The 56,579-nt window shown below is 61.9% G+C and carries 50 protein-coding genes, 2 tRNA genes and 2 pseudogenes (2 of these 54 running past the window's edge); 39 read left to right on the top strand and 15 right to left on the bottom strand.

Annotation, left to right across the window (positions count from 1 at the left end):
- The 3 genes from ATY77_RS22660 to ATY77_RS22650 form a co-directional block, all read right to left on the bottom strand.
- Positions 1-2,966, bottom strand: the 5' portion of a protein-coding gene (locus tag ATY77_RS22660) for a peptidoglycan-binding protein (protein WP_088688920.1). 805 nt of this gene lie to the left of the window's left edge; only the first 2,966 of its 3,771 coding nucleotides appear in the window; it begins with the start codon at positions 2,964-2,966; the stop codon falls past the left edge of the window.
- Positions 2,967-3,296: 330 nt separating this feature from the next.
- Positions 3,297-3,662, bottom strand: coding sequence for a VOC family protein (locus ATY77_RS22655; protein WP_088688919.1), 366 nt, complete (start codon positions 3,660-3,662; stop codon positions 3,297-3,299).
- A gap of 94 nt (positions 3,663-3,756) precedes the next feature.
- On the bottom strand, positions 3,757-4,446 hold the full coding sequence (locus ATY77_RS22650) for a DNA-3-methyladenine glycosylase I (protein WP_088688989.1): 690 nt from the start codon (positions 4,444-4,446) through the stop codon (positions 3,757-3,759).
- A 256-nt stretch (positions 4,447-4,702) separates the two neighbouring features.
- Between ATY77_RS22650 and ATY77_RS22645 the strand changes: the two genes are divergently transcribed.
- From ATY77_RS22645 to ATY77_RS22630, 4 genes are all read left to right on the top strand, one after another.
- Positions 4,703-6,499 carry an acyl-CoA dehydrogenase C-terminal domain-containing protein gene (locus ATY77_RS22645; protein WP_088688918.1) on the top strand — a complete coding sequence of 599 codons (1,797 nt, stop codon included), beginning with the start codon at positions 4,703-4,705 and terminating at the stop codon, positions 6,497-6,499.
- A 210-nt stretch (positions 6,500-6,709) separates the two neighbouring features.
- Complete coding sequence (locus ATY77_RS22640) at positions 6,710-7,918, top strand: acetyl-CoA C-acetyltransferase (protein WP_088688917.1); 1,209 nt, start codon at positions 6,710-6,712, stop codon at positions 7,916-7,918.
- Between the two features lie 69 nt (positions 7,919-7,987).
- A complete protein-coding gene (locus ATY77_RS22635; protein ID WP_088688916.1) occupies positions 7,988-10,204 on the top strand; it encodes a 3-hydroxyacyl-CoA dehydrogenase NAD-binding domain-containing protein in 2,217 nt (738 codons plus the stop codon).
- A gap of 313 nt (positions 10,205-10,517) precedes the next feature.
- Positions 10,518-10,727, top strand: a complete 210-nt coding sequence (locus ATY77_RS22630) for a cold-shock protein (protein WP_003545273.1) — start codon at positions 10,518-10,520, stop codon at positions 10,725-10,727.
- A 240-nt stretch (positions 10,728-10,967) separates the two neighbouring features.
- Here ATY77_RS22630 and ATY77_RS22625 read toward each other — a convergent pair whose 3' ends face one another.
- Positions 10,968-11,411: a MarR family transcriptional regulator gene (locus ATY77_RS22625; RefSeq protein ID WP_088688915.1), complete on the bottom strand. Its 444-nt coding sequence runs from the start codon at positions 11,409-11,411 to the stop codon at positions 10,968-10,970.
- A 115-nt stretch (positions 11,412-11,526) separates the two neighbouring features.
- Between ATY77_RS22625 and ATY77_RS22620 the strand changes: the two genes are divergently transcribed.
- Together ATY77_RS22620 and ATY77_RS22615 are read left to right on the top strand one after the other, a co-directional pair.
- Positions 11,527-11,931, top strand: a complete 405-nt coding sequence (locus ATY77_RS22620; protein ID WP_088688988.1) for a GFA family protein — start codon at positions 11,527-11,529, stop codon at positions 11,929-11,931.
- A gap of 107 nt (positions 11,932-12,038) precedes the next feature.
- Entirely contained in the window at positions 12,039-12,482 is a 444-nt protein-coding gene (locus ATY77_RS22615; RefSeq protein ID WP_088688914.1) for a nuclear transport factor 2 family protein, read from the top strand.
- A 14-nt stretch (positions 12,483-12,496) separates the two neighbouring features.
- Here ATY77_RS22615 and ATY77_RS22610 read toward each other — a convergent pair whose 3' ends face one another.
- Entirely contained in the window at positions 12,497-13,699 is a 1,203-nt protein-coding gene (locus ATY77_RS22610) for an MFS transporter (RefSeq protein ID WP_088688913.1), read from the bottom strand.
- Positions 13,700-13,890: 191 nt separating this feature from the next.
- Between ATY77_RS22610 and ATY77_RS22605 the strand changes: the two genes are divergently transcribed.
- Positions 13,891-14,448, top strand: coding sequence for a TetR/AcrR family transcriptional regulator (locus ATY77_RS22605; protein WP_088676766.1), 558 nt, complete (start codon positions 13,891-13,893; stop codon positions 14,446-14,448).
- A 9-nt stretch (positions 14,449-14,457) separates the two neighbouring features.
- Here the strand turns inward: ATY77_RS22605 and ATY77_RS22600 are convergent, their stop codons facing one another.
- On the bottom strand, positions 14,458-17,961 hold the full coding sequence (locus ATY77_RS22600; RefSeq protein ID WP_088688912.1) for a PAS domain-containing hybrid sensor histidine kinase/response regulator: 3,504 nt from the start codon (positions 17,959-17,961) through the stop codon (positions 14,458-14,460).
- A 221-nt stretch (positions 17,962-18,182) separates the two neighbouring features.
- Here ATY77_RS22600 and mscL point away from each other — a divergent pair, with 221 nt between their 5' ends.
- The 6 genes and pseudogenes from mscL (at position 18,183) to ATY77_RS22570 (ending at position 25,580) form a co-directional block, all read left to right on the top strand.
- Positions 18,183-18,620, top strand: coding sequence for a large conductance mechanosensitive channel protein MscL (gene mscL, locus ATY77_RS22595; protein ID WP_088676768.1), 438 nt, complete (start codon positions 18,183-18,185; stop codon positions 18,618-18,620).
- 122 nt (positions 18,621-18,742) lie between these two features.
- On the top strand, positions 18,743-19,909 hold the full coding sequence (locus ATY77_RS22590) for a pyridoxal phosphate-dependent aminotransferase (RefSeq protein ID WP_088688911.1): 1,167 nt from the start codon (positions 18,743-18,745) through the stop codon (positions 19,907-19,909).
- A 196-nt stretch (positions 19,910-20,105) separates the two neighbouring features.
- The gene (galE, locus tag ATY77_RS22585) at positions 20,106-21,140 is read left to right on the top strand and encodes a UDP-glucose 4-epimerase GalE (protein ID WP_088676980.1); all 1,035 of its coding nucleotides are present in this window, start codon (positions 20,106-20,108) and stop codon (positions 21,138-21,140) included.
- A gap of 123 nt (positions 21,141-21,263) precedes the next feature.
- Positions 21,264-23,223, top strand: a pseudogene (locus ATY77_RS22580) (EAL domain-containing protein).
- Positions 23,224-23,348: 125 nt separating this feature from the next.
- Complete coding sequence (locus ATY77_RS22575; RefSeq protein WP_088688910.1) at positions 23,349-24,401, top strand: enoyl-CoA hydratase/isomerase family protein; 1,053 nt, start codon at positions 23,349-23,351, stop codon at positions 24,399-24,401.
- Positions 24,402-24,641: 240 nt separating this feature from the next.
- Positions 24,642-25,580 carry an MBL fold metallo-hydrolase gene (locus tag ATY77_RS22570; RefSeq protein WP_088688909.1) on the top strand — a complete coding sequence of 313 codons (939 nt, stop codon included), beginning with the start codon at positions 24,642-24,644 and terminating at the stop codon, positions 25,578-25,580.
- A 122-nt stretch (positions 25,581-25,702) separates the two neighbouring features.
- On the opposite strand, the gene ATY77_RS22565 is transcribed toward ATY77_RS22570, so the two are convergent.
- Positions 25,703-27,763 (bottom strand): ATP-dependent helicase, encoded by a 2,061-nt coding sequence (locus tag ATY77_RS22565; protein ID WP_088688908.1) that lies wholly within the window; start codon positions 27,761-27,763, stop codon positions 25,703-25,705.
- 106 nt (positions 27,764-27,869) lie between these two features.
- On the bottom strand, positions 27,870-28,145 hold the full coding sequence (locus ATY77_RS22560) for a hypothetical protein (RefSeq protein WP_088688907.1): 276 nt from the start codon (positions 28,143-28,145) through the stop codon (positions 27,870-27,872).
- A 159-nt stretch (positions 28,146-28,304) separates the two neighbouring features.
- Between ATY77_RS22560 and ATY77_RS22555 the strand changes: the two genes are divergently transcribed.
- Entirely contained in the window at positions 28,305-28,571 is a 267-nt protein-coding gene (locus ATY77_RS22555) for a hypothetical protein (protein ID WP_088688906.1), read from the top strand.
- Positions 28,572-28,791: 220 nt separating this feature from the next.
- Here the strand turns inward: ATY77_RS22555 and ATY77_RS22550 are convergent, their stop codons facing one another.
- Positions 28,792-29,034, bottom strand: coding sequence for a DUF982 domain-containing protein (locus ATY77_RS22550; protein ID WP_088676775.1), 243 nt, complete (start codon positions 29,032-29,034; stop codon positions 28,792-28,794).
- Positions 29,035-29,297: 263 nt separating this feature from the next.
- Between ATY77_RS22550 and ATY77_RS22545 the strand changes: the two genes are divergently transcribed.
- A complete protein-coding gene (locus ATY77_RS22545; RefSeq protein ID WP_190237680.1) occupies positions 29,298-29,714 on the top strand; it encodes a hypothetical protein in 417 nt (138 codons plus the stop codon).
- A gap of 204 nt (positions 29,715-29,918) precedes the next feature.
- Here ATY77_RS22545 and ATY77_RS22540 read toward each other — a convergent pair.
- A tRNA-Thr gene (locus ATY77_RS22540) sits at positions 29,919-29,993 on the bottom strand.
- A gap of 156 nt (positions 29,994-30,149) precedes the next feature.
- On the opposite strand from ATY77_RS22540, the gene ATY77_RS22535 reads away from it, so the two are divergent.
- The 10 genes from ATY77_RS22535 to ATY77_RS22490 all read left to right on the top strand — a co-directional run bounded on the left by ATY77_RS22535 (position 30,150) and on the right by ATY77_RS22490 (position 36,060).
- Positions 30,150-30,344 carry a hypothetical protein gene (locus ATY77_RS22535; protein WP_088676777.1) on the top strand — a complete coding sequence of 65 codons (195 nt, stop codon included), beginning with the start codon at positions 30,150-30,152 and terminating at the stop codon, positions 30,342-30,344.
- Positions 30,345-30,434: 90 nt separating this feature from the next.
- The gene (gene murA, locus ATY77_RS22530) at positions 30,435-31,727 is read left to right on the top strand and encodes a UDP-N-acetylglucosamine 1-carboxyvinyltransferase (protein ID WP_088688905.1); all 1,293 of its coding nucleotides are present in this window, start codon (positions 30,435-30,437) and stop codon (positions 31,725-31,727) included.
- Positions 31,728-31,821: 94 nt separating this feature from the next.
- Positions 31,822-32,253 (top strand): DUF2948 family protein, encoded by a 432-nt coding sequence (locus tag ATY77_RS22525; protein WP_088676779.1) that lies wholly within the window; start codon positions 31,822-31,824, stop codon positions 32,251-32,253.
- Between the two features lie 58 nt (positions 32,254-32,311).
- A complete protein-coding gene (gene hisD, locus ATY77_RS22520) occupies positions 32,312-33,610 on the top strand; it encodes a histidinol dehydrogenase (protein WP_088688904.1) in 1,299 nt (432 codons plus the stop codon).
- Positions 33,611-33,614: 4 nt separating this feature from the next.
- Positions 33,615-34,088 carry a UPF0262 family protein gene (locus tag ATY77_RS22515; protein ID WP_088688903.1) on the top strand — a complete coding sequence of 158 codons (474 nt, stop codon included), beginning with the start codon at positions 33,615-33,617 and terminating at the stop codon, positions 34,086-34,088.
- Positions 34,085-34,570, top strand: coding sequence for a low molecular weight phosphatase family protein (locus ATY77_RS22510; RefSeq protein ID WP_190233707.1), 486 nt, complete (start codon positions 34,085-34,087; stop codon positions 34,568-34,570). The genes ATY77_RS22515 and ATY77_RS22510 overlap by 4 nt, the downstream gene beginning before the upstream one ends.
- 123 nt (positions 34,571-34,693) lie before the next feature.
- A complete protein-coding gene (gene infA / locus ATY77_RS22505) occupies positions 34,694-34,912 on the top strand; it encodes a translation initiation factor IF-1 (protein WP_003545338.1) in 219 nt (72 codons plus the stop codon).
- Positions 34,913-34,949: 37 nt separating this feature from the next.
- Positions 34,950-35,570, top strand: a complete 621-nt coding sequence (locus ATY77_RS22500) for a Maf-like protein (protein WP_010028866.1) — start codon at positions 34,950-34,952, stop codon at positions 35,568-35,570.
- Positions 35,571-35,602: 32 nt separating this feature from the next.
- Positions 35,603-35,815, top strand: coding sequence for a DNA gyrase inhibitor YacG (yacG, locus tag ATY77_RS22495; protein WP_088676783.1), 213 nt, complete (start codon positions 35,603-35,605; stop codon positions 35,813-35,815).
- A 169-nt stretch (positions 35,816-35,984) separates the two neighbouring features.
- A tRNA-Phe gene (locus ATY77_RS22490) sits at positions 35,985-36,060 on the top strand.
- On the opposite strand, the gene ATY77_RS32960 is transcribed toward ATY77_RS22490, so the two are convergent.
- Positions 36,031-36,198, bottom strand: coding sequence for a hypothetical protein (locus ATY77_RS32960; protein WP_190237679.1), 168 nt, complete (start codon positions 36,196-36,198; stop codon positions 36,031-36,033). The two genes, ATY77_RS22490 and ATY77_RS32960, sit on opposite strands and share 30 nt — an antisense overlap.
- A gap of 58 nt (positions 36,199-36,256) precedes the next feature.
- Here ATY77_RS32960 and ATY77_RS22485 point away from each other — a divergent pair, with 58 nt between their 5' ends.
- The 7 genes from ATY77_RS22485 (at position 36,257) to ATY77_RS22455 (ending at position 43,593) form a co-directional block, all read left to right on the top strand.
- On the top strand, positions 36,257-38,347 hold the full coding sequence (locus tag ATY77_RS22485) for a carboxy terminal-processing peptidase (RefSeq protein WP_088688902.1): 2,091 nt from the start codon (positions 36,257-36,259) through the stop codon (positions 38,345-38,347).
- A gap of 231 nt (positions 38,348-38,578) precedes the next feature.
- Positions 38,579-38,968: a cytochrome c family protein gene (locus ATY77_RS22480; RefSeq protein WP_245314386.1), complete on the top strand. Its 390-nt coding sequence runs from the start codon at positions 38,579-38,581 to the stop codon at positions 38,966-38,968.
- 144 nt (positions 38,969-39,112) lie between these two features.
- On the top strand, positions 39,113-39,931 hold the full coding sequence (locus tag ATY77_RS22475) for a cytochrome c oxidase subunit II (protein ID WP_088688900.1): 819 nt from the start codon (positions 39,113-39,115) through the stop codon (positions 39,929-39,931).
- Positions 39,932-40,000: 69 nt separating this feature from the next.
- On the top strand, positions 40,001-41,779 hold the full coding sequence (ctaD, locus tag ATY77_RS22470; protein WP_088688899.1) for a cytochrome c oxidase subunit I: 1,779 nt from the start codon (positions 40,001-40,003) through the stop codon (positions 41,777-41,779).
- The gene (locus ATY77_RS22465) at positions 41,776-42,489 is read left to right on the top strand and encodes a cytochrome c oxidase subunit 3 (protein ID WP_088688898.1); all 714 of its coding nucleotides are present in this window, start codon (positions 41,776-41,778) and stop codon (positions 42,487-42,489) included. Before ctaD ends, ATY77_RS22465 begins: the two co-directional genes overlap by 4 nt.
- An 11-nt stretch (positions 42,490-42,500) precedes the next feature.
- Positions 42,501-43,220 (top strand): heme-copper oxidase subunit III family protein, encoded by a 720-nt coding sequence (locus ATY77_RS22460; protein WP_088688897.1) that lies wholly within the window; start codon positions 42,501-42,503, stop codon positions 43,218-43,220.
- A gap of 7 nt (positions 43,221-43,227) precedes the next feature.
- Positions 43,228-43,593: a cytochrome C oxidase subunit IV family protein gene (locus tag ATY77_RS22455; RefSeq protein WP_088688896.1), complete on the top strand. Its 366-nt coding sequence runs from the start codon at positions 43,228-43,230 to the stop codon at positions 43,591-43,593.
- A gap of 14 nt (positions 43,594-43,607) precedes the next feature.
- Here the strand turns inward: ATY77_RS22455 and ATY77_RS22450 are convergent, their stop codons facing one another.
- The gene (locus ATY77_RS22450) at positions 43,608-44,306 is read right to left on the bottom strand and encodes a GntR family transcriptional regulator (protein ID WP_088688895.1); all 699 of its coding nucleotides are present in this window, start codon (positions 44,304-44,306) and stop codon (positions 43,608-43,610) included.
- Between the two features lie 173 nt (positions 44,307-44,479).
- On the opposite strand from ATY77_RS22450, the gene ATY77_RS22445 reads away from it, so the two are divergent.
- The 6 genes from ATY77_RS22445 (at position 44,480) to ATY77_RS22420 (ending at position 52,708) form a co-directional block, all read left to right on the top strand.
- The gene (locus ATY77_RS22445; RefSeq protein ID WP_088688894.1) at positions 44,480-46,417 is read left to right on the top strand and encodes an ABC transporter substrate-binding protein; all 1,938 of its coding nucleotides are present in this window, start codon (positions 44,480-44,482) and stop codon (positions 46,415-46,417) included.
- 75 nt (positions 46,418-46,492) lie between these two features.
- On the top strand, positions 46,493-47,479 hold the full coding sequence (locus ATY77_RS22440) for an ABC transporter permease (protein WP_088676792.1): 987 nt from the start codon (positions 46,493-46,495) through the stop codon (positions 47,477-47,479).
- A 59-nt stretch (positions 47,480-47,538) separates the two neighbouring features.
- Complete coding sequence (locus tag ATY77_RS22435) at positions 47,539-48,630, top strand: ABC transporter permease (RefSeq protein WP_245314389.1); 1,092 nt, start codon at positions 47,539-47,541, stop codon at positions 48,628-48,630.
- Entirely contained in the window at positions 48,627-50,327 is a 1,701-nt protein-coding gene (locus ATY77_RS22430; protein WP_088688892.1) for an ABC transporter ATP-binding protein, read from the top strand. Before ATY77_RS22435 ends, ATY77_RS22430 begins: the two co-directional genes overlap by 4 nt.
- Positions 50,328-50,330: 3 nt before the next feature.
- Entirely contained in the window at positions 50,331-51,539 is a 1,209-nt protein-coding gene (gene manD, locus ATY77_RS22425) for a D-mannonate dehydratase ManD (protein ID WP_088688891.1), read from the top strand.
- Positions 51,540-51,553: 14 nt separating this feature from the next.
- Positions 51,554-52,708: a mandelate racemase/muconate lactonizing enzyme family protein gene (locus ATY77_RS22420; RefSeq protein WP_088688890.1), complete on the top strand. Its 1,155-nt coding sequence runs from the start codon at positions 51,554-51,556 to the stop codon at positions 52,706-52,708.
- 119 nt (positions 52,709-52,827) lie between these two features.
- On the opposite strand, the pseudogene ATY77_RS22415 reads toward ATY77_RS22420, so the two are convergent.
- Both ATY77_RS22415 and ATY77_RS22410 read right to left on the bottom strand, forming a co-directional pair.
- Positions 52,828-53,055 (bottom strand): annotated as a pseudogene (locus ATY77_RS22415) (nuclear transport factor 2 family protein); the annotation flags it as partial.
- 41 nt (positions 53,056-53,096) lie between these two features.
- Positions 53,097-53,987 carry an AraC family transcriptional regulator gene (locus tag ATY77_RS22410; protein WP_088688889.1) on the bottom strand — a complete coding sequence of 297 codons (891 nt, stop codon included), beginning with the start codon at positions 53,985-53,987 and terminating at the stop codon, positions 53,097-53,099.
- A 300-nt stretch (positions 53,988-54,287) separates the two neighbouring features.
- On the opposite strand from ATY77_RS22410, the gene ATY77_RS22405 reads away from it, so the two are divergent.
- A complete protein-coding gene (locus ATY77_RS22405; protein WP_088688888.1) occupies positions 54,288-55,436 on the top strand; it encodes a right-handed parallel beta-helix repeat-containing protein in 1,149 nt (382 codons plus the stop codon).
- Between the two features lie 46 nt (positions 55,437-55,482).
- Here ATY77_RS22405 and ATY77_RS22400 read toward each other — a convergent pair whose 3' ends face one another.
- Positions 55,483-56,579: the 3' portion of an acyltransferase gene (locus ATY77_RS22400; protein WP_088688887.1), read on the bottom strand. 22 nt of this gene lie beyond the right edge of the window; the window shows 1,097 of its 1,119 coding nt (coding positions 23-1,119); its start codon lies off the right edge, out of view — the gene reads right to left on this strand; the stop codon is at positions 55,483-55,485.

The raw sequence follows: 56,579 nt of genomic DNA, 5'->3' as shown, positions 1-56,579 counted from the left end.
AGGGCAAGCGCATCGCCGCCGCGCGCCGCATCGGCCAGCGACTTCGGCTGTATCGTGTCGGGAACGGTGATCGCTGCCTGCGGTGCAGGTGCCGCCGTAGCGGGCGCGTCCGGAACGAAGCCTGAAGTCTCCTGTGTTGCGCCGGCCGAGCCGGGTGCGGCAAGAGTTGCCGCGCCTTCGCCGTCGAGCGGCGCCGTGTCGGTCAGATGCTCGCCGGCAACCGGCGGGGCTGCCTCCGGTTGCGCCTGTTCGGCGGCAGGAGGCGTTGCCTCGGCTGCCGGAGCGTTGGTGTCGGCAACGCCGGCGTCCGGCTGCGCGGGTGTTGCTTCCGTCAGGGCCGGCGAGGGGTCTTCCGTCGCCCCTGTCAGCACCGAGACTTCCGCCGGCGGCTGCGGTGCGGACTCGCCGGTCGTCAGCGTGCGGGCAAGCGGAAAGGCCATGATGGCAAGCAGCACCGCGCCGACCGCCAGCAGGATCGGCCGCCGGTAGCGCGAAAAAGCGCTGCTCTTGCCGCTTTTGTCAGCCTTGCCTGTTTTGTCGGCGCTCGCGCCCTTCTTGTCGGCCTTGACCGTCGCCGGCTTCGGATTGGCGTCCACCTCCATGGCGGCTGCCTGCGCCGCACGGCGGGCGGCGGCAATGTAATCGGCGCGATCGTTTTCGCCGGCTGGCTTGCCGCGCGCGGCACTCTGGCTGGCGCGCACCCGTTCAAGGATCTTCTTCACGTCGGGCGTGCCGGAACCCGGCTCAAGCAATTCGTTTGCCGCGTCCGTCGGCACCACGTCGGCGGGATCGATCGACGGCGCCGGGTCGATGACCGCGCGGTCGCTCGCCTTGGTCTCGGCCTTCTTGCCGGGGCGCAGCCGCTTGCCGAGGCTGGCGAGCAGGCCGGCCTTTGCAGGCACCGCTGCCGCAGCCTCCGTCGGCCGGGTCGCGGCTTCGATGGCGATCGCGCTCGCGCCGCTCATGACCGCGGCCTGCGTCGGGGCGGCAGGTTCCGCTGCAACTTCGGCCGTGCGGATGACTGGAGAAGCCTTTGCCGTCGGGGCCGCTGCCGCAGCCGCCTCGGCCTCGTCCACCATAAGCGCGTAAGGGTCGACATCGAAATCGACGTCGGCGACCGGCATCTGGGCGATCGGCCGTCCGCGCTCTTCCATGCCGTCGAGCCGGTCGGCGATATGCACCAGCGTCTCGTGCAGCGCCTTGAAGGTCTTGTGGGTGCGCTCCTCGCTGTCGCGGGTGATATCCTCGAGGTGGCGCAGATCCTCGGCGAGTGCGGTCAGCGCCGACATGTCGGCGGCGGGCACGGCGCCCTGGGCGCCGCCATTGCGCGAATAGGCTTCGACGACGGCTTCCGCCGCCTGGCGGGCGGCCTCGATGATATATTCGTCGCTCGTCGCCATATAGTCTTCGATCGCGCCCATGCGCCGGTCGAGGTCGGCGGGGATCGCAGCGCTTTCGCGCGGCTCACTCATCAAGGCCGAAAGATTGGCGATCTGGTCTTCGAGGTTTTTCAGCGCCCGCGGATCTGTCGCCGGTGCCGCCGTGCTCTCCTCCAGCCGGGCGGCAATGTCGCTCAGCCGTCCTTCGATACGGCGGAAGGCGCCATCCTCGATCGCGGCGGCCGGAGCCGGCGGCTGATGCGCCATCTCGTCGATGCGCCGGGCGAGGTAGTCGAGCCGCTGCGCCAGCACGTCGTTGACGGCGCCGTTCTCGAGCGCGTCGATCTTACGGGAAATGTCGGAAAGCGTGCCGGTGAGGTCGGCCTGCGGCGCGGCCTTCTGCGTGCGTTCCAGCAGATAGGAAAGATGTTCCAGCCGCTCGTCGAGCCGCGACGTCGCCTCCGCCTTCGTCAGTTCCTCGACGCGCGATGTCAGCGCCTCCAGCCGCAGCGCCAGCTCGTCGGCGGGCGTTGCGCGGCTGGCCGCGTCATGGCTCATCAGGTCGATCTGGTCGGCCAGCGCCGAGAGCCGGCTTTCCAGCCGCTGCATCAGCGCCGGATCGTTGGCGGCGGCAGCGCGCCCGCTTGCCGCGATCGCCCGGCTGATTTCGTCGAGCCGCATGTCCATGGCGGCGAATTGCTCGGACATAATCCGGTCGTGCGGCTGGATCATGTTACCGAACTGTTCCATCGCCGTGGCGATGGCGATGAGCTTGTCTTCCAGCGCCCGCACCGCCGGGCTTTCGCCCATGCCGCCGATGTGGCGTTTGATGTCGTCGAGCCGGTAGGCGAGCGAGACGAGCTCTTCCTGCAGCCCTTCGGTGTCGAGTGCCGCAAGCCGGCTTTCGAAGCCGTCCCAGCGGTTTTCCATGTGGCGCAGTGAATCCTCGCGCGCCAGCCCGTCCATCAGCGAGCGCAGCTCCTCGAAATCCTCGCGCAGGCCGGCTGCCTCCGGGCCGTTCGAACGGCCCGTCAGCTGGCTGATGCTCTGGGCGAGGCGGCCCATGTCGGCGCGGATGTCGTCGGCGAAACGGCCGTCCCCGGCATTGTCCTTGATCTCGCGCAGCTCGGCGCGCAGCGCATTCATCTCGCGGGTGACGCCTTCGGAAATGTCGCGTTTCAGATCCTGGCGCAGGTTGACGAGCGCCTGGGCGATTTCCGTCATCGTATCATCGCCTGCCCGGAATGCGGGCGCAGGCTGCGGCGCTGCGGCGCGCGGCGCGGGTTCGCGCAGCTGCGTGGCTTGTTCGCGTGCATAGGGCCGTTCGCGGCCGGCTTCGAGCGCGCGCTGGCGCTGGCGGATCTCGGCGAGCGGATCAGGCCGCTGCTCGATCGGCGCTCTTGCAGGGCGAGGCGCATAGGAGTTTGCGTAAGGGTCGCGCTCGGGCGTTGCCGTGCGCGGCCGCTGGTCGCGCCCGCTGCCCATCAGCCCTTCGATCCGCGCCTCCAGCCCTTCGATCGTGCGGTTCAGCGCATCGAGCGAGGTCCTGTCGGACTGCCGGGAAGGATTTGATCGCGATCCGTTCATCTTCTTGCTCGCTTCGACTGCTCGATCTCTCGTCAGAGCTCGATCCGTGGCTTTTCCGTCTTTGGCCAGCGTCTTCACGCGGACCGGAGCGCACCATTCATCAGAAGTTAGTCAATTAGACTTTCCTCAGGCTGAACGATGTAGCGGCATCCTTTAGAAACGCGAGACAGGGAAAAGGAATGCGGATCACTACTGCTCAATCCGCACCTTTCACGAAACGTGGTAAACAACCCGTTAATCTCGATGAGAATTTTTTAACGTTTGCGCTGCAGAAGCCGTTTTTGCCGGCAATTGCCGTTGAATTCGTCAAGTCGGATGGCGGGCCAGCGCTCAGGCCGGCCGCGGATATTGCAGCTCGATCTTCACGCCTTCGGGGCCGTAAACGAAGACCTGGCCAAGATCGGTGTCGGGAATATCGTAATATTCGTAGCGATAGCCGCTTGCCTTGATGCGCTCCAGCGCCGGCCCGAATTCGTAAAGACTGAAGGCGACATGGTTGAAGATGCCGGGCGGAAAATCGGTGTTGCGCGATGTCAGGCTGAGATGGATGACCGGGCATCCGTCGAGATAGAGCCAATGCCCAGGTGAGGCGAAGGGCGGACGATCACCTTCCTTCACGCCGAGCAAGGTTTCCAGGAAGCCGATCATAACAGGCGCATTGCGTGTTTCGATGGTGACGTGATCCAGTCGCGGCATCGGGTTCCTCCTAGCCAGCTCCGACAATATGAAGCTAGCCTTTTCAGGGTCACGGCGAAAGCTGTTTTGTCCGGCCTGCGCTGCCGCCGGAATTTCAGTGCGGCTCGCCCGCATCGATCGAATAGGCGCTGATGCGGGAGAGATGAATGAAGGAAAGCCCGGTTTCCTCGGCCCATTCATTGAAGGCCTGCTGGATCAGCTGCTGGTCCTTCTTCGCCGTGCCGGAGGCCGATAGCGGCACGCCGGCGGATCTCAGGCAGGCGAGGACATCCATCGTGGCGACGAAACTGTCGCGGCCGATGCCGCGCAGGAAATATTGCCCGGTCATGCCGCCGAGCCGGCTGCCGCGTTTGCTCAGCATATCGAGAAGGCCGATCTGGTCTTCACGCGGCCAATCGGCGAAAAAGGCGCCGGCGCTGCCATGTTCCCTCGCCAGCTCCCTGACAAAGGCGGCATTGGCCCGAACCGACATGATCTTGGCGCCGTTGCGGATGATCCGTTCGTCCGAGGTCAGGTCGTGCCAATAATCGTCGGGCGCGATGTTCAGCATTGCCGGATCGAAACCGGAAAAGGCCGCCTCGAAACCAGGCCACTTCGCATCGATCACCTTATGGACGAAGCCGCTATAGAAAACCCGCCGCGTCATGTCCGCAAGGATGCGGTCGTCTGATATGGCGCGCAGCCGGTCGTGATGCGGCTGGTGGTTATCGAGCATTGCCTGCAGCGCGGCTGCCCCGCCTTTTCGTTCCTCCGCACGCTGCCTTATCGCCTCGAAACTGATCATGCCGGCGGTCTCCTGAAGCATTGCAGCCATCGCCTAAATGAAGGACGTCCGTTCTTATACGACGTGCCCCGATGGACAAGGAAGGGGAGATGACGTCTCCTGCGCTCTGCTTTAATGCGCGGATTCAGGCTCTTGAGATTTTTTTCTCAAAAGGCGGCCAAGGTGCAGAATTTGACGTTTACGCAAACGTCAATATTTTGTAAGACAGTGCCCAAGGCCGGCGCGACCCGGTCAGTCGAATGGAGGAATTCGCAACATGCCAGTCTACAAGGCCCCGGTGAACGATACGCTCTTCGTCCTGAACGACGTGCTGGGCCTCGAACGCTACAACAATCTGCCGGGTTTTGCCGATGCGACGCCCGACATGATCGAGGCGATCCTCGGGGAGGCGGCGAAGGTTGCCGAAGAGGTTCTCTTTCCGGTGAACTATTCCGGCGATCAGGAAGGCTGCACGCGCCATGACAATGCCAGCGTCGCGACGCCCAAGGGCTTCAAGGAGGCCTACAAGTCCTATCGCGAAGGCGGTTGGATCGGTCTTGCGGTGCCGGAAGAATTCGGCGGGCAGGGGCTTCCCTACACGCTGCATGCCGCCGTCGGCGAATATACCTCCGCCGCCAATATGTCGCTGATGATGTATCCGGGCCTGACGCAGGGCGCGATCGCCGCGATCCTCGTCCACGGCACGCAGGAGCAGAAGGAGACCTACCTGCCGAAGATGGTGGACGGATCCTGGTCCGGCACCATGAACCTGACCGAGCCGCATTGCGGCACCGATCTCGGCATGCTGCGCACCAAGGCGGTGCCGCAGGCCGACGGCAGCTACAAAATATCGGGCCAGAAGATCTTCATCTCTGCCGGCGAACACGACCTGACCGACAATATCGTCCACCTGGTGCTGGCCCGCATCGAAGGTGCGCCCGAAGGCACCAAGGGCATCTCGCTCTTCATCGTCCCGAAATTTCTGGTCGGCAAGGACGGCGCGCCCGGCGCCCGCAACGCCGTTTCCTGCGGCGCGATCGAGCATAAGATGGGCATCCACGGCAACGCCACCTGCGTCATGAACTACGACGAGGCGACGGGTTTTCTGATCGGCGCCGAAAACCGCGGCCTCAACGCCATGTTCGTGATGATGAACGAGGCCCGCCTGATGGTCGGCCTGCAGGGCATCGCCATTTCCGAGATCGCCTATCAGAATGCCGCGAGCTATGCCCGCGACCGCATCCAGGGCCGCTCGCTCTCCGGCGTCAAGGCGCCGGATAAGAAGGCCGATCCGATCATCGTCCATCCTGATATCCGCCGCACCCTGATGACCATCCGCGCCTTCAACGAGGCCGGCCGCGCCTTCCTGCTCTGGACCGCGCTGAAATCCGATATCGCCCACCGCGCCACCGACGAGAAGGAGCGCCAGACGGCCGACGACATTCTCGGCCTCGTCACCCCGATCCTCAAGGGCGTGATGACCGACAAGGGCTTCGACCATGCCGTCATGGCCCAGCAGGTCTTCGGCGGCCACGGCTATATCGAAGAACACGGCATGAGCCAGTATGTGCGCGATGCCCGCATCGCCATGATCTATGAAGGCGCCAACGGCATTCAGGCGCTCGATCTCGTCGGCCGCAAGCTCGCCCTCAACGGCGGCCGCGCCGCCATGGCCCTCTTCAAGGAGATCGGCGATTTCTGCGAGGAAAACCGCAGCGACGAAAAGCTCTCCTTCTTCACCAAGCATCTGAAGAAGGGCTTGAACGACGTCCAGGGCGCGACCATGTGGTTCATGCAGAACGCCATGGCCAAGCCCGACAATGCCGGCGCCGGCTCGACCGACTACATGCACCTCTTCGGTCTTGTCGTTCTCGGCTATATGTGGGCGAAGATGGCGAAAGCTGCCGAGGACGGCCTTGCATCGGGCGGGGGAGACCGCGAGGATTACCTGAAGAACAAGCTGGTGACCGCCCGCTTCTTCATGGAACGCATCATGCCGGAAACCGCGCTGCGCAAGGCCCGCATCGAAGCCGGCGCCGACGCGATGATGGCGCTGGCCGCCGAAGCGTTTTGATTGTGTCCCCCTTCTCCCCAGCGGGGAGAAGATGTCCGAAGGACAGATGAGGGGGTGAGCGACGAAAGAGCGAACGACCGCGCGCAAGCGAGGTCGAGTTTGCCGCGAGCGCCCCCTCATCCGACCTCTTCGAGGCCACCTTCTCCCCGCTGGGGAGAAGGGAAAACACGAAATTCACCGGCGCCGCCGCGCCGCCAGGGAGACGAGACAATGACCGAGGTTTTCATTTACGATCACGTCCGCACGCCGCGCGGCCGCGGCAAGAAGGACGGCGCGCTCCATGAGGTGCCCTCCGTTCGCCTTGCGGCAAAAACGCTGGAAGCGATCCGCGACCGCAACGGGCTCGACACGCGAACTGTCGACGACATCATCATGGGCTGCGTCGATCCGGTCATGGATGCCGGCGCCGTCATCCCCAAGGCCGCTGCCTTCGAAGCCGGATATTCGACGAAGGCGCCCGGCATGCAGATCTCCCGCTTCTGCGCCTCCGGCCTCGATGCCGTCAATTTCGGCGCCGGCAAGATCGCCCAGGGCGCCGACGACATCGTCATCGCGGGCGGCGTCGAAAGCATGTCGCGCGTCGGCCTCGGCATGTCCGGCGGCGCATGGTTCATGGATCCCTCGGTGAATTTCCCGGCTTTTTTCATGCCGCAGGGCGTCTCGGCCGATCTCATCGCCACCAAATACGGTTTCACCAGGACCGATGTCGACGCCTACGCCGTCGAGAGCCAGAAGCGCGCTGCCCATGCCTGGCAGCAGGGCTGGTTCGACAAGTCGGTCGTGCCGGTCAAGGATCAGAACGGCCTGACGATCCTCGATAAGGACGAGCACATGCGCCCCGGCACCGATATGCAGGCGCTCGCCTCCCTCAACCCTTCCTTCCAGATGCCAGGCGAGATGGGCGGCTTCGAAGCCGTCGGCATCCAGGCCCATCCGGAGATCGAACGTATCAACTATGTCCATCATGCCGGCAATTCCTCCGGCATCGTCGATGGCGCCGCTGCCGTTCTCTTGGGCTCCAAGGCGGGCGGCGAGAGCATGGGGCTGAAGCCCCGCGCCCGCATCAAGGCCTTCGCCAATATCGGATCCGATCCGGCCCTGATGCTGACCGGGCCTGTCGACGTCACCGAAAAGCTGTTGAAGCGGACAGGCATGAGCCTTGCCGATATCGACCTCTTCGAGCTGAATGAGGCCTTCGCCGCCGTGGTGTTGCGCTACATGCAGGCCTTCGACATCGACCACGCCAGGATCAACGTCAATGGCGGCGCCATCGCCATGGGCCACCCGCTCGGCGCCACCGGCGCCATGATCCTCGGCACGGTTCTGGACGAGCTCGAACGCCGCGACTTGAACACCGCGCTGGTGACGCTCTGCATCGGCGCCGGCATGGGCACGGCAACGGTTATCGAACGCGTTTGATCGGATCCGAACCCTCCCCCCAGGGGAGGAGCTTCACCGCAAGAGAATTCAGGGAGAGGAATTCCCAAGATGAGCACCTACACCAATTTCACGCTCGAAACCGACGCCGACGGCATCGCTCTCGTTACCTGGGACATGCCCGGCAAATCGATGAATGTTTTCACCGCCGAGGTGATGGAAGAGCTGAACGCCATCATCGACGCCACCACGGCTGACGCCGGCGTCAAAGGCGTCGTCTTCACCTCGGGCAAATCCTCCTTCTCTGGCGGCGCCGATCTTTCGATGATCAAGTCGATGTTCGGTTCTTACCAAGAGGAGAAGGCCAAGAGCCCGGAAACGGCCGTTCAGACGCTTTTCGGTCTTGTCGGCCGCATGTCCGGCCTGTTCCGCAAGCTCGAAACCTCGGGCAAGCCCTGGGTGTCGGCGATCAACGGCACCTGCATGGGCGGCGCCTTCGAACTGTCGCTCGCCTGCCACGGCCGCGTCGCCTCCAATGCCAAGAGCGTCAAGATCGCGCTGCCCGAGGTCAAGGTCGGCATCTTCCCCGGCGCCGGCGGCACTCAGCGCGTGCCACGGCTTGCTAATGCTCAGGATGCGCTGCAGATGATGACCACAGGCCAGTCGCTCAGCGGCTCCCGCGCCAAGGCGATGAATCTCGTGCATCAGGTGGTCGAGCCGGATCAGCTGATCCCCGCCGCCAAGCAGATGATCAAGGACGGGCTGAAGCCGGTCGCCCCCTGGGACGAAAAGGGTTTCAAGCTGCCGGGCGGTGGCATCTGGACGCCGGCCTCGGCGCAGCTCTGGCCGGCCGCACCGGCGATCCTGCGCCGCGAAACCTCGGGCAATTATCCGGCCGCGTTGGCTATCCTGAAATGTGTCTATGAAGGCCTGCAGCTGCCCTTCGACACCGGCCTCAAAATCGAGCAGCGGTATTTCACCGAAGTGCTGCAGACCCGCGAAGCCTTCTCGATGATCCGTTCGCTGTTCATCTCGATGCAGGAGCTCGGCAAGGGCGCCCGCCGCCCGGCCGGCATCCCCAAGACGGAACTGAAACATGTCGGCGTCGTCGGCGCCGGCTTCATGGGCGCCTCGATCGCCTATGTCACGGCCGCTGCCGGTCTCCCGGTGACGCTGATCGACCGCGACATGGAAGCCGCCGCCAAGGGCAAGGCCGTCTGCGAAGGCCTCGTCAAGGATTCCGTCGGTAAGGGACGCCTTACGCAGGATGACGGGGTTGCGCTGCTCTCCCGCATCACGCCTTCGGCCGACTATGCCGATCTCGCCAATGCCGATCTCGTCATCGAGGCGGTGTTCGAGGATCGCGAGGTGAAGAAAGCGGTCATCGAGGCTGTCGAAGCCGTGCTGCCGGAAGGGGCAATCTTCGCCTCCAATACCTCGACTTTGCCGATCACGGGACTGGCGAAAAACTCGAAGCGCCCGGCCGATTTCATCGGCATCCACTTCTTCTCGCCCGTCGAAAAGATGATGCTGACCGAGGTCATCCTCGGCAAGGAGACCGGCGACAAGGCGCTGGCCGTCGCGCTTGATTACGTCGCCGCGATCAAGAAGACGCCGATCGTCGTCAACGACACCCGCGGCTTCTTCGTCAATCGCTGCGTGCTGCGCTACATGTCGGAAAGCTACGACATGCTGATCGAAGGCGTGCCGCCAGCCATGATCGAGAATGCCGCCAAGATGGCCGGCATGCCGGTCGGCCCGCTGGCGCTGAACGACGAAGTCGCGATCGACCTGTCGCTGAAGATCCTCAAGGCCACCGTCGCCGATCTCGGCGAGAAGGCAATCGACCCCCGGCATATGGAGTTGATCTCCCGTATGGTGGAAAAGGAGGGCCGCTTCGGCCGGAAGAATTCCAAGGGCTTTTACGACTACCCGCCGAAACCGGCCAAGAAGTCCCTCTGGCCCGAGCTTAAGGACTTCTATCCGCAGAAGAAGGCGGACGAGGTCGATGTCGCCGTGCTGAAGCAGCGGTTCCTCGTCACCATAGCGCTCGAAGCCGCCCGAACCGTCGAGGAAGGCATCGTCACCGATCCGCGCGAAGCCGACGTCGGTTCCATCCTCGGCTTCGGCTTCGCGCCCTATACCGGCGGGGCGCTGAGCTATATCGACGGCATGGGTGTGAAGGCTTTCGTCGAGTTGGCTGAGAAGTTAGCATCGGTTTACGGAAGCCACTTCAAGCCGACGCCGCTCCTGAAGGAGATGGCCGCCAAAGGCGAGACGTTTTATGGGCGGTTCGATCCCTATGCGAAGATGGGGGCGGCGGCGTAGGGCTGTTTTAGGGCGGGCTACCTTTTACCGTTGTACGTGGTCGCCCCCTGCCTGCCCGGCAGGGCAGAGGGGAGCGCCGCGGCATGACGGCAAAGATCCTGCCGCCCCAAGAGTACGAATTCCACTTTCCCTTGCGGACGCCTTGTCGCGAACACAATTCCCGATTAAACGTTCTCGCATCGATCTTGCTAGATGAACTTTGAAACGGCGTTCGCGTCGTTCCTGGCGACTTTCCTCCAAAATCGGTTTTCATCGCCGCTTGGGCTTTGCCCGGGCTGCAATCTTCTATGAGCGATTCGAAAAGGATATCGTCATGAGCACAGGTACCGTTAAGTGGTTCAACGCAACCAAGGGCTTCGGCTTCATTCAGCCGGATGACGGCGCTGCCGACGTTTTCGTCCACATCTCGGCCGTTGAGCGCGCCGGCATGCGTGACCTCAAGGACGGCCAGAAGCTGTCCTACGAGCTCGTCCGCGACAACAAGTCCGGCAAGATGTCGGCAGACCGCCTCCAGGCGGCCTGAGCCATTATAGCGCCGCGCGTCTTTTAGACGCGCAAAGGACGCTGTAACACTTTGACTTGCTGCATAATTTTGTCCTTAAATCGATTCCGTTTTAAGGAATTGTGCAGGAAGGCTTTGAATATCATCTCCGGATCGTGACCACGGATGTACTGGCACGGTTCGTCGAGATGGCAGGGAAGGTCGGGCTAGCCCGGCCTTTTTTTGTTTTGGCTTCGGTCGCATCCACTCAAGGCGAATTGTTCAGCCGCCCGACGCCTCATCCGCTTCCAGCAGCCCCATCACCCGCGCCATCACGGCCCGTGCCGCATCGAGCTCAGCCGATGTAAAGGCGGCGCCGAGCCCATCCGCCCATCCGGCCTGCGCCACCTCGATCATCCCCAGCCGCGCTGCCCCTTCCGTCGTCAGCAGCACCAGCTTGGCGCGCTGGTGCTGCGGATTGTCGGTATAGGTAATCAGCCCCTCGTTCTCCAGCACGTCGGCAAGCCGCTGCACACCCTGGCGGGCAAGGCCGAGCGCACGGGCGATCTGCGCCACCGACATGTCGCCGCTTCTCGCAGCCGCCAGCACCTGCCAGCGCGCGCTCGTCTGTCCCGCGGGCTTTGCCAGCCGGTCGCCCGCCGCGGTCAGATGTCCGGCGAGACGAAGGGCCGCGATCGCGAAAGCGGAAAAGGCATCCCCTTCCATCGTTCGCTCCGGTCGATTTTGTTTGACAACATGTTGTCTATTTTGTATCTCATCCATAATGACAACATATTGTCATATCGAAGGCCTTGATGCAATGCCGATAGAGGAGATCACCGTGAAGAAGACCTACAAGGGAAGCTGCCACTGCGGCAAAGTGCACTACGAGGTGGATATCGACCTCGAAGCAGGCACCGGCCGCTGCAATTGTTCGATCTGTGCCAAGCGGCGCTATTGGGGCGCCAACGTCAAGCCGGAGGATTTCCGGCTGATGTGCGACGAGGCGGAGATGTCAGACTACCAGTTCAACACGATGAGCGGCCATCACCGCTTCTGCCGCACCTGCGGCGTGCCCGCCTTCGGCGACGGTTATGTCGAGGCGATCGGCGGGGCATATGTCTCGATCAACATCGCCTGCCTCGACGATATCACCCCGGAGGAACTGGCGGCCTTGCCCGTCCGTTATTCCGACGGCAGGCACGATGCTTGGTGGAACGAGCCGGCGGTGACGAGTTATCTCTGAAGTAATTTCAACGGTTTTGCGTTCGGAATTGCGCTAGCGGAATGCACCCTTGTCGGATCGTCGTCCTCCCGTTCGTCCTCTGTCCATAACGGAAAAGGAGAGCGAGCGTGAAAGACGAAGCGAAGGTCAGGATTGAGGAAGAGGCGATCATCGCCATGCTGATGATGCGGGCCAAGGCGCTCGGCAAAAAAAACGCCGCGGAGGCGCTTTCCTATGAGGCCGAGGATTCCGTCGAGTTTTCGCTGGCGCCGCCGCTCGTCTCCACCGGCAAGGACGAGGCGGGCCTGCAGGCGTGGTTCGACACGTGGGAAGGCCCGATCGGCGGCGAAGTGCGCGATGCCAAATTGACGGTCGGCGGCGATGTCGCCTTCTGGAGCGGTCTCCTGCGCATGACCGGGACCAAGACCGATGGCACGGAAGTCGATCTCTGGTTCCGCCAGACCTTCGGCCTCGTCAAGCAAGACGGGCACTGGATCGTCGCTCACCAGCACGCCTCCGTGCCCTTCGCCATGGATGGCAGCGGCCGCGCATTGCTCGATCTCGAGCCGTGACGTGGCCTCGGATGTCACGCCGCATTCTCCGCCATCTGCCGCCGGCCGGCGCGCACGGCGATGAGCCCGGCGCCGATCAGAAGCAGGATTGCCGTCGCATAAATATCCGTCGTCACCTGGTAGCCGGCTGATTGCGCCAGGAAACCGGCAAGGATCGCCGGCAGACTGAAGGCGAGGTAGCTCTGGACATAGAAGGCGGCAAGCAGACCGGCCCGCTCCTCCGCCTTGGCGTGCGGCATGATCGTGCCGATCGAGCCCAGGAAATTGGTGCCGAAGCCGGCGCCGGTGAAGACGGTGCCGGCGAGAAGCAGCGGCACATTGGCAAGATGCACGCCGGCGACGACGGTCAGGATGCCGAGCGTCTTGGCCGTTACGCCGAAGTTAAGGTTGGCCGAGACAGACTTGCCGCGCCTGAGATAGACTGTGACCGCTCCGCTCACCATCAGCGCTGTCACCACCGCCCCGCCAGTCAAGGGCGCGGTGCTGCCGGTGGTGCCGGCGACCAGCGAGGGGACCAGCGAAAGATAGAAGCCCGCGAGCGTCCAGTTGGCGATGTTGATCGGCGTTACCAGCGAGAGCGGCCGTTTCGCCTGCGGCGGAACGGAAACCCGCGGTACCAGCGAGCCGAGCGCGCCCGGCCGTGTGCCGCCCGTCTCGCGGGTAAGCCAGATAGCGCCCGCTTGCAGCGTGAAGGCCACGAGCAGCAGCGCATAGATGAGATGCATCGGAAAGGGACCGTATTGGATCAAGGCGCTGGTGCCGACCGCCCCCACCGCCATGCCGGAAAGGGGCGCGATCGAGTTGACGATCTGTCCCTTCGCCCTGTCGACATCAACGAGCGCTGCTCCGAGCGACGCTCCGGCAATTCCGGTCGCGACGCCCTGCACGATCCGCGCCGCGATCAGCCAGCCGGGGCCGCTCGCGACGACGAAGAGCCCCATGGCAGCGATTTCGAGCACCAGGGCAAAGAAGATCACCGGCTTGCGGCCGAGATGGTCCGAGAGCGAACCGGCGATCAGCAGCGCCGCCAAAAGGGCAAAGGCATAGACCGCGAAAATGACGGTGATCAGCACCGGCGAGACGGCAAAGTTCTCCTGATAGATCCGGTAGAGCGGCGTCGGCGCCGCGGAAGCGCCGAAGAAAGTGGCGAGCGTCAACGCGTGAAAGCCGATCGAGGGACGTGGCGAATTCTCTGTGGCTTTGGCTGCGGCGAACATGTATAAGCCTCTTAAAGCTAAATCGTTGCGTTAGCCTATGTAGAACGGGTGCGGAGCAAAAGCAAATTCTTTGCGTTAATGGCTCTGTCAAAGTTTTTGAACCATCGGCGCTGAGGGATGTCGCCCGCAGGCGTGCAGTGGTTTAAAGGCAGCGGCAGGCTTAGAGCGAGGGGCGAAGTCAGGTTGAAGGCATGGCAGTAAAAGAGAACCTCCGTCCGGGAGGACGAAGCGCCAGGGTTCAGGCGTCTGTGCACAAAGCGGTTCGCGAACTCCTGGCCGAAATGAACCGCGCCGATGTGACGATCCCTCTGATCGCCGGCAAGGCAGGCGTGACGCCGTCGACCATCTACCGCCGCTGGGGGGACTTGCAGGAGCTTTTGGCCGATGTCGCCGTCGAGCGGCTGCGGCCGGATATGCAGCCGATCGATGCGGGCAGCGGCAAGGCCGATCTCGAAGCCTGGGCGGAGCAATATGCGGAGGAAATGTCCTCCGGGCCGGGCCGCGAAATGATCCGCGACGTGCTGGCGGCGCAGACAGGCGAAAATGCCTGTAAATGCTGCGAATATACGCGCCAGCAAATCGTCGCCATCGCCGACAGGGCGAAGGGCCGCGGCGAGGCCTTTCCTGACGTGGATCTCGTTATGGACCAGGTCGTGGCGCCGATCATGTATCGCATCCTGTTCGGCGACGTGCCGAACTCGGCGCGTGTGCGCGATCTCGTCTCGCGCATCATGAGCGCCGCCGGCTGAACTTGACCTCTACTCCGCGGCCGCGCGTTTCAGCCCTGAAATCTGGGTGATATAGGCGCGCAGCGCCGCCGGCCGCACCGGCTTGTGTTGAACGGCGATACCGTACCGCTCCGCCTCGCTGCGCACCTCAAGCGTGCGGTCGGCCGTGACCAGCAAAGCGGGAATGTCGGCGCCGAATTGCTGGCGCAGATGCAGGATCGCGGCCATGCCTGTGCCGTCGCCGAGATGGTAATCGGCAATGACGAGGTCGGGCGGCGGCCCGCGCAGATCGAACGCCATCGCTTCGGCAAGCGAGCTCAGCGCCCCTACTTCGCAGCCCCAGCCGCTGATCAGAAGCCGCATGCCTTCGAGGATCTTCGGCTCGTTGTCGATGCAGAGGATCTTCAGCCCCTTGAGCGGCTGTCCCGGCCGGTCGGCAGGGGCGATCGCCGCCACAGCTTCGGCCGGGCGCGAGACGTCGAGCGGCATGGAGATGCGGAATTGCGTGCCCTTGCCATGCGTCGACTGCAGCTCGACTGGATGGTTGAGCACGCGGGCGATGCGGTCGACGATCGAAAGACCGAGCCCCAGGCCGGAGGCGGTCTTCGCGCCTTCATCCAACCGCGCGAATTCCTTAAAGACCGTGCGGAACTTCGACGGCGGAATGCCGATGCCGGAATCGAACACCTGGATGATCACCTGGTTGCCGCGCCGCCGCGCCCCGACCAGCACCTTGCCGGTGACCGTATATTTGATGGCATTGGAAACGAGATTCTGGACCAGCCGGCGCAGCAGGTTCGGGTCGGAGCGGACGCGCAGCGATGTCGGCATGACCACCAGCTTGAGCTGCTTCTCGCGGGCGATCGGCGCAAAATCGGTCTCGATACGTTTCAAGAGATCGGAGAGGGCGACAGAGGCGAGCCGCGGCCGCATCGCCCCGGTATCGAGCCTCGAAATATCGAGCACTGCACCGAGGATGGTCTCGACCGATTCCAGCGCGGAATCGATGTTGCGCACGATCGGGCTGTTGTCGGATTGCGCCATGCGCTCGACCAGCGCCGAGGAATAGAGCCTGGCGGCATTGAGCGGCTGCAGGATGTCGTGGCCGGCGGCGGCGAAGAAGCGTGTCTTGCCGATGTTCGCCTCGTCGGCGGCGGCTCGCGCCTCGGCGAGTTCCCGGTTGACGCGGGTAAGCTCGGCCGTGCGTTCGGCGACGCGCTGCTCCAGCGTCTCGTTCGCCTGTTTCAGCGCCTGATCGGCGTTCACGCGTTGGGTGATGTCGGTAAAGGTCGCGACGATGCCCTTGTCCGGCATGGCGTTGGAACGCACTTCGATGATCCGTTCGCCGCCGCCGAGCACCAGCGAGAAGGGTTTGTCGAGTGTCAGGAAATGCCGCACCGTCTGGCTGAGATCACCGGGCGCGATATCGCCGCGCTCGCTGAGCGTCTTGACGATATCGGACAGCGGAAAGCCGACCTGGCCGGCATTTTCCGGCAGGTCCAGCAATTGCCGGAAGCGGCGGTTCCAAATGGTCAGCCGGTTGGAACTGTCGAAAACCGCGATGCCCTGGTCCATCTGCGAAAGGGCGGTCTGCAGCATGTCCTGGTTATATTGCAGTGCCTCGCTCGCCTGGTCGAGCAGCCAGGCGGTGTCGGAAGAGGCGTCCTCGATCTTCTGCAGGATCAACGACAGCACCAGCCGGGCGGAGGAGGAGCCGATGGCGCTGCCGAGCAGCTGTTCGCTGAAATGGATGAGCGCCATGTCGGCGGGTTGCTCGTCTTCCAGTTTGCGGCCGGAGCTTTGCTCATAGGTCGTGAAAGAGCGCTGCATGCGCTCTTCGCCGAGATAGCGCGAGATTGCCGCCTTCAGATCGCCGACGCTGATGCGCGTCTTCCAGCCGCGCGTGGCGAATTGCGAGCGCGAATGCCGCTTGACGAAGATGCCGGCCTGGATCCGCTCCAGCGGCCTGGCGTTGCGGGTGAGCGATCCGACGATGACGAAGGCGGTATTGACGAGCAGGCTCATGACGGTCGCATTGACCAGCGGATCGGCGTCGGGAGCGGTAAACAGCGTCGAGCCGGGGAAGATGAAGCCGAGCACGGCGCTGGCCACATGCGAATAATCGGGGCCGCCGAGCGAGGGTAGGAACAGCAGGTAGATCCAGATCACGAAGCCGCACGTCAGCCCGAGGATGGCGCCGCGCGCATTCGCCCGCCGCCAGATCAGACCGATGAACAGGGCAGGGGCGATCTGCGCGATCGCGGCGAAGGAGAGAAGGCCGATCGAGGCGAGGCCGGCGGTGCTGTCCGTCGAGCGGTAATAGGCATAACCGAACAGCAGCACGGCAAAGATGGCGCTGCGGCGGATGTTGAGCAGCGTCTTGGCGAAATCGTCGCGCTGGCTGGCGCGGCCGGCGAGTTTGCGCCTCAGGAAGATCGGCATGATGATGTCGTTCGACACCATGATCGACAGCGCGACGGAATCGACGATGACCATCGCCGTCGCGGCGGAGAAGCCGCCGATGAAGGTGATCAGCGTCACCAGAGGCATCTGGCCGGCCAATGGCAGCGACAGCATGTAGAAATCGGCGTTGCCCGTGCCGCCGAAGGTCAGGAGCCCGCCGATCGCCACCGGCAGCACGAAGAGATTGATGGCGATGAGATAAGTGGGGAAGAGGAAGCCCGCGAGTTTCAGCTGTTTCGGCGTGCGGTTTTCGACGACGGTGACGTGGAACTGCCGCGGCAGCATGATGATCGCGAAGGCCGATAGGATGATCAGCGTGATCCAGCGGCTGATCGGCGTATGGTAAGCGAGCGCCGACATGACCAGGTCGTTTTCGACGGTCTTGCGCCAGAGATCGGCGGGGCCGTCGAAAAGAAACCAGATGACGCAGACGCCGGCCGTCAGGAAGGCGACGAGCTTGACGACTGACTCCATCGAGACGGCGAGGATCAGGCCGTCCTGATGCTCCGTCGCATCCGTATGCCGCGTGCCGAACATGATCGCGAAACAGGCGAGCACCAGTGTCGCGACGAGCGGCAGGTCGAGGAAATAGAGATTGCCGCTGCCGATGCCGTAATCGGACGGGTTGACCATAGCACTGACGGTGCTCGAGATCGCCTTCAGCTGCAGCGCGATATAGGGAATGGTGCCGATCAGCGAGATCAGTGCGACGATCGTCGCGACCGTCGGGTTCTTGCCATAGCGCGCGGCGACGAAATCCGCGACCGAAGTGAGTTTTTCCGCCTTCGCAAGCTCGATGATGCGGCGAAGCAGCGGCATACCGAAGGTGAAGACGAGGATGGGGCCGATATAGATGCCGGCAAATTCCAGGCCGCGCTGCGCGGCAAGGCCGACGCTGCCGAAATAGGTCCAGGAGGTGCAGTAGATCGCCAGGCTCAGCGCATAGACCACCGGCCATCCGCCTTCCAGCGCACCCGGGCCGCGGTTCTTGCGGTCGCCATAGCTCGCCACGGCGAAAAGCAGGAGCAGATAGCCGAAGGCAGACGCAAATATGACCCAGCCTGGAAGCATTGACCCTCCGCCGGCGGAAGGCCGCCGGGACCTCCCGCAACATCGATCAGCTTAAGTCATTTCAGGGGCGTTGGAAATTCCTGCCCGTCTAGGTCTTAAGTCAAAGGCGGCGAGGCGCATCGCCAATTAATTGCGATTGTCGATTGATTAATTGCAATGAAGATGTAGCTAATGAAATCCTTCGCATACTGTCTGAACTGGATCGAAGGGAGACGGATCCGATGCTCAACGAATTCAAGGCCTTTATCGCCCGCGGCAATGTCATGGATCTTGCGGTCGGCGTCATCATCGGCGGCGCCTTCGGCGGCATCGTCAAATCTCTGGTCGACGACCTCATTATGCCGATCGTTGGCGCCATTTTCGGCGGCTTCGATTTTTCGAATTACTTCCTGCCGCTCTCCTCGGCCGTCAACGCGCCGACACTTGCCGCGGCCCGCGCGCAGGGAGCGGTCTTTGCCTATGGCAGCTTCTTCACCGTTCTCATCAATTTCCTGATTCTTGCCTGGATCATCTTCCTGATGGTCAAGGCTGTGAACATCCTGCGCGCCCAGGTCGAGCGCCAGGAAAAGGCCGCACCGGAAGAGCTGCCCCCGCCGCCCGCAGACGTTCAGCTCCTCACGGAAATCCGCGATCTTCTCGCCAAGCGGCCGACGGCTTGATCCGGGCTGGAGCCTGTCCGTTCCGGCCGGGCTCATTCATCACGAAAATCGATGTGCCATCACTGGATATCATGGGATTTGGCGGCGCAAATCTCTTATGAAGACAAAAACCGGAGATATGCATGTCGATCTTAAGCAGCCTTAGCCCGCGCGCCACTGCGGCGCCCGAAAGCGGGATCGTCGAAGTCGTCAACTATGCCCGCGGCCGCGAAGGCCTGCTGCCGCTCTGGGTGGGGGAGGGCGATCTGCCGACGCCCGATTTCATCAGCAAGGCGGCGATGGAGGCGCTTGCCGCCGGCGAGACCTTCTACACCTGGCAGCGCGGCATTCCGGAGCTCCGTCAGGCGCTCTCGGATTATTACCACAGGCACTTTTCCGTCCGGCTGCCGGTCGAGCATTTCTATGTCACCGGCTCCGGCATGCAGGCGATCCAGCTCGCCGTGCAGTCGCTGACCTCGCCGGGTGACGAATTCGTCTACCTCACCCCCGCCTGGCCGAACATTGCCGCTGCCCTCGAAATAGCGGGGGCGCGCTCCGTGGGCGTCGAGCTGCAGTTCCAAAACGGCAAATGGGCGATCGATCTCAATCGCATCGAAGCCGCGATCACGCAAAAGACGAGGGGCATCTTCATCAACACGCCGTCGAACCCGACGGGCTGGACGGCGACAAGGGAGGATCTCGGCCAGATTCTGGCGCTTGCCCGCAAACATGACCTCTGGATCATGGCGGATGAAATCTACGCCCTTTATTATTTTGCCGGCGGCCGCGCACCCTCCTTCCTCGACGTGATGGAGCCGGACGACAAGATCATCTTCGTCAATTCCTTCTCGAAGAACTGGTCGATGACCGGCTGGCGCGTCGGCTGGATCGTCGCACCGCCCGAGATGGGGCAGGTGCTCGAAAACCTTATCCAGTATTCGACGTCGGGTGTGGCGCAGTTCATGCAGAAGGGTGCTGTCGCCGCCCTCGATCAAGGCGATGATTTCGTGCGCGCCAACATCGCCAAGGCGGCCCGTTCCCGCGATATTCTCTGCGATGCACTTGTCGCCACCAACCGCGTCGAGACGCTGAAGCCGGACGGCGCGCTCTATGCCTTCCTGAAGATCGACGGCGTCACCGATAGCCGCAAGGCCGCAATCGACATCGTCGACAAGACGGGCGTCGGCCTTGCTCCCGGGGCCGCATTCGGCCGCGGCGGCGAACTCTTCCTGCGTGCCTGTTTCCTGCGTGATCCCGCCCAGGTGGCGGTCGCGGCCGAGCGCCTCTGCACCTATATCGCCAAACTCTGAAGTATCGGTGGTCCGGCCAATTTTGTGCCGGAATCGCCGGATCGATAAAACTCTAGCAAAGCCTGAAATCGGCCTCTAACCACGACTCCAAACATACCGGTTCAAAGCCTGCCAAACGGCGCTCCGATAAGAAGATTGGAAAGAAAAACCGGCGCCTGATGCCCCTGCCTATAAAACGAAAGCAGGGATGCGGGACATGGCGGTTTTGGTGACGGGCGGGGCCGGATATATCGGCAGTCACATGGTTTGGGCGCTCATCGACGCGGGCGAGGACGTGGTCGTGCTCGACCGCCTTTCCACCGGCTTCCGCTGGGCGGTGGCGCCGGCGGCGCGTTTTTATCTCGGCGACATCGCCGACCCCGACATATTGAAGAAGATCTTCATCGAAAACGACATCGAGTCGATCATCCATTTTGCCGGCTCCGCCGTGGTCCCGGTCTCGGTCGCCGACCCGCTCTCCTATTACGACAACAATTCCGGCAAGACCCGCGCACTTCTGAGCTCCGCGATCAAGGCCGGCATCCGCAATTTCGTCTTTTCCTCGACGGCGGCCGTTTACGGCCAGCAGAAGAGCGATCTGCCGGTGAAGGAAACGGCGTCCCTCAATCCGGAAAATCCATACGGCCAGTCGAAGCTGATGACCGAGTTCATGCTGCGCGATGCCGCCGCTGCCTATGATTTCAACTATGTCGCGCTTCGCTATTTCAACGTCGCCGGCGCCGACCCGCAACACCGCACCGGCCAGTCGACCTCGGGCGCCACGCACCTCATCAAGGTCGCCTGTGAAGCGGCTCTCGGCAAACGCGACAGCGTCCATGTCTACGGCATCGATTATCCCACCCATGACGGCACCGGCGTGCGCGACTATATCCACGTCACCGATCTTGCCGATGCGCATCTGAAAGCGCTGCAGCACCTGCGCAAGAACAAGGGCCCGCTTGTCGCCAATTGCGGCTATGGCAGCGGCTATTCCGTCCTCGACGTGCTGAACATGGTCACGCGTCTGCACGGCCATTCCTTCAAGATCCACATGGCGCCGCGCCGGGCCGGGGATTCGGCGAGCGTCGTCGCGGACGCTTCGCTCGCCAGGCAAGTGCTCGACTGGAAGCCCCGCTACGATTCGCTGGAAACCATCGTCCAGAGTTCGCTCGATTGGGAACTGTTCCTGTCGAACAAGAACGTCGACGACCTTCACAGTATCCACCGCGCACTCGCCGCTGCTTCCTTCTGAGCAGCGCACGCCGGCGGCAATAGCCTGTTTACCATCCCCGTGCCTGCGGGGCCCGCATGACGCTACGTGAATAAGGAAACATCAAGCTTTCTCTGGCTGGCTTCTGCCGACGGAAAAGAAAACATGAAGAACTTTCTGGCGGCGCTGCAGCTGCGACGAGACAATCCGACCTTTCTGATGGCGCAGTTCCAGGCCCTGGCGTCGCAGATCCCCATTCTCTACGTCCTCCTGATCATAAACGCCCTCGCGGTGGCGATCACTCATGTCAAATCCGCGCCGCTGTGGCTCTCGCTCTATATTCCCGTGGCCTTAAGCGTCGTCTGCGTCTTCCGTCTCTGCTGGTGGGAGGTCCGGGGCAAGGAAAACGTGACCGCCGAGCGGGCATACAGGCTGATGAAGGTCACCATATATGGCGCCTGCGTGCTCGCCGCCGCTTTCGGCGGCTGGGCCATCGCGCTTTACCAATATGGCGATGCCTATCAGCAGGGCCAGATCGCCTATTTCCTCGTCGTGACGGGCATTTCCTGCATCTTTTGCTTGATGCATCTGCCGATGGCGGCGGCGATCACCACGGTCATCACCTTTTCGGCGATGGTCGGGACTTTCATGTTTTCGGGCAATCCGGTTTTCGTGGCGACCGCCGTCAGCGGCCTCTTCCTGATCCCGCCCTTCCTGCGCGTGATCAACAGCTATTTCCAGAATTTCGTCGGTCTCGTGCAATTGACCGAGGAGCTGAAGCAGAAGCGGGCGGAAGCCGAGGAGCTCAACCTCGTCAACAGCCGCAACGCCCTGCAGGACCAGCTGACCGGCCTTGCCAACCGCCGCAGCTTCTTCCTCTCGCTGGAAACGCGGCTGCAGGAGAATCCGGCCGCGCCGCCCGTCATCGGCATTATCGACCTCGACGGCTTCAAACCCGTCAACGATGTCTTCGGCCATGCCGCGGGCGATCTGGTGCTCCGGGAGACGGTCCGCCGTTTCACCGCGCTGGTCGGCGAAGAGGGTATCGTCTCCCGCCTCGGCGGCGACGAATTCGGCATCATCTTTCCCTGCCCGATGACGGCAGGCGATTGCCGATCTCGGCCAGGCGCTCTGCGCCGCCGTCCGCAATCCCTATGAAATCCCCGACGGCTCGGTGCGCGTCTTCGGCTCCTGCGGCATCGTCTATCCCGATGCCGGCAGTTACACGGCCGAGGATCTTTACGAGAAGGCGGATTTCGCCCTCTACCAGGTCAAGAGCAAACGCAGCAGCGGCGTCGAGTTCTTCTCGGCCGATCACGAGAAGATCCTGAGCCAGCGTTACCTGATCGAACTCGAATTGCAGGCGGGCGACTTTGTCCGGGAACTGAAGCTCGATTATCAGCCGATCGTCGACTTGAAGAGCGGCCGCGTCGTCGGCTACGAGGCGCTCGCCCGCTGGGACAGCGCCCGCTTCGGCCGCATCAGCCCGGATGCCTTCATTCCGGCCGCCGAGCGTACGGCCGTCATCGGCCGCATGACCCGCATCCTCTTTGCCCAGGCGCTCGAAGCGCTGGCGATCATGCCGAAACATCTGAGGCTCTCCTTCAACCTCTCGGCGCGCGATATTTGCGACCATGAGACCTCGATGGCACTGCTTGCCAAGATCACCCGCTCCGGCATCGACCCGAAGCGCATCGAATTCGAGATCACCGAGACGGCGCTGCTCTCCGATTTCGACACCGCCGACCGGGTCATATCGATGCTGCGCGCCGCCGGCATCTGGATCGCGCTCGATGATTTCGGCACCGGCTTTTCGAGCCTCAGCCATATTCATCGTCTCGCCTTCGACAAGCTGAAGATCGACAAGGCTTTCGTGATGAATTTCGATCGCGACGCCCGCTGCATGAACATCACCCGCTCGGTCGCCAATCTCTGCCAGAATCTCGGCATCGCCTCCGTCGCCGAAGGCGTCGAAAGCGAGGAGATCGCCGAGGGGCTGAAGGCGATCGGCGTTCGCCTGGCGCAGGGCTATTATTTCTCGCGGCCGCTGCCGCTGGAACTCGCCATCGAATATGCCGCCAGATGCGACGGCGCGGCCTCCGCCCGCAATTCGCTTTCCGCCTGAACCGGTCCTCCCCCTCGCAAATCGACTGGAGCGACGCTCCATCGTCGTCTATTCATGTCCTCGAGTCTTTCCTAGGCGGAGTGCTTCAATCTGACCAGGAAAGACTCCAACAGCGGAGGTGGATCATGCAGGACGGCGAAGTCATCATCGAGCGGCGGGGGACTGCCGGCATCATCCGGCTCAACCGGCCGCGGGCGCTGAACAGCCTGACGCTGCCGATGATCCGGGCGATCGCCGAGGCCCTCGATAGCTTCGCCGGCGATGCCGAGGTGGCGAGTGTCGTCGTGACGGGGGAGGGCGAACGCGGCTTCTGCGCTGGCGGCGATATCCGCGCCCTGCATGAGAGCGCCCGCGCCGGCGATGGCCTCGCCGGAAGTTTCTGGCGCGAGGAATTCCGCCTCAACCACCAGATCGCCCTCTACCCGAAACCCTATGTCGCGCTGATGGACGGCATCACCATGGGCGGCGGCGTTGGCCTGTCCTCGCATGGCCGCCACCGCGTCGTCACCGAGCGTACGCGCCTTGCCATGCCGGAAACCGGCATCGGCTATGTCCCCGATATCGGCGCCACCTGGCTTTTGCCGAAGGCACCCGGCGAAACCGGCACATGGCTCGGCCTGACCGGGCTCGATATCGGCGCGGCCGACGCGATCCATGCCGGCCTTGCCGATCTTCAGATCGCTTCGTCGCGGCTTGGCGAGGTGATCGATGCGCTGTCCGCCCTGCCGCGCGGCAGTTCGTCGATCGATGTCGATGCCGCCTTGCAGGCCTTCGCTGAGCCTCCGGGTGAGAGCCGGCTGCGGCAGAACGCGGCAGTGATTGACCGTGCATTCGGTTTCGACAGCGTCGAGGAGATTCTGACGGCACTCGCCCGGGAGGAGGGAGACTTCGCCGCCGAAACGCGGCGGGTGCTGCTGACACGTTCGCCGACCAGCCTGAAGCTCGCTTTGCATCTGCTGAGAGCCGGCCGCCGCAGCGCCTCGCTTGCCGAATGCCTCGGCCGCGAACTCGGCGCCTGCCTGCAGATGTTGCACAATCCGGATTTCTTCGAAGGCATCCGCGCCGCCGTCATCGACAAGGACCGCAATCCGAAATGGTCGCCGGCGTCAGCCGAGGCCGTGGAGCCGGCAATCCTCGACCGCTTCCTGAAACCGGCCGAGCCGCCGCTTTCGCTTTGACGCCGCACCCTCTGAATACTGAGTGCAGGCACCGTTCGGCAGGCGAGTGCCGTTGCTTCTTCACGCCAGTCTCTTCACCACCAAACCTTCGCGGTGGCCCGCTGAAGCTATAGGCTGGCCTATCCTAAGGCCTAGCTCTGCCTCTCCCTTGACCTGATCGACCGTCAGCACGCCCCGACATAGTGTCCGCGACGTGAGCCCTAACCGGCACCTCTCGATCACGCAAAACAGGAGCGCACCATGTCGCAGGCAGAAGCAAGACCCCGTATGACTGGTCAGCAGGAGACTGGCAGGCCGAAGCAGGAAGAATTGGTTCCGTCGCGTTACGCGGTGCGGATCGGCGAAATTGACGTGCTGATCATCAGCGACGGCGTGCTGCCGCTCCCGACCGCGATGCTGGGGCACAACGCCGACGCGGCTGACCGGGCCGTTTGGCTGGACGATATGTTCCTGCCGCGCGACGCTTTCGACTGGGCGCTGAACGTGGTCCTCGTGCGCAGCGGCACTCAGACCATCCTCATCGACGCCGGGCTGGGGCTGGATCCGGACCTGAATTTGCCGCGCGCCGGACAGCTGATCAAGCGGTTGGAGGGTGCCGGCATCGATCTGGCATCGGTGACCGACGTGGTGCTGACCCATCTGCACATGGATCACATCGGCGGTCTGCTGGTCGATGGGGTGAAAGACCGGCTGCGTCCCGACCTCAGAATCCACGTGGCGGCGGCCGAGGCCAAGTTCTGGGAGGCGCCCGATTTCAGCCACGTCTCCATGCCGCCCGGCTTTCCGGATGCGCTTCGGGCGACGGCAAAGCGGTTCCTCGGCGAATACGGCAGCCATCTCAAGCTGTTCGACGAGCAGTCCGAAGTGGCGCCGGGCGTGGTCGTCCGCCGCACCGGCGGCCACACCCCCGGCCATAGCGTCGTTCGCTTGGCATCGGGCGGCGACCGGCTGACATTCGCCGGCGATGCCGTGTTCGCGGTCGGGTTCGAGCATCCTGACTGGTACAACGGTTTCGAACACGATCCCGAGGAGGCGGCTCGTGTTCGCCTCGAACTTTTGCGGGAGCTGGCGGCGACCGGCGAACAGCTGGTGGCGACCCACCTCCCTTTCCCGTCCGCCGGCCGGGTGGCGGTCGAAGGCGAAGCCTTCCGTTGGGTGCCGGTATTCTGGGATTATTGAGCGCCAGCTCAAGACCGAACAAAAGCGCGTCGCATGGATCGGTTCTATGCGGCGCGCTTTAGCTCTTTGTTTTTATGCATGTCGTTGTCCCTGAACCGCTGCACACTTCCGGGCGACACGCATTATCGCCACATGCCGCGCATGCGGGCGCCGACATCGATGCGCACCTGCCGCGCTTGCGCCTGAGCGGCGGATTCCGATTTCACCTGGGGCCAGCTGCAGGCCTCGAAGAACTGCAGCAGCGTTGCCGGAATGAAGCGGCTGCGCGAGGCATAGACGTGCCGGTCGCCCTGGGCGTTCTGCCCATAGGTGAAGAAGCGCTGCGGCACGACGAGGTCGAGCCCGTCCCGGGCGCGCGTCATCGCCACATAGAGCAGCCGGCGTTCTTCCTCGATTTCGGCGGTGGTGCCAACGGCGAGATCGTTCGGAATGCAGCCGTCGACGACGTTCAGTATGAAGACCCTGGTCCATTCCTGGCCCTTGGCCGAATGAATTGTGGAAAGGATCAGATAGTCCTCATCGAGAAGCGGCACACCGGCTTGATCGCTGGTGGCATCCGGCGGATCGAGAGTAAGCTCGGTGAGGAAGCGCTCACGCGAGGCATAACCGCCGGCGATCTGCTCGAGCTGCAAGAGATCGGCCTGCCGCGTCGAAGCATCCTCATGCAGCCGTTCCAGATGCGGCGCGTACCATTGCCGCGCCAGCCCGATTTCGGCTGGCCAGCCGGCTTTGCCGGATTTCATCTCCTGCAGCATGGAAACGAATGCCGTCCAATCCTCGCCGGAGCGCGGCGGCGCCGGCATGGCGGCGAGCGCCGATAGCGGGCTCGCATCCTCGGCCATCAGGTCGAGCGCCTTCTGCGCCGTCGACGGCCCGACGCCCGGCAGGATCTGCATCAGCCGGAAACCGGCCACCCGGTCGCGCGGGTTCTGCGCGAAGCGAAGGGCGGCCAGCATGTCCTTCACATGCGCGCTGTCGAGAAATTTCAGCCCGCCGAACTTGACGAAGGGAATGTTGCGCCGGGTCAGCTCGACCTCCAGCGGCCCGCTGTGATGCGAGGCGCGGAAAAGCACGGCCTGCTGCTTGAGCTTCAGGCCTTCCTCGCGATTGTCGAGAACCTTGTCGGCGACATAGCGCGCCTGCTCGGCCTCATCGCGCACATTGACGAGGCGCGGCCGCTCGGCCGATTGCCGCTCGGTCCAGAGGTTCTTGGTGAAGCGCTCCGAGGCGAGATCGATGACGGCGTTGGCCGTCGCCAGGATCGGCTGCGTCGAGCGGTAATTGCGGTCGAGCGTGACGATATTGGCGGCCGGGCTGAAGGATGCGGGAAAATCGAGGATGTTGCGCACGGTCGCCGCGCGAAAGGAATAGATCGATTGCGCATCGTCGCCGACGACGGTCAGCCCCTGGCCTTGGGGCTTCAGCGCCATCAGGATCGAGGCCTGCAGCCTGTTCGTATCCTGGTATTCGTCGACGAGCACATGGTCGAAGCGGCTGCCGATATCCTCGGCGATCACGCTCTCGCCCACCATCTGCGCCCAGTAGAGCAGGAGGTCGTCGTAATCGAGCACGTTCTGGCTCTGCTTGGCCTCGACATAACAGGCGAAAAGCTCACGCAGCTGCTTCTCCCAGGCCGCGCACCAGGGAAAGGCGTCACGCAGCACGAGGTCGAGCGCCGTCTCCGAATTCACCGCCCTGGAATAGATGGCAAGGCAGGTGCCTTTGGCGGGAAAACGGCTTTCCGTCTTGGAGAAGCCGAGATCGTGCCGGATGAGGTTCATCAGGTCGGCACTGTCCTCGCGGTCATGGATGGTGAAATCGGGATCGAGGCCGATCTGCTGCGCATAGTCGCGCAGCAGCCGCGCGCCGATGCCGTGGAAGGTGCCCGACCAATGAAGCGCGTCGGCCATGACGCCGGCATTCGGCCCCAGCACATCGCGGCAGATGCGCTCGACCCGCCGCGCCATCTCGGCTGCGGCCCGGCGCGAAAAGGTCATCAGCAGGATGCGGCGGGGATCGGCGCCCTTGACGATGAGATGGGCGACCCGGTGCGCCAGCGTGTTCGTCTTGCCGGAACCGGCGCCGGCAATGACCAGCAGCGGCCCGGCAATATGGCTGCCGTCGGTGAGCGTGCCGTGCTCGACGGCCATGCGCTGCTGGGGATTGAGCTTTTCGAGGTACATCCAGCCGTCCGGTCGGGCTCCCGCAGAATCACCGGGAAAGATTAGATGTTCCTTGAATGTTCGCGATTTCAGCCTCTGTCAAGCGCCGCTGTGTCTGGAGCGAGTTTCAGTCGGGGGAATCCGGTCCGACCTCCCGCCGCACCAGTTTGAGGCTGCGATCCGGCTGGAGAATATAGGTCTCCTCCACGCGCTGGCCGCTCTCGTTGTAGAACTGATTATAGACGGCGCTGCCGACCGGCGATTTGGTGAGCTTCGTGCGCGGCTGGCCGCCATAGGTGATGCTGCCGGGAATGGGTTCCAGCGCCGGGCTGTCGGCCGAAGAGCAGCCGGCCAGCAACCCCGCGGTTAACAAGGCGGACAGAAGCGCTTTCATTGTCGTCATTCCTCTTTGACTGCAGTGAGATATGGAAACCGCCGTAGTTTCCGCCAAGGGTGTAACCCGCGATCCGTGAGGTCATCGCGCTTATGTCCCCGCATTGGCAAGGGAACCAAAGCGGCGCCCTGGGGGTTGTCATGCCGGATCTAAATGCTGGAGACCACCATGCAGCTCATTCTTCGCCTCTGGGCAGCGAGCCTGATAACAGGTTGCGGCGTCTTTGCCGGCTCCGCCTATGCCGCCCTGGAAACGACCGGCGGGGACTATTCGGCTCTGCCGAAGGATCAGATCGCCCTCAACGAACATACCGGAACGCCTGCCTGCGATCAGATGGAACCGCACTATCTGCCGTCCTTCATCCGCGCCGCGGATGGCACGATCATCGGTGTCGGTTATGTCGAGGTGGAGAGTGAGGGCGGCACAGCCTGCTGAAATAGAGGCCTGCTCGGACGAGGCTCGCCTGCGTTTCCGGTGACGAGCCTCTCACCATCATCATGATGGCTGGGTGTTTTCTATCGAAGCATCCGCGTCAGGTGCAACGCCTTTTGACCCAAAACCCGGCACCTCATCGATGCAGGGTTAAGTGAAAATTAAACAATGTATCGTTCCGGCACGCTTTTATTCAGCGAGAGCCGGAAATCCTGCTAAACCGCTAATGCAGCTTCAGCTTCGCCTCTTCGGCCGCCGCCAGGAATTCGGCTCTTGCCTCTTCCACGCTTTTGCGCCCGTCGAGCGCTGCCCGGCAGGTGCTGCGGGCCTTGATATAATGCAATCCGCGCGCGCTCGGCCAGAGATCCGCCAGACATTTCAGCGCATCGAACGGCCCGTTGACGGTTCTGAGGTCAGTGTCTTCGAAACCAACCTTGACCGGGTCGTTCCATTTTTCAGTTGCCATCGACGCTCCTCCGCGATTTTCGACAGAACCAGTGTGCTGCGCCTCCCTATCCTCAGGCGAGACGCCGCCATGATAGGCATTCTAGCGAGATTTTTGCGCTCAACAATGGTGAATCGTTCGTTGCCGATGAGGCGAAATGTCAGCCTGCGCAGGGGGGCGTCGGCGTTTGCATGCCAAAAGGAATTTTTCGCGGGTCGCACATAAGTTGTATGGCACCGGCGCGCTGCCACCGCTACCATGCACGGGAAAGCTGAGGGCTCGACATGGGTTTCGATCGAATATGGATCCAGGCTGCTTTTCTCTGCTCGGCTCTGGCCATGCCGGGCCTCGGTCACGGCGCAGAGGCGTCCCCACAAGAGGCGTTCTTGACGCGCATTTCTACCGAGATCGTTCCAAGAATGCAGCGGGAATATCTGCGGGCTACCCTGCGCCGGTACGGTGAAGGCACGGTGATAGATCTTGCTGCCTACGCTTGGTCGGAGAACTTTGAGCGGTGGTATATCGAAGGCATGTTCGATGGGACGACTGCATGGCCCCACACATCAACTCCAGGTGAGGAGCCGGTAACCGGCGAAGTGTTCGAGCTGTGGCAGTTTTCGCCGTTCGTACCCTATTATCTCGAGGTAACCGAAATTCCCGACTGCCCTGTAACGCTGTCCGATGGGTGCCCCTCACCCTAACCCTCTCCCCGTAAACGGGGCGAGGGGACGTGGCCTATGCGAAGCCTGCGAGGAGCGGAAAGGTTGCAACTTGTTCCCTTCTCCCCGTTCACGGGGGTCCGAAGGACGGGTCGAGACCCGTGGCTCGACCCCGGTCGGTGGCGGCAGCCGGATGAGGGGCCAGCCGGGTCCGCAAGAAATAATGTTGGAAATCCGAGAGAAAACTGGTGCTGCCGAGTGGGATTGAACCACCGACCTCACCCTTACCAAGGGTGTGCTCTACCACTGAGCTACGGCAGCAGGACCAGGACCCGTGCGAGCCGGGCGGCTCAATTGCGGGAACGGGGCGGCTATTGCCACAGCTTGACGACAAGCGCAAGCCGCAAAATCCAACTTCGCGTGGATTGCGATGCGAGGGACTTTTGGATCGGCGCGAATTCGGTTAATTCTGCTGACATGAACGAAAAGACCGAAACCGGCCAGCAGAGCCGCAAACAGGCGATCGAGGCACAGGCGAAACTGCGCCGCGAGCGCGCCGCCGAAAAGCTCAGGGAAAATCTTTCGAGACGCAAACAGCAGGTTCGTGCCCGCCGTTCCGGGCAGGCCGACGAGACAAATGGCCTGCCCGCCGCAAAAATGGACGAATCGTAATGTTCCGTCCGTCGCGAATTGAAGCGGCTTGATAAATCCCTTAAACACCACTCCTCCTTTCACGGCAGAACTTTCAGGAAGTAAGCGCACATGGATCGTATCAGAATTGTCGGCGGTAATGAGCTGAATGGCATCATCCCGATTTCCGGCGCCAAGAATGCCGCACTGCCGCTGATGATCGCCTCGCTTCTGACCAGCGATACGCTGACGCTGGAAAACGTGCCGCATCTGGCCGATGTCGAGCTCCTGATGCGCATCCTCGGCAATCACGGCGTCGATGTCGCCGTCAACGGCCGGCGCGAGCGCCAGGAAGATTCCTACGCCCGCACGATCCATTTCACCTGCCGCACCATCGTCGATACCACCGCTTCCTACGAGCTGGTCTCGAAGATGCGCGCCTCTTTCTGGGTCATCGGCCCGCTCTTGGCGCGTGAAGGCCATTGCCGCGTCTCGCTGCCGGGCGGCTGCGCCATTGGCACGCGCCCCGTCGATCTCTTCATCGAAGGCCTGACGGCGCTCGGCGCGACCATGGAGATCGATGCCGGTTACATCAACGCCAAGGCGCCGGACGGCGGCCTGATCGGCGCGCGCTACACCTTCCCGAAGGTCTCGGTCGGCGCCACTCACGTGATGATGATGGCGGCAACGCTGGCCCGCGGCACGACCGTTATCGGCAATGCCGCCCGCGAACCCGAAGTCGTTGACCTCGCTAACTGCCTGAATGCCATGGGCGCCAAGATCTCCGGCGCCGGCACGGCGACCATCACCATCGAGGGCGTCACCTCGCTCTCCGGCGCCCGTCACCGCGTCCTGCCGGATCGCATCGAGACCGGCACCTACGCCATGGCTGTCGCCATGGCCGGCGGCGACGTCGTGCTTGAAAATACCGATGTGGCGCTGCTCGACACCGCGCTGGAAACCCTGCGCCGCGCCGGCGCCGACATCTCCGCGACCAACAACGGCATGCGCGTCAGGCGCAACGGCGCCGGCATCAAGCCGGTCGATATCGTCACCGATCCGTTCCCGGGCTTCCCGACCGATCTGCAGGCGCAGTTCATGGCGCTGATGACCCGCTCCTCCGGCATCTCGCATGTCACCGAGACCATCTTCGAAAACCGCTTCATGCATGTGCAGGAGCTTGCCCGCCTCGGCGCCAGGATCACGCTCTCCGGCCAGACGGCGAAGATCGAGGGTGTCCAGCGCCTGCGCGGCGCACCCGTCATGGCGACGGATCTGCGCGCCTCCGTCTCGCTCGTCATCGCCGGCCTTGCCGCCGAGGGCGAAACCACGGTCTCCCGTGTCTACCACCTCGACCGCGGTTTCGAGCGGCTCGAGGAGAAGCTGACCCGCTGCGGCGCCGTCGTCGAGCGCATCAGCGAGTAAGCCCGCTCATCCCGGTTGCGTAATTCGCCGCAGCATCTTATTTCCCTTGTCTGACGCATCGCCATTCCGGCGGTGCCTGCTGGGATAAGACTGAATGACCGATCTGAAGCTTGTTGCGCTCGATGACGAGGATCTTGCGATCATTTCCGCGCATGTGCAGGACAGCGTCTTCAAGGTCGGCGACATAGACTGGTCGCCGCGCGGTGCGCAGTTCGCGCTTGCCGCCAATCGTTTCGTCTGGGAAGGTGCCGAGCGCAAGCGGAGGGGTTTCGAGCGCCGCCGGGCTGCGCTGGTTTTCAAGCGCGTGCTCGCTGTGCGCTCGCTCGGCTTCGATCGCGGAAAACGTGACGAGGTGCTGTCGCTCCTGGCACTGCGCTTCGAGAAGAAGGGCGAGGGGCCGGACGGGACGATCGAGCTGGCGCTGTCGGGAGCCGCTTCGATTGCGCTCGACGTCGAATGCATCGAAGTCCAGATGGCCGATGTCGGCGGCGCCTGGGCGGCGGTCGGCAAGCCTCGTCATCCGTGAAACGCGTGACGCCTGAAGTTTGAATATCGCGGTTTCGAGTTGAGAAGGAATATCGGTCTTGGCAATCTGGCTGGATCAGGCATCGGAAGGTTTCGAGCAGCATTTCGCTGCCTTTCTGACGACGAAGCGCGAAGTCTCCGAGGATGTGAACGCCGTCGTTCGCGCCATCATCGATGATGTCAGGGCGCGCGGCGATGTGGCGCTGGCCGAATATTCGCTGAAATTCGACGGCATCGATTTTGCAAAAGTCCCGATGCGCGTGACATCTGAGGAAATCGACGCGGCGATCGAGGCCGTGCCCGCGGAAGTGCTGGGCGCGCTGAAGCTTGCAGCACTGCGTATCGAGAGCCACCATCGCCGGCAGCTGCCGAAGGACGATGTTTACGAGGACGACATGGGCGTCGGTCTCGGCTCGCGCTGGACGGCGATCGAAGCGGTAGGCCTCTATGTGCCGGGCGGCACGGCGAGTTATCCGAGCTCGGTGCTGATGAATGCCGTGCCGGCCAAGGTCGCCGGCGTCGACCGCATCGTCATCGCCGTTCCGGCCACCGGCGGCGCTGTCAATCCGGCGGTGCTCGCTGCCGCGAGGCTGGTGGGTGTCACCGAAATCTATCGTGTCGGCGGCGCCCAGGCGATTGCGGCTCTTGCCTATGGCACCGAAACGATCGCGCCGGTCGCCAAGATCACCGGCCCCGGCAATGCCTATGTCGCCGCCGCCAAGCGCCATGTCTTCGGCACCGTCGGCATCGATATGATCGCCGGCCCCTCCGAGGTGCTTGTCATTGCCGACAAGGACAACAATCCCGACTGGATCGCCGCCGACCTTCTGGCGCAGGCCGAGCATGATGTCAGCGCCCAGGCGATCCTGATTACCGATGATGCCGCATTCGGCAAGGCGGTGGAGCAGGCTGTCGAGCGCCAGCTGAAGACGCTGAACCGCGCCGAGACGGCGGCGGCAAGCTGGCGCGATTTCGGCGCGGTCATCCTCGTTGCCGATTTGAGAGAGGCCATTCCGCTCGCCAACCGCATCGCCGCCGAGCATCTGGAGCTTGCCGTTGCCGATCCGGACCGGCTGCTCGACGGCATCCGCAATGCCGGTGCGATTTTCATCGGCGCCCATACGCCCGAGGTGATCGGCGATTATGTCGGCGGCTCGAACCATGTGCTGCCGACGGCGCGTTCGGCGCGCTTCTCCTCCGGGCTTTCGGTGCTCGATTTCGTCAAGCGCACCTCGATCCTGCGCCTTGGCCCGCAGCAGCTGCGCGACCTCGGCCCGGCGGCGATCGCGCTTGCCGTTTCCGAAGGCCTCGATGCCCATGCGCGATCGGTTGCGATCCGCCTCAACCTCGAAAGGTGAGGGCATGGCGAAGGGCGATTTCCGGCTTTGCGACGTCGTCCTTGACGATACGATCGGCCGCTCGACGCCCGATGTCGAGCATGAGCGCGCGGTCGCCATCTTCGATCTGATCGAGGAAAATAGCTTCGAGCCGCTCGGCCATGCCGGCGGGCCCTATCGCCTGAGCATTTCGCTGGTCGATGCGAAGCTGGTTTTCGGCATCACCACCGAAGAGGGCGGCGACGTCGCCACCCATATCCTGTCGCTGACGCCGTTCCGGCGCATCGTCAAGGATTACTTCATGATCTGCGAGAGCTATTACGAGGCGATCCGTTCGGCGACGCCAAGCCGCATCGAGGCGATCGACATGGGCCGGCGCGGCATCCACAATGAAGGTTCGCAGACGCTGAGGGACAGGCTGGCCGGCAAGATCGAGGTGGATTTCGACACCGCCCGGCGTCTTTTCACGCTGGTCTGCGTGCTCTACTGGCGTGGATGACGGCCATGGAACTCGCCGCCGACGTGGAGGACGGAAAGAGACCGGGCGCCATCCTCTTCATGTGCGGGCTGAACGCCATCCGCTCGCCGATGGCCGAGATCATCGCCCGTAGCATTCTGCCGGCCAATACCTATATACGGTCCGCCGGCGTTCGCGCCGGCGAGCGCGATCCCTTCGTCGATGCCGTGCTCGATGAGATCGGGCTCTCCCTCGGGCGCCGCCAGCCGCAGACGCTCGATGAGCTCGAGGACGACTATTTCGATCTGATCATCACGCTTTCGCCGCAGGCCCATCATGCCGCGCTGGAGCTGACGCGATCGAACGCAGTCGATGTGGTGTACTGGCCGACCATGGATCCGACGGTCGTCACCGGAACGCGCGAGCAGATTTTGGAAAGCTACCGCGAGGTCCGCAATCACCTCGCAGGCCTCATCGAAAGCCGGCTGCTGAAAAGAAAAGGCGTTGCCGCGCAATCGGCATGAAAACAAATGACGGAAAGCCCGATCAACAAGGTTCACAAACCTGCCTTGATTGTGTAGTTTCCGCGCAAATTTTAAAGGCGCGCGTTGCGCTGCCTCTTCAACCCACAGGAAGAAAACCACTATATGCCGAAAGAAGAAGTCCTCGAATTCCCGGGAATCGTTACCGAACTTCTGCCGAATGCGACATTCCGCGTGAAGCTTGAAAACGAGCACGAGATCATCGCCCATACGGCCGGACGCATGCGCAAGAACCGCATCCGCGTTCTCGCCGGCGACAAGGTGCTTGTGGAAATGACGCCCTACGATCTGACCAAGGGCCGCATCACCTACCGTTTCAAATAGGCTTACCCGGCCCCCGTCTGCCGATGGTCGAGGTTCCATGGCGCTGAAATACAAGCTCATTCTGGCCTCGGGCTCGCCCCGTCGCGTCGATCTGCTCAATCAGGCCGGCATCGAGCCTTCGCGCCTGATGCCGATGGATATCGACGAGACGCCGAAGAAGTCGGAGCATCCGCGCTCGCTCGCCCGAAGGCTTTCGGCGGAAAAGGCGGAGGCCGCCCTTGCCGCCATCAAGGGCGATATCACCTGGAAGGGCAGCTATATCCTCTCTGCCGATACGGTGGTCGCCGTCGGGCGGCGCATTCTCGGCAAGGCCGAATTCGCCGACGAGGCGTTGAGTTCGCTGCATCTGCTCTCCGGGCGAAACCATCTCGTCTACACCGGCGTTTGCCTGGTGACGCCGGATCGCAAGATCCGCCAGAAGATCGTCGAGACCAAGGTGCGCTTCAAGCGTCTTTCCGGCTTCGAGATCGAGAACTACCTGGCGTCGGGCCAGTGGCGCGGCAAGGCGGGCGCCTACGGCATACAGGGTCTCGCCGGCACCTTCGTGCAGAAAATGGTGGGTTCCTACACCAATGTCGTCGGCCTGCCGCTTTATGAAACCATTGTGCTTCTGACCGGCGAAGGCTTCGACGTGCATAGCCGGTGGCCCGAGGGCTGAGCCCGAAGGCCGGTCGATAGGACGGACGAGATATGCCTGAAGAAAAGAAAGCAGCCGCCAAGGTCGAGCCGCTGCGCAAGACGCGCCCATGCCCCGAATGCGGCAAACCCTCCAGCCGCGAACACTATCCCTTCTGCTCCAACCGCTGCCGCGAGGTCGATCTCTCCCGCTGGCTGACCGGTTCCTACGCCATTCCGGTGGCCGACGATGAGACCAAAGCCGATTATCCGGACGAGGAAAACTAAAGATTTCCGCCCGCGAAGCTCTTATTTTTCCTCATGAATCCGCAAAACCGGCACGGCCGTCAAAAAAGAGTCATTTGACGCTTGCCATGGCCGAACAAGATGCTATAACCCCGCTCGCTTCCGGGGCGAACCAAGGCCCCGCGGTAGAGATACCATTGGAAGCAGGTTAGCCCAGGTAGCTCAGTTGGTAGAGCAGCGGATTGAAAATCCGCGTGTCACTGGTTCGATTCCGGTCCTGGGCACCACACCATTTTTCCGATCTCACGACTGCCCAGAACGAACAGGCTCTCGTCGAGGCTGGCGATTCGCCGGTTTTCAGCGTCGCTGCCGATGAGCTGAGGAAGAATTGGCACAAAAGCCGCTTCCGCTTGCCAAAAAACCATAATTGTCTCACCTAGATATTATTTGGACCCCCGGCACGATGAATCGGATCAAGACTAAATGCGCATAGCCTATGTTTTTCTCGGTGCATTTCTTGCACTCGCACAGTCCGCATATGCAGAGGTCGCATCGCCGCCCGATCTGGCGCCGCTGAAGCGGCAGGCGCAAGCCGCTGAATTGAGCGCGGAATTTCTTTCGCGCTATAGCTATAAGCCTGTTCCGCTCGACGATGCCTTGTCGGCGCGGGTCATGGATCAGTTCATCAAGTCGCTTGATCCGGACCGCATGCTTTTCCTCCAGGCCGACGTCGACAAGTTCATGGCTGACCGCAACAAGATCGACGATGCCATCGAACGGCAGGACTTGAAGATTCCGTTTGCGATCTTCAACGCTTACGAACAGCGTGTCGTCGACCGCATGACCTACGCGCGCGGCCTGCTGAAGCAAGGCTTCGATTTCGGTGCGCAGGAGAATTATTCGGTGCTGCGCGACAAGGCACCCTGGCCGCAATCGAAAGCAGAGAGCGACGAGCTGTGGCGCAAGCGCGTCAAGAGCGACTGGCTGCGGCTGAAGCTCGGCGGCAAGACCGATGCGGCAATTCGCGAAACGCTCGACAAGCGTTATGAAAACACGCTCGAGCGTGCCTACAAGTTCAAAAGCGACGACGTTTTCCAGTCGTTCATGGACGCCTATGCCACGTCGATCGATCCGCATACGGATTATTTCGGCGCGGCCGCGTCAGCCGACTTCAATGTTTCGATGAAGCTTTCGCTGTTCGGCATCGGCGCGGTCCTGCAGGAACGCGACGACTACACGACGATCCGTGAACTCGTGCCCGGCGGGCCGGCGCAGTTGTCCGGCAAGCTCGCCGTCGGAGACCGCATCACCGGCGTCGGCCAGGGCAAGGACGGTCCGATCAAGGAAGTGGTCGGCACGCGCCTCGATGAAGTCGTGCAGATGATCCGTGGGAAAAAAGGCTCCGTGGTGCGCCTGGATATCCTGCCGGCGGATGCCGGAGCCGACGGCACGCACCGCGTCGTCAACCTGGTGCGCGATAAGATCAATCTCGAAAAGCAGGCCGCCAAGAAGTCCGTTCTGTCGGTGAAAGCGGGCGAAGCCACCCGCAAGATCGGCGTGATCACCCTGCCGGTATTCTATGAGGATTTTGAAGCCAGGCACAAAGGCGACAAGGACTATAAGAGTGCAAGCCGTGACGTCGCCAAGCTTCTCGGCGAACTGAAGCAGGAAAAGGTCGACAGCGTTCTCATCGACCTGCGCAACAATGGCGGCGGTTCGCTGGACGAGGCGATCGATTTGACGGGCCTGTTCATCGGTAAGGGGCCGGTGGTTCAGCAGCGCAGCAGCGACGGCAAGGTCGAGGTCAAAAGCGCCGAGTTTGCGGCGCCTGCCTGGGACGGCCCCATGGGTGTCCTGATCAATCGCGGCTCGGCCTCGGCTTCGGAGATTTTCGCCGCGGCAATCCAGGATTACGGCCGCGGCGTGGTCATCGGCGAACCCAGTTTCGGCAAAGGGACTGTCCAGACGGTCGTCGATCTCGACCAGATCGTTCGCAACAGCAAAGCTGAATACGGTGAGTTGAAGGTGACGATCGCCCAGTTTTTCCGGGTCAACGGCGGCACGACGCAGCTGCACGGCGTGACGCCGGACATCAGCTTGCCGGGACTTTCCGATCCGACCCTATTCGGCGAGACCAGTTACGACAATGCCCTGCCGTGGGCGGAGATTAAGCCGGCGAAATACGCCCCGGCCGACACCGTCGCGAAGCTGCTGCCGACATTGCAAAGCCGCCATGATGCGCGGGTCAAGGGCGATCCGGATTTTCAACGCCTGGTACAAGACATCGCCGACCTGAAGGCGCAGCGCGAGAAGGGCGTCATCTCCTTGAACGAGGCGGAACGCCGCAAGGAAGCGGCCGCTCGCGAGGCCCGGTTCAAGTCCCGGGCGCAGGCAAGCGGCGAAGATCCCGGCGAAGATGATGGCCTGGAGTCGGGCGAACGCAGCCTGAGCGCCGATATAGCCATTGAAAACGCCCGCAAGAATGCAAAAGACGTCCTGCTGGACGAAGCCGCCGCCATCGTTGGCGACGAGGCGGATTTGCAGCAAAGCGTGCTCAACGCAGCGACCAAATAACCGGGCAAACGGACGCAAGGCACTCATGCCGGCCGGCGCAAGCATATGCGCCGGCTTGCGTCGCCTCATCAGAGCCGGTGGCGCGAAGCCATCCCGGAATCCATGCCAGAATTGTGGAGCATTGACTTGCACACGCGAAAGGCTAAACTTTAAGCATCGCTAACATACTCCGTGCGGCAAGGCAGCGGAGATGCGAGTGGCTGGGCAACCTTGAGGAGGATGAGGTTTGCCGTGGATTACCGTGTTGTTCTGCTGATTGCCGTACCCGTCATTGCCCTTTCCCCTGCGGTCGCGGGGGCGCAGGAGGGTGATGCGACGGCGGGTGCCACCGTTTTCAAGAAATGCGCGACCTGTCATGTCGCCGATTCCGATACGAACAAGGTCGGTCCGTCGCTGAACGGGCTTTTCGGCCGCACGGCCGGGACGCATCCGGGCTTTGCCTATTCGAGCGGGATGAAGGCGGCCGGTGAGGGCGGCCTCGTCTGGGACGAGGCGACGCTGCGCGACTATCTGCACAACCCGAAAGCGAAGGTGAAGGGCACGAAGATGGCCTTCGCAGGGGTCAAGGATGATCAGGAGATCACCAATCTCGTCGCCTATCTCAAGCAATATTCCAAATGAAGGGCAATACCCCAAATGATCGGTTCCGGCTAACGGCGCCTGCTTAAATCGCCGTAATTGCCGAGATTTTCTATCTGTGCGATAATAAACTCGACATTTTTGTGGAATGAGGTTTCGCGGTCGCTCAGCCCAGGAGGGGCGGAAATGGCTGTTGTGCTGATTCTCGTCCTGCTTGTCGTCGGCTCCGTGCTCTTCCATGTGCTGAGCCCTTGGTGGTGGACGCCGATCGCGTCCAACTGGACCTATATCGACAGCACCCTTGTCATCACCTTCTGGATCACCGGCATCGTCTTCGTGGCGGTGATTTCCTTCATGGCCTATTGCGTCTACCGCTTCCGCCACCGACCGGGCAACCGGGCGCATTATGAGCCCGAGAACCGCAGGCTGGAGTGGCTGCTGGCGGGGGGAACTGCGGTCGGCGTCGCAGCCATGCTCGCGCCGGGTCTCATCGTCTGGAACCAGTTCATCACGGTGCCCGACGATGCCGTGCCGGTCGAGGTCGTCAGCCAGCAGTGGCTGTGGAGCTTCCGCCTGCCGGGCGCAGACGGCAAGCTCGGCCGCGCGGAGACGCGCGACATCACTGCCGAAAATCCGCTCGGGCTGGACAAGAACGATGCAAGCGGGCTCGACGACGTGATCGTCGAGGGCGGCGAATTGCATCTGCCGGTCGGCAAGCCGGTGCGCATATTGCTGCGTTCGGTCGATGTCCTGCATGATTTCTATGTGCCGGAATTCCGCGCCAAGATGGACATGATCCCCGGCATGGTCACCTATTTCTGGTTCACGCCGACGCGTATGGGAACGTTCGAGGTTCTCTGCGCCGAACTCTGCGGCGTCGGCCATCCGCAGATGCGCGGCACCGTCATCGTCGACAATGACGCTGACTACCAGGCCTGGCTTGGGCAGCAGCAGACATTCACCCAGCTGACGGCGTCTTCGGGAAACGCGCCGCCGGCGAACTGAACTGGCGGGAAGAGGGAAGGCCGCGTGCCGGTTGAAACCAACCGGCGGGAAGGAAACGGAGGAGATATCATGGTCGAGATTCCGTCCAGCGGCGCAGGCGCCATCCCAGCCGCCGAGGTCGAGGATGTCGAACTCTATCATCCCCACAGCTGGTGGACGAAATATGTGTTCAGCCAGGATGCCAAGATCATTGCCGTCCAATATTCGCTCACCGCCATCGCGATCGGGCTGGTGGCGCTGGTGCTCTCCTGGCTGATGCGGATTCAGCTGGCCTTTCCCGGCTATTTCACCTTCATCGATGCCGATCACTATTATCAGTTCATCACCATGCACGGCATGATCATGGTGATCTATCTCCTGACCGCGCTGTTTCTCGGCGGCTTCGGCAACTACCTCATTCCGCTGATGGTCGGCGCCCGCGACATGGTATTCCCCTATGCGAACATGCTGAGCTACTGGATCTATCTGCTCGCTGTTCTGATCCTCGCCGCCGGCTTCTTCGCGCCCGGCGGCCCGACGGGGGCAGGCTGGACGCTTTATCCGCCGCAGGCTGTTCTGTCCGGCACGCCCGGCGGCAAGGATTGGGGCATCCTGCTCATGCTCTCCTCGCTGATCGTCTTCATCATCGGCTTCACCATGGGCGGGTTGAATTATGTGGTGACCGTGCTGCAGGGGCGGGCGCGGGGCATGACGCTGATGCGGATGCCGCTCACCGTCTGGGGCATCTTCACCGCGACCGTGATGGCGCTGCTTGCCTTTCCCGCACTCTTCGTCGCCTGCGTCATGATGATGTTCGACCGCCTGCTCGGCACCAGCTTCTTCATGCCCGCCATCGTCGAAATGGGCGAGCAGCTGAAACATGGCGGCGGCAGCCCGATCCTTTTCCAGCACCTGTTCTGGTTCTTCGGCCATCCCGAAGTCTATATCGTCGCCCTGCCTGCCTTCGGCATTGTTTCCGACCTGATCAGCACCCATGCGCGCAAGAATATCTTCGGCTACCGCATGATGGTCTGGGCGATCGTCATCATCGGGGGCTTGAGCTTCGTCGTCTGGGCGCACCACATGTATGTCAGCGGCATGAACCCGGCCTTCGGCTTCTTCTTCGCGACGACGACGCTGATCATCGCCATCCCGACGGCGATCAAGGTCTACAACTGGGTGCTGACGCTCTGGCGCGGCGACATCCATCTGACGCTGCCGATGCTCTTTGCGCTCGCCTTCATCGTCACCTTCGTCAATGGCGGCCTGACCGGCCTCTTCCTCGGCAATGTCGTCGTCGACGTGCCGCTGTCGGATACGATGTTCGTCGTCGCGCATTTCCACATGGTCATGGGTGTGGCGCCGATCCTCGTCATCTTCGGGGCGATCTATCACTGGTATCCGAAGGTCACAGGGCGCATGCTGAACGAGGCGCTCGGCCAGATCCATTTCTGGGTCACCTTCCTCGGCACCTATGCGATCTTCTTTCCGATGCATTACCTCGGCCTGCTCGGCGTGCCGCGCCGTTACTTCGAGCTCGGAGAGATCACCTTCGTCCCGCCTTCCGCCCACACGCTGAACGTCTTCATCACAGTCATGGCGCTCGTGGTCGGCGCGGCGCAGATGGTCTTCCTGTTCAACCTGGCCTGGAGCCTTTTCCGGGGCCGGGAGGCGGGCGGCAATCCTTGGCGGGCGACGACGCTCGAATGGCAAACGCCGCAGACCCCGCCCGCGCACGGCAACTGGGGCAAGGATCTGCCTGTCGTCTACCGCTGGGCCTATGACTACAGCGTGCCCGGCGCCGCCGAGGATTTCATTCCGCAGACGGTGCCGGCAGATGGCAGCGCAACCCGGGAGAGCCCGGCATGAACGTCACGCTGATCTTCCTTGCCGCGATCGGCGCCATCATCGTCTGGTGGCTCGCCGGACAGCGGCTGACCTCGAAGCCCTGGCTCGAAACCGGGTCGGTGCAACTGCCGCACCATGACAGCGCCGACCGATCGCCCGTGCCGGCCGTGAAAATCGGCCTCTTCGTGTTTCTCGGTGTCGTCGGCGCCGTGTTCAGCCTCGGCATCAGCGCCTATTTCATGCGCATGGCCTCGGCGGACTGGTGGTCGACGCCGGTTCCACGCCTCCTCTGGGTGAACACTGCAGCACTCGTCCTCAGCAGCGTTTCGCTGGAATGGGCGAAAAGCGAAGCGAGGCATGGCCGCATGCAGCGCCTGCGCCCCGCACTTGCCGCCGCCCTTGCTCTTGCCGTCTTCTTTCTCGCCGGACAGATCCAGGCATGGCGGGAACTCGCGGCGGCGGGCTACGTGCTTGCCGACAATCCCGCCAACAGCTTCTTCTATATGCTGACCGGCCTGCATGGCCTGCATATTCTAGGCGGGCTCGCCGTCCTCGCGCACACGACGGTGAAGGCCTTTGCGAGCGAGGCTGCGACGGACAGGCTCAGCCTCAGCGTCGAGCTTTCCGCCCTCTATTCGCATTTCATGCTTGCCGTCTGGCTGCTGCTATTTTCGCTCTTTGCCGGATGGGCGAACGATTTCGTCGATCTCTGCCGCACATTGCTGAACTAGGAGATTTGTTGATGGCACAGACTGTCGAGACACATGGCGAAGCTGCTCTCAGGCCGGCAGGCCTGCGCGGTGTCGCCGCCGATTTCAGCTCGGATCAGCGCGCCTTCAAAACCGCCTCCTGGGGCAAGGCGATGATGTGGATCTTCCTGTTGAGCGACACCTTCGTCTTCGGCTGTTTCCTGATCGCCTACATGACCGCCCGCATGTCGACGCCTGTTCCATGGCCCAATCCGAGCGAGGTCTTCGCGCTGCATATCGGCGGCCAGGATGTTCCGCTGATCCTGATCGCCATCATGACCTTCGTCCTGATCTCAAGCAGCGGCACCATGGCGATGGCGGTGAACTTCGGCTATCGCCGCGACCGTCGCATGACCGCGATGCTGATGCTGCTGACGGCCATTCTCGGGGCGACGTTCGTCGGCATGCAGGCCTTCGAGTGGACGAAGCTGATCACCGAAGGCGTGCGCCCCTGGGAAAATCCATGGGGAGCGGCGCAATTCGGATCGACCTTCTTCATGATCACCGGTTTTCATGGCACCCATGTCACGATCGGCGTCATCTTCCTCCTGATCGTCGCCCGCAAGGTCTGGCGGGGCGATTTCGATGTGGAGCGGCGCGGGTTCTTCACCAGCCGGAAAGGCCGCTATGAGGCCGTCGAGATCATGGGCCTCTACTGGCACTTCGTCGACCTGGTCTGGGTCTTCATCTTCGCGTTTTTTTATCTGTGGTGAGGTCGTCATGAGCGAGACAACGGCGCATGCGCAAGCCCAAACGGCACATGTCGAGGCACACACCGGGCAGCAGCACCCGATCCGGCTCTATCTCGTCGTCTGGGGCCTGCTCTTCGTGCTCAGCGCTTTTTCCTATATGGTCGATTATCTCGGCATCCAGGGTTATATCAGATGGACGCTGATCCTCGTGTTCATGATGCTGAAGGCCGGCCTGATCGTCGCCGTCTTCATGCATATGGCCTGGGAACGGCTGGCGCTCGTCTATGCCATCCTGCTGCCGCCGCTGCTGGTGCTGGTTTTCGTCGCACTGATGGTATCGGAAGCGGATTACACCATCCTCACCCGGCTCGCCTTCTTCGGCGCTACGCCTTGAGGCGCTCCCCGAACTTAGGGCCGCCGCCTGTCGAGCCGCATTCTCTCGACGATGTGGCGGCCTGAGCCTTCCACATGCCGGGCGATGGCGCGCGCCGCGCCGTCGGCATCCTGTGCCTTGATGCAGGCGATCAATTCGCGATGTTCCTCCAATACGCTCGACTGGCGGCTGAGCGAGGTCGGAAAACCGCGGCTTATCGCCCAGAGGATCTGGCGATGGCGCACCCAGAGATCGACGGCATGGCGATTATAGTGGCGATCGTACATCAAGCGGTGAAACTGCAGATCCAGATTCGAGTGCTTCATCTCGTCGAGGAAATTTAGATCCTCTATTGCGGCCTGGATCCGCTCCAGTTCTTCGATATCCGCCATCGTGGCAATGCCGACGAACCAGCGCGTGAGCGCAGGTTCGATCAGCACTTCGATCTCCCAGATGTCCCGCACGAATTCTTGGTCGATCGGCCGGACGCGGGCGCCACGGTTCGGCGTCATGATGACGAAGCCTTCGCCGCGCAATTGCTGCAGTGCCTCGCGCACCGGATTGGTGGAGGTCCCCATGCGGCTCGCCAGCTCGGCAACCTTCAGGCGTTCATTGGCCTTCAAGCGGCCATGAATGATGTCGTCGCGAAGGCGCTCGTAGACGGAGACATTTCCATCTTCAGCCAGTTCATCTCCCTCGTAAACCGACGATTTCATGTCCGCTACCGTGCTCATGATCTTGCTTTTAATGCACTTTCCAGCCGGTTGCCAAGAGGAAAAGAACAATTTCATACACTGACGTTGACAAATAATGTACGATCTGAAAGTTTTCGTCCTACACAGCCACGGGTGCTGTCGTGAAGAAGATGGACGCCGGCGGAGAGGGTCGGCCATCAGGAGGAGAAAATATGGGATACCAGCAGATGCTGCGTGGCCTCGTCCTTTCGACGGGACTCTTGGGCGCCGCCATCCTGGGACCAATGGTCCCGGCCTGGGCGGCCGATTTCAAACAGGCGCCGATGCTTGATGAGCAGGTCAGAAGCGGCAAACTGCCTGCTGTCGACGATCGCCTTCCAGACAATCCCTTTGTCGAAACGATGATTGACGGTGTCGGCAAGTACGGTGGCACGTTGCGCACTACGATCCTTGCCAATGGCGATCAGTACAATCTGACCCGCACCATCGCCAACGAGCTGCTGGTTCGCTGGGATCCGGCCTGGCAGAAGGTCGTGCCCTCGCTGGCTGAGGAATTCACCGCGTCTGAAGATGCGACCACCTACACTTTCAAGCTGCGCAAGGGTCTGAAGTGGAGCGACGGTCAGCCCTTTACGGCCGACGACATCATGTTCTGGTACGAAGACGTATTCATGAACGACGCACTCTCGCCGGCCAAGAACCCGACCTTTACGGTCGCCGGAAAACCGGTGAAGGTTCGTAAGATCGATGATCTGACGGTCGAATTCAAATTCGATTCGCCCTACGGCCTCTTCCTGCAGCAGCTCGCCTACGGACAGGGCCATCTGCCGGTCATCTACCCCAAGCACTATCTGCAGCAATTCCACGAGAAATATAACAAGGATGGCATTCCGGCGCTCCTGAAAGCCAATCCGGCAGCAGGCGACTGGGTGGCGCTCTTCAATTCGAAGGTTTCGCTGACTTTCCAGCCGCCTTACTGGCAAAACCTCGAACTGCCGACGATGAATCCATGGGTTCTGACAGTACCCTATGCCGACAGCGAGCGCGTTGTCGCGACCCGCAATCCCTATTATTGGAAGGTCGATCCTGAGGGTAATCAGCTTCCCTATATCGATGGTGTTACCTGGGCCAAGCTCGACGATCCGCAGCTGATGGCGCTGAAGATGACTTCGGGCGAGTTCGATTTCGCCTTCCGTCACATCAACAACTCGACCTTCAAATCGGTGCTGTTCGACGGCCAGGAAACCGGCAATTACCGTTTCGTCGACGTCAAGGATCTGCCGGCCAACGATGCCGTCATCCTGCTCAATCTCAACTCGACCGATGATGTGAAGCGCAAACTCTTCCAGAACAAGGACTTCCGCATCGCGCTCAGCCACGCCATCAACCGACAGGAGATCATCGATCTCGTCTATGTCGGCCAGGGCGCGCCGGCTCAGGTCGCACCCCAACCGGAACACGAGCTCTTCAACGAGCGTGAGGCGACGCAATACACGGAATTCGATCCCAAGCTCTCCAACGAAATGCTCGACAAGATCATGCCGAAGAAGGATGCCGAAGGCTTCCGCCTCGATGAGACGGGTAAGCGCTTCACCATCAACTTCATGGTCGCGGACGTCTTCGGTCTGTCCTATCCCGATGTCATGCAGATGGTGCAGAAATATGCCAAGGATGTCGGTATCGATATCCAGCTGCGCACCACCGATCGCGCCCGTCTAAACACGATGTGGGCAGCCAATGAGCAGGACGCCTATATCTGGAACTGCGTCGGCGGCCTCTCGGAAGTCTATACCGATCCGCGCTGCTACATGCCTTTCCAGAAGGCCGACATCTTCTTCGCGATGCGCTGGAGCGAATGGTATTCCAATCATGCGACGGGCGAAGAGCCGCCGGAGCAGATCAAGGCGCTGATGGCGGCCTATGACAAGGTCAATGCCGCCGTCACCGATGACGACCGGCGCGACAAGATGAAGGAATTCCTCAATCTGTCGGCCGACAACTTCCTCAACATCGGCATTTCGCGCCCCATGCCGAAATACATGATGGTGTCGAAGAACCTGAAGAATGTCGTCAACGGTATCCCGATCACCGGCAACCTCTGGCATCCGGCTCCGACGCTGACCCAGTGGTACTTCGACAAGGCCAACTAAGGCTCCTCCTAGAGCCGGTGGAGGTATTGTGCCTCCGCCGGCCGCCCCTTCGATCCTATCGAACGGTCTGAGATCATGCTCCGTTTTATTGCCAGGCGGCTGGTGTTCGCGATTCCGACACTCTTCGCCGTCTCCATCATCGCTTTCATCATCATCCAGTTGCCGCCGGGAGACTATCTCACCACCCTGATGGCTGACTGGGCAAGCCAGGGCGGCGCCGTGGAAGAGGGGACCGTCGCCGCCATGCGCGAGCGCTACGGCCTCGATCAGTCCATCTACTTTCAATATTACAAGTGGATTGCCGGTATCCTGTTGCATGGCGATTTCGGCATCTCTTTCGAGCTCGGCAAGCCTGTGACGGAACTCATCTGGGGCCGTCTGGGTTTCTCGCTGCTGCTTTCGTTCCTGACGCTCTGTTTCGTCTGGGCCGTTGCGATCCCGATCGGCATCTTATCGGCGGTGCGGCAATATTCGATCTCGGATTATTCGGCGACTTTCCTCGCCTTCTTCTTCCTTGCGGTGCCTGACTTCTTGATGGCGCTTTCGGCCATGTATGTGATGTCGGCCTATTTCGGCCAGAGCGTCGGCGGTCTCTTCTCGCCTTCTTACATCGATGCGCCATGGAGCTTCGGCAAGCTCATCGATTTCGCCCAGCATGTCTGGCTTCCGGTCATCGTCATCGGCCTTGGCTCGCTCGCAGCTCTTGTCCGCATCATGCGCGCCAATCTCCTCGACGAGCTGTCGAAGCCCTATGTGACGACGGCGCGTGCCAAAGGCATGTCCGAATTCGAGCTTCTGATCCGTTATCCGGTACGTCTCGCTCTGAACCCGCTGATCTCGACGCTCGGCTGGATCCTGCCCGCGGTCATCTCGGGCGAGATCATCGTCTCCGTCGTTATGAGCCTGCCGACCACGGGGCCATTGCTGCTGCGTGCCCTGCTTGCTCAGGACATGTATCTCGCCGGCTCCCTCATCCTGTTGATTTCGGTGCTGACAATCATCGGCACGCTGATTTCCGACATCCTGCTCGCCATCACTGACCCGCGGATCCGGTTGCAATGACTGATATCACCCATCTCCCGCCGGAAGCCGGCCCATCCGTCAATCTCAGTGGCAGGGACATGGCCGTCGCCGGCCAGTGGCGTCTGTTCTGGCTGAAATTCAAGAAACACAAGATCGCGTTGGCGAGCCTCGTCGTCATCGTCTTCATGTATCTGATTGCGGCTTTCGCGGATTTCATCGCACCCTTCGATCCGAACGCCACCAATGCGCGGTTCACCTATGCGCCGCCGCAAGGCCTGTCTCTGCTCCACGACGGCTCCTTCCGCCCGCATGTCAGCCAGCTCAAGATGACGCTGAATACGGAATCCATGCGGCGCGAATTTGCACCCGATCCGGCAAAGCCCGTCGATGTCGGCTTCTTCGTCAAGGCGCCGCAGCCTTATTATCTGCTCGGCTTCATCCCGATGCAGACCAAGCTCTTCGGCCTGACGAACCCCATGCCGGGCGATAGCATGTATATCTTCGGCGCTGACCGCCTCGGCCGCGATATTTTCTCGCGTGTCGTTCACGGCGCCAAGATCTCGCTGTCGATCGGCCTCGTCGGTGTCTTCATGAGCCTTTTGCTGGGCGTCACCATCGGGGGTATCTCAGGCTTCTTCGGCGGCTGGATCGACCTCGGCATTCAGCGCATGATCGAGCTTCTGCGCTCGATCCCCACGATCCCGCTATGGATGGGCCTTGCCGCTGCCATTCCAGTCGGCTGGCCACCGCTTCGCACCTATTTTGTCATTACGCTTATCGTCTCGCTGATCGGCTGGACGAGCCTGGCGCGCGAGGTCCGCGGCAAGTTCCTGTCGCTGCGCAACGAGGATTTCGTCATCGCTGCCCGTCTCGACGGCATGAGCGAGGTCGGCATCATCTTCAATCACCTTGTTCCGTCCTTCATGAGCCACATCATTGCGACCCTGACGCTGGCGATCCCCTCCATGATCCTGGCGGAAACGGCGCTTTCCTTCCTCGGCATCGGGCTGCAGCCACCGATCATTTCCTGGGGCGTGCTCTTGCAGGAGGCGCAGAATATCCGTGCCGTGGCGCAGGCTCCGTGGCTTCTGTTCACGCCTGCGGCGGCCATCGTCATCACGGTTCTTTCCCTCAACTTCCTCGGCGACGGTCTTCGCGATGCCGCAGATCCCTACGAGTCGGTTTCATGACCATGACAAACGATACGATCCTCAAGGTCGATGACCTCAAGACCTACTTTCCGACCCGCACCAACGTATTCAAGGCGGTCGACGGCGTCTCCTTCGAGCTGAAACGCGGCAAGACGCTCTGCGTCGTCGGCGAGTCCGGTTCCGGCAAGTCGGTGACGGCCCGCTCCATCCTGCAGATCATCGACCGGCCCGGCCGGATCGAAGGCGGCTCGGTGGTCCTGACACGGGCAGACGGCACCTCGACCGATCTCGCAAAGCTCGATCCGCGCGGCAAGGAGATCCGCGGCGTACGCGGCAAGGAGATCGCCATGATCTTCCAGGAGCCGATGAGTTCGCTCTCGCCGGTCCACCGTATCGGCACGCAGATCGGCGAAGCGCTCAGGATCCATTTCGGCATTCGCGGCGAGCAGCAGCGCGAGCGGGTGCTGGAGCTGTTGCGGCAAGTGGAAATCCCGCGGCCGGAAACGGCGATCGACCGTTACACGTTCGAATTCTCCGGCGGCATGCGCCAGCGGGTGATGATCGCCATGGCGCTCGCCTGCAACCCCTCGGTTCTCATCGCCGACGAGCCGACGACGGCGCTCGATGTGACGACGCAGGCCGAAATCCTCGACCTGATCCGCAAACTGCAGCAGAGCCACGGCATGGCCGTGCTCTTCATCACCCATGACATGGGCGTCGTCGCCGAGATCGCCGACGAAGTGCTCGTCATGTACCGCGGCAAGGTGATGGAGAAAGGGCCGGTCGAGCAGATCTTCCATGCCCCGCAGGACGATTATACCCGCGGGCTGATCGGTTCCGTCGTCAAGCTGGAACGCAAGGCGGAAGTGCGTCTGTCGCGGCCGCCGATCCCGGTCGAGGCGCCGCCGCTATTGGAGGTGAAGAACCTCTCGTTGACCTTCCCGTCCGGCCTGCGCGCCGTCGATGATGTGTCGCTAATTGTCCGGCCTGGCGAAACGCTCGGCATTGTCGGCGAATCCGGCTCCGGCAAAACGACGATGGGCCGCTGCCTGCTGCGCATCTACGATCCGCAATCCGGCGCCATGGATTATCGCCGCAAGGACGGCAGCACGGTGGAGCTGCGCACCACCGACAAGGCAACGCTCAAGGATGTCCGCCGCGATATCCGGATGATCTTCCAGGACCCTGTCGGATCGCTCAGCCCCCGCAAGACGGTCGGCCAGATCATCGCTGAGCCGCTGAAGCTCGCCGGTATGAAAGGCAGGCCGCTCGAGGATCGGGTATCCGAGCTCATGCAGCAGGTCGGTCTCGAGCCCTCCTGGCGGGAGCGCTATCCGCATGCCTTCTCCGGCGGCCAGCGCCAGCGTATCGGCATAGCCCGTGCCATCGCAGTCAAGCCGCGCCTGATCATCGCCGACGAGGCGACCTCGGCGCTCGACGTCTCGCTGCGCTCGCAGATGCTGGACCTGATGATGAAGCTGCAGGACGAGCTCGGTCTCTCCTATGTCTTCATCTCGCACGACATGTCGGTCATCCGCTACATGTGCGACCGCGTCGCAGTCATGTATCGCGGCAAAATCATGGAAGCAGGCGAGACCGACCAGGTCGTCAACAATCCGGCGCATGATTATACGCGCGCACTTCTCTCTGCCATTCCCCATCCCGACCCGCGAAACCGGCGTATTCACAACCGGTTCCGCTACCACCCCACACGCACAGTTTCAGCCAACGGATAAGTCATGAAAATTACCGACGTCAAAATCATCGTCTGCTCGCCGGGCCGGAACTTCGTCACCGTCAAGATCTTCACAGATGAAGGCCTGACGGGCGTCGGTGACGCCACGCTGAACGGCCGCGAGAAGGCTGTCGTGGCCTATCTGCAGGATCACCTGGCGCCGCTTCTGATCGGCCGCGATCCTTCACGCATCGAGGATATCTGGCAGTATTTCTACAAAGGTGCCTATTGGCGCCGCGGCCCGGTGACGATGGCTGCTATCGCCGGCATCGACACGGCACTTTGGGACATCAAGGCCAAGGCCGCCAACATGCCGCTCTATCAGTTGCTCGGTGGCGCGAGCCGCGAGAAGGTGCTCTGCTACACGCACGCTCAGGGCACGGACATTGCGGAAGCCGTCGAGGCGGTCGGTCGCCGGATCGAGCAGGGCTACAAGGCGATCCGTGTACAGGTCGGCATTCCCGGTCTGCCGGATGTCTATGGAACGGGAAAGAAATCCGTCACCAACAATGCAGCCGACGATGCGGTTCCGCATGAAGAGGTATGGTCGACCTCGAAATATCTGCGCCATATCCCGAAACTGTTCGAAGCCGTTCGCGAGGCCTACGGTCCCGATGTCGAATTGCTGCACGATACGCATCACCGCCTGACGCCCATCGAGGCGGCCCGCCTCGGCAAGGATCTCGAATTTGCTCGTCTCTTCTGGCTGGAAGATACGGTCGCTGCAGAACATCAGGAAGGCTTCAGGCTCATCCGCAAACACACGACGACGCCGCTGGCCGTCGGCGAAGTGTTCAACACGATCTGGGACGCACGCCTGCTGATCGAGGAGCAGCTGATCGACTATATCCGCACGACGACCGTGCATGCCGGCGGCATCACGGCGCTCCGTCGCATCATGGATTATGCCGGCGTCTACAATGTGCGCACGGCTTGCCATGGCGCCATGGACATGTCGCCAATCTGCCTTGGCGCCAATCTGCATCTCGATCTCTGGGTGCCGAACTTCGGCATCCAGGAATATTCCGGCTATCTGCCCGAAATTCTCGAAGTCTTTCCCGGCGCTTGGACCCTTCACGGCGGTTATCTGCATCCGGGCGAAGCCATCGGACATGGCGTCGATATCGATGAGAAACTCGCCGAAAAATATCCATACCAACGCGCCTACCTGCCGGTGAACCGTCTGGAAGACGGCACCCTGTGGCATTGGTGAGAAGAGGGGATGACATGAAGATCACAGCGATCAAGTCCTATGCCGTCAAGGTCGGCATTCGCAACCAGCTTCTGGTGAAGGTCGAGACGGACGAGGGCATTTTCGGCTGGGGCGAGAGCGGTCTTTCCGGCCGCGAGAAGGCCGTGGTCGGCGCTCTCGAACATTATGCAGAATTCCTGCGTGGTCGCGACCCGTTCAAAATCGGCGCGCTCTGGCAGGAAATGTATCGCAGCCAGTATTTCGAAGGCGGCCGCGTGCTGCAGGCGGCGATCTCGGCGATCGACATTGCGCTGCATGACATCAAGGGCAAGGCGCTCGGCGTGCCGGTCTACGAATTGCTCGGCGGAAAGCAGCGCGACTGGATCCCAACCTTCGCGACGACCTTCGCCGAGCCCGGACCGGCGATGATCGAACAGGCGCAGATGCTTGTCGAACATGGATGGACGGCCATGCGCTTGTCGCCCGCCGGTCACGAGAACAAGGAAACCTATGAGCCGCGCGAACACATCGCGACGACCGCCAAGTGGTGCGTCAAGGCTCGCGAAATGCTCGGAGAAGACGTGGTTCTCGGCATCGATTATCACCACCGCCTGACGGTGGCCGAGGCCGCGAGCTTCTGCCAGAAGATGCCGAAGGGCACGCTCGACTTCCTCGAGGAGCCGATCCGCGACGAGACGCCAGGCGCTTATGAGGCGCTGCGGCGCATGACCGACATTCCCTTTGCGATCGGCGAGGAGTTTTCCTCGAAGTGGCAGTTCCTGCCCTATATCGAGCGCGACATTCATCAGTTCAACCGTCTCGATGTCTGCAATGTCGGTGGTCTCACGGAGTCGATGAAGGTCGCCGGCTGGAGTGAGACGCACTATGTCGACATGATGCCGCACAATCCATTGGGCCCGGTCTGTACGGCTGCGACCATCCACTTCGCAGCCGCAGTTGCAAATTTTGCCTGGCTGGAAACCCGCGCGAGCCCGGCCGAGACCCACCTCGGTTTCGACAATTCCGAATTTTTCCCGATCCAGCCACGGCTGGAAAAGGCGCATTACGCTGTCTCCGACGCGCCCGGTCTCGGCATTGAAGTCAATGAGGAACTGATCGCGAAACAGAGCTTTGAATTTTGGGAGGCGCCGCACCTCAAGCGTCGCGACGGTTCGGTGACCAACTGGTAGCCGGCCGCGCAAGTTCCTGAGATCGAGAGGTTGGCGCTGCGATCTCGGGGTATGGGGAAGCGGATATCCCATCCGTAGTTCGATGCGGGATGCCCGCCTCTTGCCTCAAAGGCACCTGCCTATTCAGACGGCGTTACACGCGTCCAGAACTCGTTGAACGCCACTGAATCGAAGAAGGCCGAGGCGCGTACGATGCGTCCGTCGCGCATGTCGAGGAACCAGGCATAGGTGTTGACGTAGGGCTTTCCATCGCGGGCGATGCCGCGGGCGTCGAAGAAGACGATCACGGTGTCGCCATCGGCATAGACGTTGCGGATGACGGGCTTCCTGTTTGCAGATCTTGCGCTGTGCCGCGCGTGTATAGCTGGCACGCTCGCGACGGTGGGCGTTATTGGCCCCTGAGGAGGGCGCGGTACTGGCCGGGCGTCAGGCCGGTCATTTTGCGGAAGACCCGCGTGAAATTCGCCTGCGAACCAAAGCCGGTGTCGAACGCGATCTCCACAAGCGAGGATCGCCCGAGCCGCAGCTTCTCCTTGGCCGCTTCGATCCGCCGCTCCGTGACGTAGCGATGCGGGGCCATGCCGGTAGCCTTGCGAAACATCCGGGCAAAATGAAAGGGGCTGAGGCAGGCTTCGGCAGCAAGGTCGTCCAGCGAAATTTCCGCAGCGATGCGGGCTTCGATGAAATCGAAGACGCGCTGCAGCCTTTTCGGACCGATGGTCGGCGCCCGGGCGGCGGGCTGCCATCGACCGGACGAATAGGTGCCGAGCAGGTGCGCCGCCAGCGTCAGCTGCAGCCCATCGAGGAAGAGCCGATCCGTCTGCTCCAGGGTGCGATTGAGCAAGCCGCGAAATAGCTGACCGATCTGCAGCACCATGGGATCGGGCACACCGCCCGCATAGGCGAGCTCCACCCTGGCCGGGTCGATGTCGAAATTCGAAAGCGCGGTCTGCCGGACGAGCGAGGGCGGCAGGAAGAAATGCAGGGATTCCGGCATCGTGCCGACAACCTCCACGCCGCTCTCATGGACACCTGCAGGACATACCCATGCGACGCCGGGGCGGGCGATCGCCTCCCGCGGGTGACCGTCCCCCGTCCACCTGATTTTCGATTGGCCTGAAAGCAGGACCGCTATCTCAGTGCATTCGAGGGTAAGGTCCAACTGCCAGCCCGGATCGAAACGCCGGAGTTCGACCTGCAGCGACGAGCATTCCACGAGCTCGCCCACCCGCTCGCTGGTCCGGTATTTTCGATCTCCTTGCGACTCCACGAAGGTCATGTCGCGTCCTCGCCGCAAAACCGGTTCGAGATTTTGAAGTCTTCAGGCTGGCGGGCCGATTGCCGCCGCCTTCAATCCGCAATCATTTCTAACTTAACAATATCGTGCCGTGAGCCAAACCGAGGTTGGGACAGCCATGAATTGCAGTATGGATTGTGGCGAAAGTTCACGCAGGCAGCAAGTGCTGCCGTCGCGAAGGTTTTCATATTGGCTGCGCATCGGACCGGGAGCAACCGTCAAACTCCTGCCATATGCGCTTCCTTAATTCGCTGAGCTATGATCCTGCCGATTGGAGACCCGATGCCCGCCATCTCTCGAAAGAAAGTTCACGGCGCCCGCACGCAAGGGCAGGTCATAGACGGCGCTGAGGATATCGGTGTCGCTTATCAGGTGTTTTCCGATACGGTGATTGAGGATGTCATCGTCAAGAATTCCCCGCGCGGCTTCAAATTTCACAACGGCAGAAATCTCGTCATCAGGCGCTGCGAAACCCAGAATGTGAAGGGCGACGGCATCTATCTGACGAAGACGGTGGACGTGCTGCTGGAAAACAACCGCATCGGAGCAGCGACCGGGCAAGGTGCCGACTGCTGCCAGTTCGCCTATCAGAACAGCGACACCAATATCAGTTCCGACGTCGTGATCCGCGGCAATCTCTTCCTTCAGTCGCCCGCCAGCGCTTCGAACAAGGGCGCTCTGGTCTGCGATAAAACCCGAAAATACCGCGTCGAATACAATTTCATCGGCGGCAAGAACTTCTCCTTTTCATCGATCGGCGATGATGCCGTCGTGCGCAGCAACATCATGCGCGATGGCAGGATGAACGACTACTCCTTCGGCTACGGCATCGGCGACAAGGCCGACCATGCCGGCCACCACGTTTATGATAACTGGATCGAGAACAACAATCGCGGCGTGGCCCTCAGCGGTTTCTCCGACCAGGAGCTCGCATTCCGCAAAGATATCGACATCCATGATAACGTGATCAGCGAATGCGACATCGCCTTCTTCGCCAATCGCGGATGGTCCGGGAGCTTCCGGCGCAACATATTCCTGCGCTGCAAACAGGATATTGTCCTGAAAGGACCCGGCAAGGAGACAGCCGGCGAAGTCGAAGGCAATTATGCCAATGACGGCAGTTTTCTGAATGTCACACCGCCGCCGCTTCGCTTCCGGCCCGACGACGGAAAAGCCTCCGTCGCCTCCGGCGAATGGACATCCGAGCCGGACGAGATCCGCATCCAGTGGCGCGATAAGGGGATCGATATCCCTGGCGCCAATCGGCCTTCAATCGCCCCCGAACCCGGCATGGAATTGTCATGCGTCTTGCTCGCCCGCAAAGGCCAGAATTGGATGCTGGCGATCGCGGAGACCGCCTACGACGAATTCACGCCGCGCGCATGGCAGGAGCATATGCTGCCCTGGCAGAAGAGGTATCTCTCGATTTAAGCGGCGGTCGTGCGGGCTGCCGCTGGCACTGGGCATTGCGCCAAAGTCAGGATCGGCGCCACTTGAGCCACCGGAGTCCGATTGTTTTTTTGCCGCTGATCGCCTTTCGCACCGGCTCGTCGTAGAGCCGGGTAACGACGATTGCCAGAAGGACGATAAGCGGAAGAACAATGGTGAAAATTGCCCAAGCCGGTGGTTGTCCCATTCCGGCTGCCTTCCAGGCGCCGAGCATCAGCCCGATCAGCGGCACGTGAATTGCGTAGAGCGCATAGGATGCCTCTCCGGCAATGAGAAGTGGCTGCCGCAATATCCCGTCGAAGTTGGATGCGTAAAGAACAAGCACGGCAACGGGAAATAAAACGGAGATAACAAGCAGGTCTTTGATGCCGATGAAGGCCGCTGGTGTCTGAAAGATGAGAAAAGCGGTTGCAATAAAGATCGTCGCCAGCGCGATTGCCTTTCCGAAACCAGAAGTCGGCGAAAGCCGCTGCCGATAGCGGTACATCAAGATGCCAATGGTGAAGGAAAAGAGAACGCGCGGAAATCCGGAGAGCAAAGCGCCGTCGAGCGGGATCAGATCGGCGCTTCCATGGCTCAGCGTCTGCGCCGCCAACCAGATCCATGACGCAATGAGGATAAGGACGAGCACACCGCTGGAGAGCAATCTGGCCGCATAACCGTAAGCCAGGTTGATCACAATTTCCAGGAAGAGGGACCATGACGGACCGTTGAAAGGAAAGAGGTTCGGGGACTTCAGCGACGTTCCGCCAATCGCCGGCAGGAAGAACATCGAGGCGGTCAGAGAGGCAGCGAACAGTACGGGGTCGATCTGCTGATTTCTGCTGAGCGACATGCCTGCGTAAGCGAATACGCCCAGCACCAGGCCAAGCAGATAAAGTGGATATAAGCGGATCAATCGTTTGAGGGCAAAATCATTGGCAGACAGCGACGATTCCTGGATCAGTTTCCTTTCATAGGCATGACCAATCACAAACCCGCTAAGGCAAAAGAACAGGTCGACGGCGAGATAGGCAGCAGGCGCCGCATCGAAACCGACAAATCCTTCTGTATGATGGACCGCCACACAGATAGCCGCCAAGCCACGAATCCCGTCGAGGCCAACAAGTCTACGATTGCCTGAAC

The sequence above is a fragment of the Rhizobium sp. R634 genome (assembly GCF_002211305.1).
Taxonomy (GTDB): domain Bacteria; phylum Pseudomonadota; class Alphaproteobacteria; order Rhizobiales; family Rhizobiaceae; genus Rhizobium.
The sequence above is the reverse complement of the archived record's forward strand: the minus strand, read 5'-3'. Positions and strand labels throughout refer to the sequence as shown.

What these genes read in the sequence shown, in the direction of transcription:
- ATY77_RS22435 (WP_245314389.1), top strand. Translation starts at nt 47,539, where the DNA reads ATGGCCGTCGCCGGCCAGTGGCGTCTGTTCTGGCTGAAATTCAAGAAA.
- ATY77_RS22440 (WP_088676792.1), top strand. Translation starts at nt 46,493, where the DNA reads ATGCTCCGTTTTATTGCCAGGCGGCTGGTGTTCGCGATTCCGACACTC.
- ATY77_RS22650 (WP_088688989.1), bottom strand. Translation starts at nt 4,446, where the DNA reads ATGATCAGTTTCGAGGCGATAAGGCAGCGTGCGGAGGAACGAAAAGGC.
- ATY77_RS22640 (WP_088688917.1), top strand. Translation starts at nt 6,710, where the DNA reads ATGACCGAGGTTTTCATTTACGATCACGTCCGCACGCCGCGCGGCCGC.
- ATY77_RS22630 (WP_003545273.1), top strand. Translation starts at nt 10,518, where the DNA reads ATGAGCACAGGTACCGTTAAGTGGTTCAACGCAACCAAGGGCTTCGGC.
- ATY77_RS22655 (WP_088688919.1), bottom strand. Translation starts at nt 3,662, where the DNA reads ATGCCGCGACTGGATCACGTCACCATCGAAACACGCAATGCGCCTGTT.
- ATY77_RS22555 (WP_088688906.1), top strand. Translation starts at nt 28,305, where the DNA reads ATGCAGCTCATTCTTCGCCTCTGGGCAGCGAGCCTGATAACAGGTTGC.
- ATY77_RS22510 (WP_190233707.1), top strand. Translation starts at nt 34,085, where the DNA reads ATGACGGCCATGGAACTCGCCGCCGACGTGGAGGACGGAAAGAGACCG.
- ATY77_RS22500 (WP_010028866.1), top strand. Translation starts at nt 34,950, where the DNA reads ATGGCGCTGAAATACAAGCTCATTCTGGCCTCGGGCTCGCCCCGTCGC.
- ATY77_RS22645 (WP_088688918.1), top strand. Translation starts at nt 4,703, where the DNA reads ATGCCAGTCTACAAGGCCCCGGTGAACGATACGCTCTTCGTCCTGAAC.
- ATY77_RS22455 (WP_088688896.1), top strand. Translation starts at nt 43,228, where the DNA reads ATGAGCGAGACAACGGCGCATGCGCAAGCCCAAACGGCACATGTCGAG.
- ATY77_RS22485 (WP_088688902.1), top strand. Translation starts at nt 36,257, where the DNA reads ATGCGCATAGCCTATGTTTTTCTCGGTGCATTTCTTGCACTCGCACAG.
- ATY77_RS22590 (WP_088688911.1), top strand. Translation starts at nt 18,743, where the DNA reads ATGTCGATCTTAAGCAGCCTTAGCCCGCGCGCCACTGCGGCGCCCGAA.
- ATY77_RS22410 (WP_088688889.1), bottom strand. Translation starts at nt 53,987, where the DNA reads ATGACCTTCGTGGAGTCGCAAGGAGATCGAAAATACCGGACCAGCGAG.
- ATY77_RS22565 (WP_088688908.1), bottom strand. Translation starts at nt 27,763, where the DNA reads ATGTACCTCGAAAAGCTCAATCCCCAGCAGCGCATGGCCGTCGAGCAC.
- ATY77_RS22460 (WP_088688897.1), top strand. Translation starts at nt 42,501, where the DNA reads ATGGCACAGACTGTCGAGACACATGGCGAAGCTGCTCTCAGGCCGGCA.
- ATY77_RS22475 (WP_088688900.1), top strand. Translation starts at nt 39,113, where the DNA reads ATGGCTGTTGTGCTGATTCTCGTCCTGCTTGTCGTCGGCTCCGTGCTC.
- ATY77_RS22420 (WP_088688890.1), top strand. Translation starts at nt 51,554, where the DNA reads ATGAAGATCACAGCGATCAAGTCCTATGCCGTCAAGGTCGGCATTCGC.
- ATY77_RS22535 (WP_088676777.1), top strand. Translation starts at nt 30,150, where the DNA reads ATGAACGAAAAGACCGAAACCGGCCAGCAGAGCCGCAAACAGGCGATC.
- ATY77_RS22545 (WP_190237680.1), top strand. Translation starts at nt 29,298, where the DNA reads ATGGGTTTCGATCGAATATGGATCCAGGCTGCTTTTCTCTGCTCGGCT.
- ATY77_RS22635 (WP_088688916.1), top strand. Translation starts at nt 7,988, where the DNA reads ATGAGCACCTACACCAATTTCACGCTCGAAACCGACGCCGACGGCATC.
- manD (WP_088688891.1), top strand. Translation starts at nt 50,331, where the DNA reads ATGAAAATTACCGACGTCAAAATCATCGTCTGCTCGCCGGGCCGGAAC.
- ctaD (WP_088688899.1), top strand. Translation starts at nt 40,001, where the DNA reads ATGGTCGAGATTCCGTCCAGCGGCGCAGGCGCCATCCCAGCCGCCGAG.
- ATY77_RS22550 (WP_088676775.1), bottom strand. Translation starts at nt 29,034, where the DNA reads ATGGCAACTGAAAAATGGAACGACCCGGTCAAGGTTGGTTTCGAAGAC.
- ATY77_RS22610 (WP_088688913.1), bottom strand. Translation starts at nt 13,699, where the DNA reads ATGTTCGCCGCAGCCAAAGCCACAGAGAATTCGCCACGTCCCTCGATC.
- ATY77_RS22450 (WP_088688895.1), bottom strand. Translation starts at nt 44,306, where the DNA reads ATGAGCACGGTAGCGGACATGAAATCGTCGGTTTACGAGGGAGATGAA.
- infA (WP_003545338.1), top strand. Translation starts at nt 34,694, where the DNA reads ATGCCGAAAGAAGAAGTCCTCGAATTCCCGGGAATCGTTACCGAACTT.
- ATY77_RS22625 (WP_088688915.1), bottom strand. Translation starts at nt 11,411, where the DNA reads ATGGAAGGGGATGCCTTTTCCGCTTTCGCGATCGCGGCCCTTCGTCTC.
- galE (WP_088676980.1), top strand. Translation starts at nt 20,106, where the DNA reads ATGGCGGTTTTGGTGACGGGCGGGGCCGGATATATCGGCAGTCACATG.
- mscL (WP_088676768.1), top strand. Translation starts at nt 18,183, where the DNA reads ATGCTCAACGAATTCAAGGCCTTTATCGCCCGCGGCAATGTCATGGAT.
- murA (WP_088688905.1), top strand. Translation starts at nt 30,435, where the DNA reads ATGGATCGTATCAGAATTGTCGGCGGTAATGAGCTGAATGGCATCATC.
- ATY77_RS32960 (WP_190237679.1), bottom strand. Translation starts at nt 36,198, where the DNA reads ATGGTTTTTTGGCAAGCGGAAGCGGCTTTTGTGCCAATTCTTCCTCAG.
- ATY77_RS22525 (WP_088676779.1), top strand. Translation starts at nt 31,822, where the DNA reads ATGACCGATCTGAAGCTTGTTGCGCTCGATGACGAGGATCTTGCGATC.
- ATY77_RS22575 (WP_088688910.1), top strand. Translation starts at nt 23,349, where the DNA reads ATGCAGGACGGCGAAGTCATCATCGAGCGGCGGGGGACTGCCGGCATC.
- ATY77_RS22405 (WP_088688888.1), top strand. Translation starts at nt 54,288, where the DNA reads ATGCCCGCCATCTCTCGAAAGAAAGTTCACGGCGCCCGCACGCAAGGG.
- ATY77_RS22600 (WP_088688912.1), bottom strand. Translation starts at nt 17,961, where the DNA reads ATGCTTCCAGGCTGGGTCATATTTGCGTCTGCCTTCGGCTATCTGCTC.
- ATY77_RS22560 (WP_088688907.1), bottom strand. Translation starts at nt 28,145, where the DNA reads ATGACGACAATGAAAGCGCTTCTGTCCGCCTTGTTAACCGCGGGGTTG.
- ATY77_RS22430 (WP_088688892.1), top strand. Translation starts at nt 48,627, where the DNA reads ATGACCATGACAAACGATACGATCCTCAAGGTCGATGACCTCAAGACC.
- ATY77_RS22445 (WP_088688894.1), top strand. Translation starts at nt 44,480, where the DNA reads ATGGGATACCAGCAGATGCTGCGTGGCCTCGTCCTTTCGACGGGACTC.
- ATY77_RS22605 (WP_088676766.1), top strand. Translation starts at nt 13,891, where the DNA reads ATGGCAGTAAAAGAGAACCTCCGTCCGGGAGGACGAAGCGCCAGGGTT.
- ATY77_RS22515 (WP_088688903.1), top strand. Translation starts at nt 33,615, where the DNA reads ATGGCGAAGGGCGATTTCCGGCTTTGCGACGTCGTCCTTGACGATACG.
- yacG (WP_088676783.1), top strand. Translation starts at nt 35,603, where the DNA reads ATGCCTGAAGAAAAGAAAGCAGCCGCCAAGGTCGAGCCGCTGCGCAAG.
- ATY77_RS22570 (WP_088688909.1), top strand. Translation starts at nt 24,642, where the DNA reads ATGTCGCAGGCAGAAGCAAGACCCCGTATGACTGGTCAGCAGGAGACT.
- ATY77_RS22465 (WP_088688898.1), top strand. Translation starts at nt 41,776, where the DNA reads ATGAACGTCACGCTGATCTTCCTTGCCGCGATCGGCGCCATCATCGTC.